A 57,357-nucleotide genomic window follows, 5' to 3' on the forward strand; every position below is an offset into this window, starting at 1 on the left:
TCTGGCCGGATTTGCCACGGCGTTTCACCATCTGGCCCTTCCGGCCCTGGCACTGGCCCTCGGGCCACTGGGGTATCTGGTGCGGCTGTTGCGGGCCAATCTGCTCGATGTCGTCAGCGAACCATTCGTCACCGTCTTGCACGCCAAAGGCGTGGCGCCCATCTCAACCCATTTCCGACACATCCTGCCCAATGCCTTCTTGCCCACGCTGACGGCGGGCGGGCTTATCCTTGCCCAGCTCTTGGGGGGCAGTGTGCTTGTCGAGCGCATTTTCGTCTGGCCGGGTATCGGCACTCTGGTGATCGATGGAATCCTGCGCCAGGACTATGCGGTAGTGCAGGCATTTATCATGCTCAGCGCCATAATCTATATCGGCGTCAATCTACTGGTCGACATTCTCTATGGCTATGTCGATCCGCGCGTGCGCAGGAGTTGAGGCCATGACCAATCCCGCTGCAATTCCGCTGCTCGAAGTGACAGGTCTCAAGACCTCGTTTTCCACCCCAAGGGGGGTCGTGCGCAGTGTCGACGATGTATCGTTTTCCATCCCCGCCGGCAAGACTCTGGGTGTCGTCGGCGAGTCCGGTTCTGGCAAATCGGTGACCTCGCTTTCGATAATGCGCCTCGTCGGGCGTGGCGGTGGCAGCATCGATGAAGGGTCCATCCGGTTCAACAAGCCTGGCAAGCCGGGCATCGATATACGAGCGCTCAATGAAGCGGAAATGCGCGCCGTCCGCGGAAACGACATAGCGATGATCTTTCAAGAGCCTATGACCAGTCTCGACCCCGTCTGGTCGATCGGGGCGCAGATCATCGAAGCCATCCGGCTTCACCAGAAAGTATCGAAAAAGGAGGCGCGCGAAAAGGCCATCGAAATGCTCCGGCTGGTGGGGATTCCCGCGCCGGAAAACCGGGTTGACGATTTCCCCCATCAGCTCTCGGGAGGCATGCGTCAAAGAGTGATGATCGCCATTGCGCTGTCGTGCCGGCCTTCCCTGTTGATCGCCGACGAGCCGACAACCGCGCTCGATGTGACCATTCAGGCCCAGATTCTCGATCTCATCCGCCGCCTCCAGAAAGAGATCGGCATGTCGGTGCTGTTCATCACCCACAATCTCGGAGTCGTTGCGGAAATCGCCGATCGTGTGGCAGTGATGTATGCGGGCCAGGTGGTCGAGGAAGGGCCGGTTCGGGCGATCTTTTCCGCCCCCCGCCACCCCTATACCGTGGGTCTGCTCAAATCCATTCCCAACCCGGCCGTCAGGTCCGCGTCAAGCAAGCTCGAAACCATTGGCGGCACGCCTCCCAACCCTCTGGACCTGCCGAACGGCTGCCGCTTCGCGCCACGCTGCCCGCTGGCCATCGACGCCTGCCGCAAGGCGCCGCCACCCTTGTTTGATGTAGATGCCGATCATGGCGCACGCTGCATCCGTTGGCAGGAGGTGAGTCAATGAGTGCGTCAAAACCCCTTTTGTCCGTCAACCGACTGTCAAAGCGTTTCCCGATCAAGGGCCAGCCCTTTTCGGGCGAAAAGCGCCAGGTGCACGCGGTCGACGATGTGAGTTTTGACATCGCCCGCGGCGAAGTCGTCGGTCTCGTTGGGGAGTCGGGCTCGGGCAAGACCACGATCGGGCGCACCATAATGCGGTTGACCGACCCAACCGAAGGCGAAATCGTCTATGAAGGCACTGACATAGCCAGCTTGCCTGAACGCGAAATGATGGCCTTTCGACGCAAGATTCAGATGGTGTTTCAGGACCCTTTTGCGAGCCTTAATCCCCGCCGGAAGGTAGGCGAACTGATTGCCGAAGGCATGGAAATCCACGGCATTGGTACGCGCAATGAGCGTCAGGCCGAAGTTGTGCGACTTCTCGATCTTGTCGGTCTTCCCGCCGATGCCGCCCAAAGGTTTCCGCATGAATTTTCAGGTGGCCAGCGCCAGCGCATTGGCATTGCGCGCGCACTTGCAGTTTCCCCGGGGTTCATTGTCGCCGACGAGCCGGTTTCTGCGCTCGACGTGTCCGTTCAGGCCCAGGTTCTCAACCTCTTGCAGGATCTCAAGGATCAGCTCGGGCTGACGATCTTGTTCATCGCTCACGATCTTGCGGTGGTTGAACATTTTTGCGATCGGGTGATCGTCATGTATCTGGGGCGTGTTATGGAGATCGCGCCGCGCGACCGGCTCTACGCTTCTCCCAAGCACCCTTATACTGAAGCGCTGCTGTCGGCGGCGCCTGCTCCCGATCCGGACAGACAAGGCCACCGTATCGTTCTCGAGGGGGACATCCCCAGCCCCATCGATCCGCCGTCGGGGTGCGTGTTGAGAACGCGGTGTCGCTACGCTCTTCCCGAATGCGCTCAAATTCGCCCAGAACTGCGTGAGGTCGCGCCCGGCCACCTCAAGGCCTGTATCCGCGACGATATTCTCTGAAGGTTCACCCATGCCGATTATTAATTCCATCAACGAAAAGCTCGATGAGATCGTCGCCTGGCGGCGCGATTTTCATGCCCACCCCGAATTGCTCTACGACGTGGATCGAACGGCGGCAAAGATCGCTGCGCTGCTTGAAAGCTTTGGCGTAGACGAGGTCGTGACCGGTATCGGCAGGACCGGAGTTGTCGGGGTTATTCGTGGTCGGGCCGGGGGCAGGTCTATTGGGCTCAGAGCCGATATGGACGCGCTGCCGATCAATGAGGCGACAGGCCTACCCCATGCCAGTACAACACCGGGGCTTATGCACGCGTGCGGACATGACGGGCACAGTGCCATGCTGTTGGGTGCCGCCAGGCACCTTGCGCAGACCCGAAACTTCGATGGCACGATCATGGTGATCTTTCAGCCCGCCGAAGAGGGCGGGGCGGGTGGATTGGCCATGGCCGATGATGGACTGTTCGAGCGGTTCGGCATCGAAGCGGTTTATGGCATGCACAATCTGCCCGGCTTGCCGGAAGGCAGTTTTGCAACCTGCACGGGCGCGATCATGGCCTCTGCCGATGAGTTCGATATAGAAATTACCGCCAAGGGCGGGCATGCCGCCTGGCCGCATGAGGCCATCGATCCTGTGCTCGTGGCCGGCCACCTGATCACGGCCCTTCAATCGATTGTCGCGCGCAATGTCGATCCGCTCGCTTCGGCGGTCATTTCGACAACCCGCATGGAATCGGGAAGTGCCTACAACGTCATCCCCAGTTCGGCGCGGCTGTCGGGAACGGTTCGCACGCTTGCCCCCGAGACGCGTGACACGGTCGAGGCCCGAATGAATGCCGTGGTTACACACATCGCCAGCGCCTTTGGCGCTTCGGCAAAGCTCGATTTTCGCCGCGGCTATCCGGTGACCGTCAACGACCCCGAGCATACGCGGTTTGCCTGCAAGATCGCCCAGGACATTGTCGGTCCCGACAAGGTCAATCCCGATCTTGTGCCGATGATGGGTGGCGAAGACTTTGCTTTCATGCTCGAACGGCGGCCAGGAGCTTACATTTTCATTGGCAACGGCCAGACCAGCGGGCTTCACACCGATACCTATGATTTCAACGATGACATCATCCCGATGGGCGTCAGCTATCTGGTTCGGCTGGGGGAGGCTGCCGCATCCGGTCGAACCTAAAGCTGAGCGGCGACCGCTCCAAAGGAACACTATGTTCGGACCCCAGCCTCTTACTGCCCACGCGTCCTCCCGCGAAGCGGGTCGTCTAATCGGCCGACCGTCAAGACGGTATGTGCAAGGCAGTCTTCCTTTCGTCGCCGATGGTCGTTGTTTCGTGTGCCGGGTACAAGGCCGTCCACGCGGTCGATGCAGATGATGCCGCAGGAGAGTTTCGTAGGCGAGATATTCCTGCGTTCGTGACGCAATCTGCTAACCGGCGCAGCTGCTTCCCGCTGCGCGAAATGATCTCAGCAACGTCCCGGCAGGGATGGTCTATTGATCGCTCATATCTAGCGCGGTCCATAATGACCAAGCCGTCACCGATCCGACCGCCGCCAGTTTGCATAAATGACATCGCGCACGCTGGCTCTTTTGAATAGCCCCTAGATTTCTGGACGCCTTCTTCCCTAAATTTGAGGCAAGGAGGCCATGATGCGGTCTGGCAATTTCAGTGATGAGTTCAAGCGTGATGCGGTCGCGCAGATTACCGAGCGGGGATACCCCGTTGCGGAGGTTTCGAAGCGTCTCGGCGTGAGCCCGCATTCGCTCTATGCTTGGAAAAAGAAGTTCTCTAAGCCCTCGGGATCGGACGATGTGGATCAAACAGCAGAGATCCGGCGACTGAAGAAGGAACTGGCGCGCGTCACCGAGGAGCGCGACATCTTAAAAAAAGCCACCGCGTATTTCGCCAAGGATGCAAAGTGAGATACGCGTTCATTGCCGAGCATCGCCAGCAGTTCACGGTTCGGGCAATGTGCCGTTGCCTGCGCATCCGACCCAGCGGTTTCTACGCGTGGCTGAAGAATCCGCTGAGCAAGCGGGCGTTGGAAGATGCACGTCAGACGGAGCTCATCAGCAATGCCTGGAAGGAAAGCGGCAGGGTCTATGGCTACCGCAAGCTCCATGACGACCTTCTCGATCAGGGAGAGACCAGTTGTGCCAACCGCATTGCTCGTCTTGCGAGGCTTGCCGGGATCAAGGCGCAGATCGGCTACAAGCGACGGCCCGGCTCCTATGGCGGCAGGCCCTCGATCGTGGTCGACAATACCTTGGCCCGCCAGTTCGATGTGGAGGCTCCAGACAGGGCGTGGGTGACCGACATCACCTACATCAGAACCCAGGAAGGCTTTGCCTATCTGGCCGTTGTCATCGACCTGTTCTCACGTCGTGTCATCGGCTGGTCAATGCACAGCCGCCAGACAACCGACGTCGTGTTGCAGGCTTTGCTCATGGCAGTGTGGCGTCGAAAGCCCAAGAACAAGGTCCTGATTCATTCCGACCAGGGTTCCCAGTTCACCAGCATGGACTGGGCAGCATTTCTCAAGCATCACAATCTTGAGCATTCAATGAGCCGACGGGGGAATTGCCACGACAACGCTGTGGCAGAAAGCTTCTTCAATCTGCTCAAGCGTGAGCGGATACGGCGCAGAACCTATCGAACACGCCAAGAGGCAAGGCAGGACGTGTTCGACTACATCGAAATGTTCTACAACCCAAAACGAAAGCACGTCCGGAACGGGATGCTGTCACCCGTCGAGTTCGAACGACAGCAGGAAAACTAACCCGAGGGTGTCCACGAAACTCGGGGCTATTCACTTTGAGCAGGCGATTGAGATCGCAATGCGGGTTCATGTCCCCGCCCTGCACGAAACGGGCTGTCGATGTCACGCTTTCGATAGTCACTGGCACCATGGAACAAACATCGGTGTCAGATGGCGAGTGACTGCCAGCGCCTCATTGCGTTATCGCACATCCACCCTGTTTCCGGGGCTCTCAAGGGCGCAAATCCGACACGGGAAGGGCTCTCAATTGGCCCGCCGCGTGACCGGGCGGCATTTTTCTAGCGCTCAAGATTTCTTTTCGTTCGCGCTGGAAAATGCAAAGAAACATTGCCTGCCGGGACAACCAGCAGCCTGAGTGATTGTCTACCCGGGCTTGGCTGATGTGTTCTCCGGCCCAGTCTATGCGCGATGGCAGCTTTGCGCCCCAATTGCGGACATTCAGGCAACCGAAGCGACTGCCCGAAAGCTGCCGCGCGGGGGGGGGGGCCAGGTTTTCAGACGCCGAAGAGATCATCACGAACGCATTAGTTTTGTGAGTCGGCCGACCCACGCAGGCTTTCGATAATCGCTCTCGGGGCTGGCTGGTGCCAAATCACTTGATAAGCCTCGACGACATCGAACGCAGTTACCTCCCGTCCCCCGAGCGCCACCCATGGCGGCACGGCGAGCCCCAACAGGGCGGCGAGTGTCACCCGGGCGGCTGCGCTGCCTTGGTCGTAGGGCATCTGGGCGCCGACGCCCTTGATCATCCCGCGCCGGGCCATATCGAGGGCAACCTCGTTGCCTAGGTCAACCGTGGTGACAGGAATGTCGAATCCCTTCTGAGCGAGTGCCCGGACCGCCTTCATCGCAGGCACGTCCCAAACCGCAAAAATCCCAGACAGCTGAGGTGTTTTCTTCAACATCTGCAAGGACGCAGCCCCGGCACCGTCCAATTCGGAAAAGCGCTCCCGCACAAGCGTGACGTCCGGGCGATGGATCCCCATCCATTTGCGAAAGGCGATCTCACGCTCGTGGGTCGCAAAGAAGTCGATGCCATAGCCGAGGATGCCAGCGACGCCGTCAGGGGGAATGTGGCGCGAAAGCATTGCGGCACAGCTCTGCCCGAGGCCAAAATTGTCGGTTGAGACAACGCTAGCATAGTCGGTGCCCGGCAGCATGCCGGTGGGGGCATTGTCGAGCAGAACCAGCTTCTTCTCGCTCTGGGTCAAGGCGCGATGGGCCGCTGCGACGCGCGCATTGCCGATCGGAATCGAAATCACCGCATCCACCGGCTCGCCCGCCAGTCGTGTCAGCGCCGCGATCTGCTGGTCTACGTCGAAATTGCAGTCGACCACTTCGACAAGGGCGGCGGAATGCAGGCCCAGTGTAGCTGCGATGCCGGCCAATTCCTGTTTGGACCAGTCGCTGGTGGTGGTGTGCAGGACCACAGCCACCGAAAAGCGTCGGGCCTTGGCTTCTGTGGCATCGGCCGCGGTCAACTGGATCTGGTCGGCAGGAACCGCCCGCTCTCCATGAGGTCCGAGGCCTGCAATCGACATAGTATCCTCTGGCGTTCTGGCTGGTGTCCTGCTTGTCATGGTGCGATGCCTGACTGCGGGGCAGCCTTGGCTGCCAGCGTTTCGGTCAGACGCTCCAAGGTCTTCTGGAAATCGGGATGGCGCAGCGGCGATCCGTGCCCGATCCAGCCCTGCAGCACGGCTGGCGCGAACAGCTCCTCCACCACGACCTGGGCGGCACCGACCAGACCCGATGATGCGCCCATTTGCGAGCGCATGATTTGCAGGTCGCGCGACACCATAGGGTGCGACTGTCGATAGACCGCCTCGCGAATGCCAGCGAGCAGACTGTCGCCGCCCGACTCCGCAACAACGCCACCGATAACGATCAGGGCGGGGTTGACCAGATTGGTCAGCGGCGCGAGCGCCTCGCCCACAAGGCGTCCGCATCTGCCCAGCAGGTCCACACAGAACAGATCGCCCAGTTGGGCCGCGTGTCCGATATCGACCACGGACAGTTCGCCCTGCCGCGCCAGCGTCTGTGCCAGATAGGGGCTGCGACCGTCCTCGGCGGCAGCCATGCCTTCACGGGCAATGGCGTCTGCGCCTGCCACTGCCTCGAGCAAATCGTCGCCGACGCGGCTGTGCCCGATCATGCCAGCAGCGCCTTGGGCGCCGCGGTGAAGCTGGCCCTCGGAAATCAGCCCCGCGCTGATCGAGCGGCCGAGCTTGACAAAAATGATGTCGTTCAAGCCGCGACCGCCTCCTGCCTTGGCTTCGCCCATGGTCATCGTCTGCACGCCGCTGCGCGCGAAGATCGGCACCCCGAACCGCATCGACAGCCGCTCGAGGAACGGAAATCCTTGCCAGGACTGCACGCTCTGCAGCACGGGGACGGCTTCGAACTCGGCCGGAGATTTTTCGATCGGACCGGGCAGGGCCAGGCCAATCCCCCAGGGAACGGGCTTTTCGGTTTCTTTTAACAGCCAGTCAAAGATCGTGGCGAGCCGGTCGAGAATGAAATCGGGCCCTGCGTCCAGTTGCGCGGCTTCGTGATGCTCCACAAGCAATTGGCCGTTGAGGTCGGCAATGCCGAGCGCAATGGACGTCTGGTCGATCGCCGATACCAGCAGCGAGCCGGCATCCTGGCGAAACCGCATCTGGCGTGGCGCGCGACCGCCGGTGGCCTGGCCCAACTCGCCTTCCCTGATCAGGCCGAGTTCGATCATCGTCGCCAATCGGTCGGCGACGACAGCTCGGCCCAACTCCGAACTGCGCTCTAGCTCCTGGCGCGTCGTGGCGGTTTCCGTCCGCACCAGATTGAGCAGCAGCGCCAGGCTCGCCTGGGCAGCGTCGACACTGCGGGGACGGCCAACCGACCGAAGCGCTGCTTTCTCCTCCGCCACGACTCAACCTCTTGTCCGAATGGATTTTGAATCCTAACGCACGGCGTTTTTCCTATCAAGTGCACACTTTTGCTTATTTTCAAGCAAAAGATAGATATCTTATGCAGATTTAATATTGACTTCTCTTTTTCAAGCTGCGTAACCTCGCGCCAATAACGGGGATGGCACAGCGCCAGCTCCGGCATGGCAACGCCGCGGAGGAGGATCAAATTGGCTGTAAAACTGGCCTATCACGCCAATTGCTGGGGGCCGCTTGGCGGCAATGCGGTCGGGGTGACGTCGATCACCCAGCTGACCTATCGCACCTTCGCGGACATGGACCGCGCCTTTGCCGATATTGCCAAGGCGGGATATGAGGGCGTGGAGATCTTCGATGGCAACCTGCTCGACGAGACCGCGGCGGAGCTGCGCCGCAAGCTCGCCAATGCAGGCCTTGAACTTGTCTCGACCTATTCAGGCGGCAATTTCATCTTCCCGGAGGTCTTACCCGAGGAACTGGCGCGCATCGAACGCGTCGCGGCAGCGGCGGCCGAAGCAGGCGCGGCTCACTACGTCATCGGCGGTGGCGCCAAACGCAGCGGCGGAATTCTGCCAGACGATTACCAACAGCTGGGTGAAGCGCTCGACCGGGTAGGTGAAATTGCTAGCCGCGTTGGACTGCGGGCCCACTATCATCCACATCTATCCACCATTGTGGAAGGCCCTGCTGAGGTCACCAAAATTTTTGGCCTCACGGGCCTCGATTTCTGCCCCGATACCGCACACCTGGCGGCAGCCGGAGGCGATCCGGCGGCGCAGGTTCGCGAGTTCGCCGGGCGGATCGGGCTGGTGCACCTCAAGGGGCTGCGGCGTGAGCCGTTCGGTTTCACCCCGCTCGATGCCGGCGATCTCGATAACGCGTCCGTGATCGAAGCGCTCAAGGACACAAAGTACTCAGGCTGGGTCATGGCCGAGCTCGACAGCTGGCCCGACCCCTTCGAAGGGGCCGCCCGCAGCCACGAATTCCTGAAACGGCACTTCGCCTGATCAGGCAGCACCAAAGTCACCAAAGGGAGGAAACCATGGGACATTTGAAGACAACGGCCCTGCTGACGGCAGCATTGCTTGCCGGCACGGTTGCGGGAGCAGCTTTCGCTCAGACACCCGACGAAGCGCTGGCCGCTCTCGCCGAACAGACGCTCAGCACCGGCCCGGGCGGTGAAAGTCCGGTCTCAGCGTCGGAGATCAGCCTGACCGATGACGAACTGGCACAGATCGAGGCCATGGGCGCCACGGCTGCCATCGTCATGCACTATGGTGGCGACGACTGGAGCCAGGCTCAGATCAACGGGCTCGAGACCCAGTTCGAGGTCATGGGTATCGAGGTGATTGCCACCACCGACGCCGGCTTCAGTTCGGCCAAGCAGGTGTCCGACATCGAAACCATAATGGCTCAGAGCCCCGACATCATCGTTTCGATCCCCACCGACCCGGTCGCCACGGCGAGCGCCTATCGGCAGGCCGCCGAGGCGGGCGTGGAGTTGGTCTTTATGGACAATGTTCCGGCTGGCTTTGAGGCTGGCACCGACTACGTCAGCGTCGTGTCCGCCGACAATTATGGAAATGGCGTCGCGTCGGCCCATTTGATGGCCAAAGCCCTCAATGAAGAGGGCCAGATCGGCATCGTCTATCACGCCGCCGACTTCTTCGTGACCCGCCAGCGCTACGATGCATTCAAGGCCACCATCGAAGAAAACTATCCCGGCATCGAGATCGTCGCCGAACAGGGGATCGGAGGACCGGACTTTACCGGCGACGCGGATCGTGCCGCTTCGGCCATGATGGTGGGCAATGCCAACCTTGATGGGATCTGGGCAGTCTGGGACGTGCCGGCTGAAGGTGTGATCGCCGCCGCGCGCGCTAACGGCCGCGACGACCTCGTCATCACCACCATCGATCTTGGTGAAAATGTCGCCATCGATATGGCACGGGGCGGGTTCGTCAAGGGCTTGGGCGCGCAGCGGCCATTCGACCAGGGTGTGACCGAGGCGATGCTGGCCGGATACGGCCTTTTGGACAAGGAAGCCCCTGCCTATGTCGCCCTTCCAGCTCTCCCAGTGGAAAAAGCAAACCTGCTCGACGCATGGCAGGAGGTGTACTCCTCCGAAGCGCCGGCCTCGGTTCGCGACTCCATGAACTAGGCACGATTTTTCCTGTGCCTTGCGGAGGCGGTACTCCCTGACCGTCTCCGCAGATCCTTTTCAAAAAGCGAGACAGCAAATGCAGAAGCTCAATGTCGCCATGATCGGCGGCGGTTTCATGGGCAAGGCCCACGCCATGGCCTACGCCGCAATGCCAATGTTCTTCTGGCCGGCGCCGGCTATTCCGGTGCGCAAGGTGGTGGTAGACGTCAATCAGGACATGGCCGAGACGGCGCGTGACCGCTTCGGTTTCGAGGACGCCTCTGCGGACTGGCGCGCGGTGATTGCGCGCCCCGACATCGACATCATCGACATCTGCACACCAAACGACTCTCACGCAGAGATTGCCATCGCGGCCGCCAAGGCAGGCAAGCACATCATCTGTGAAAAGCCGCTGGCGCGGACTGGTGCGGAATCCAAGAGCATGCTCGATGCGGTCCAGGCCTCGGATTCCATCCATATGGTGGCGTTCAATTACCGTCGCACCCCGGCTGTGGCGCTCGCCAAAAAGCTAATTGAAGACGGCCGCATCGGCGACATCCTCAATTTTCGCGGCACCTATTTGCAGGATTGGTCGGCCGACCCCGACAGCCCGCTCTCATGGCGGTTCCAGAAGTCGGTCGCGGGCTCCGGCACTGTTGGAGATATCGGCACTCACGTCATCGATTTTGCCCGCTACCTGGTCGGTGAAATCGCCTCGGTTAATGCACTCGTCAAAACCCACATCGAGACACGGCCGAAGCAATCGGGTGGTGTCGATAAATTGGGAGTAGGCGGCGGTGACCGCAACGCCGAACGCGGCCCCGTCGACGTTGATGACGAGATGCTGACGATGCTCAAGTTCGCCAATGGCGCCATCGGCTCTATCGAGGCGACCCGCAATGCCTACGGCCGCAATAACTTCCTCACCTTTGAGATCCACGGCACAAAGGGTTCGCTGGCCTTCAACTATGAACGACGCGACGAGTTGCAGGTCATGTTCGCCGATGACGTTGGTGATGCGCGCGGCTTCCGCACGGTCTATACTGGACCGGCCCATCCTTACGGATCAGGGCTTTGGCCCATCCCCGCGCTCGGTATCGGCTATGGCGAGACCAAGATCGTCGAGTGTTTCGATCTGTGCACTGCCATCGTGACCGGCAAACAGCCATCGCCCAATTTCGAGGACGGTCACCGCATCGCCCTGATCGCTGACGCCATCCTGACGTCGGGTGAGAGCAGCCAGTGGGTGGATATTCCGTGACGGAAAAGGCGTTAAAGCCGATCGCCGTAGAGATGGACGCCATTTCCAAGCGCTTTGGCGGCGTCCATGCTCTGCGTGAGGTGAGTCTGAGTGTGCGGTATGGAGAAATCCATGCGCTACTCGGCGAAAACGGCGCCGGAAAATCCACAATTCTCAAGATTTTGCGGGGTGTCCAAGCGCCGGATAGCGGCAATATCGTTATCAAGGGGGAAACATTCGAGCGCCTTTCCCCTCAAGTGGCCCGGCAAAAGGGCATCGGCATGATCTTTCAGGAAATGAGCCTGGTGCCGACATTGAACGTGGCTCAGAACGTGTTTCTGGCGAGTGAACCGCTGACGCCTGCGGGGCTGATCGATGATCGGGCAATGGAGCGGAGCAGCGCTCAAATCTTTGACTCGATGGGAGTGAGCGTCGATCCGGCGGCTATTGTTGCCGATCTCTCTACCGGCCAGCAACAACTGACCGAAATTGCCAAGGCCCTGTCACAGAACGCTGACGTGCTCGTGCTCGATGAGCCGACATCGGCCCTGACGGCGGGCGAGGTGGACATCCTGTTCGATTTGCTGCGACGGCTCAAAGCCGAAGGCAAGGCGATCATCTACGTCAGCCATCGCATGGATGAAATCTTCCGCATTGCCGACCACGCGACGGTGCTGCGCGACGGAAGGTTGATTGATAGCCGCCCAATCGCCGATTACACATTGGCTTCGTTGATCGCGGACATCATGGGCAAGGAGACCCGCGATCTCTCCGAATTTGCAACAAACTCCACTGCGCAGGATGAAGTCATCCTCAAGGTCGAAAATCTGTCAAGCAAGTTGCGGCGTGGCGGCGATGTCAGCTTTTCGCTCCGGCGCGGCGAAGTGCTGGGCATTGCCGGCCTGCTCGGTGCGGGGCGGAGCCGGTTGGCCCGCATGCTCTTCGGGCTCGAGCCGATCGCCAGCGGCACAATAACGCTGCGCGGCCAGACCGTCGCGATCGGTTCAGCCAGGCACGCGACGGAGCTGGGCCTTGCCTTGGTCCCTGAAGACCGGCGCAGGCAGGGATTGGTGCTTACCCATTCCATTCAGGACAATATCGAACTGCCAATCCTCAAGCGCCTTGGCTCCACACCCTTCGTTGATCGACTCAAATCCCGCAACACGACCGACGATTTGATCAAGCGCCTTGCCATAAAGACGTCATCGCGCGAGGCGGCGGCCAATTCGCTGTCCGGCGGAAACCAGCAAAAGATCGTCATCGGCAAGTGGCTGGCGACAGATCCTGATATTCTCATTATGGATGAACCGACAGCCGGTATCGACATCGGCTCAAAAGGCGAAGTTCTGCGCCTAGTGCGCGCGCTGGCCGCCGAGGGCAAATCCATCATCTTCATCTCGTCCGAACTTGCCGAGCTTGCGGCCGTCAGTGACCGCATCGCCGTGATGTCGGATGGACGTCTGGTCGAAACGATCGACAAGACGGAGCTGTTAACCGGCGACGCATCCCAATTGCGCGCCGAGCAAAGGCTGCAACTGATCGTGCAGCGGGGAGGAACCAATGATTGATACGATGGCCGTGGCCAGAAGCGAAACGCTGCTGGGGTATTTCAAGCGCACCTGGCGCCAGAACATCATCTATATCGGCTTTATCGTCGTCTTCTTGTTCTTTGCCGTGACGCTGCACGACAAGGGATTTCTCACGCCCAACAACATTCTCAACATCGCCCGCCAGACGGCCATGATCGCGGTGATGGCCGTCGCGATGACGCTAGTGCTCTCATCGGGTGAAATCGACTTGTCGGTTGGCGCCGTTGCGGGCCTGGCTTCGGTCACAACGGCAATGGCGGTCGCCTGGGGCGGCGTACCTGCGGGTATAGCTGCAGGCGTCATGACCGGTGTGGCGGTGGGTCTGATCAACGGCTTTTTATCGACGCGGCTGATGATCCCGACATTCCTTACGACGCTAGCGATGATGGGGATCGCCAAGGGCACCGCCATGTGGATATCGGACACCGCCGCCATTCCCGTGCTCGACCCAACATATCCGGCCATTTTCGGCGGCGGCAATATCGGGCCGATCCCGACCTTGCTGGTGTGGATGCTGGTCGTGGGTGTCATCGGACACATCGTGCTGCGGCGCACCAAGTTCGGCCGGCAAATCCTGGCTGTCGGGGGCAACGTGGTCGCTGCGCGCTATAGCGGCATCAATACCGGTCGGATCAAGCTCTGGGTGATCGTCATTTCTGCTGTGACGGCATCGCTCGCCGGGATGCTATATGCGGGCCGGCTTCAGACCGGGCGCTTCCAGCTTGGCGAAGGCGACGAGTTATCAGTGATTGCCGCCGTAGTGCTCGGTGGCACCAGCCTCTTCGGTGGCAAGGGCACGGTTGTGGGCTCGATCATCGGCGCTCTGATGATCGGCGTCATCAACAACGGCCTCATTTTGATGGGCCTCGAATATTCCCAGCAACTCATCGCTCGCGGCGGGATCATCATCCTGGCCGTTGCCCTGAGCCAGGCCGGTACGCGGACTGCGTGAGGGAGCCGAGGGGGATTCAAGGTGTGGACGAAATGCTCTTCATCGACTGGTTTGCCATCCAGAAGGAATCTGAACGCTCGCCTTTCGCCAACTCGATCGGAATTATTTGGCTTTGACGATGTTGTGGCACTATGCGACCGTTGCCGGTATGGACAGGCGGCAGCGCGCCACCTCGCAAAGAGAGCAAAGTCTGTCGGACGATGAAAAGAGATCTCCATGCGGATCGTCATCTTTGTGCCATCGGACGTTCATTCGCTTGAACTTGCCGGTCTCACGGACGTATTCGCCGAAGCAAACGCTCGAGCCGCCAGCAACTTCTACGAGGTTGCGATCGTGGCGGAAGACGACAGCGTTGTCCCCTGCGCGTCCGGGCTCAGGGTGCTGCCCGATATCGCTTTCGATGCGTACGAGGGTAGCCCGACACGTTTCTCGTGGCGGGAAGCGTCGGAGTTCCAATGCCGCCGGGCAAGCGGGTCACCGACTGGTTGATCGCCATGGCTCCCCGGACACGGCGCTATGGGTCGGTCTGTACCGGCGCATTCGTGCTCGGGAAGGCGGGGCTCCTCAAAGACCGCCGCGTCACCACGCACTGGCAGTTTGCCTCTTTGCTCGCCGAGCGCTTCCCGGAGGCTCATGTCGAAGGCGACCGCATGTTCGTCCGCGACGGTGCGATGATCACGTCGGCTGGGTCGAGCGCTGCGATCGATCTCGGCCTTTCGCTGGTGGAGGAAGACCTAGGCCGCGAAGTCGCGCTCTACGTCGCTCGCAGGTTGGTCGTGTTCCTGAAGCGTCCGGGGATCAGTCACAGTTCAGCGTACATCTGGCAGCACAGGCCATTGATCGCAGTCGGCTTTACAACGTCCAGCAATACATCCTGAACCACCCAACAGCCGAGCTGTCGGTTACGGCTCTGGCCAAGATCGCTGCTATGAGCCCGCGCAACTTCACGCGCGTCTTTTCCCAAGAGGTCGGAATATCGCCATCTGACTATGTTGGCCTGACTCGCATCGACGTCGCACGCTTCCTCTTGGAGGGGAGTCGGCTGTCGATCGCATCGATCGCCGCGCGCAGTGGTTTCAGGTCGGGGCGCGCCATGCGCCGAGCATTTCTGTCGCATGTCGGGGTCGCGCCGTCCGACTATCGGCAGCGGTTTCGAACGTCCTGCGATGGCGCAAAGCACAGTTTGTCCGATAGCGGCTCTCTGTTGTCCTGAAAGCGCGCAGGTGTGGGATTGCCCCGCCCGGTGGCACGGTCCATGGCTGTTGTCATGGATGATATCGAGAGCACGACACCATCAAACAGCAAAGCGACCCCGCCGTCCGAGACCGACGATGGCCTCCTCAGCTCCGACGCGGTCCGGTCAATTCTTCCCACCCTGGTCGAGGAGTTGAACGATGGGATCGCGATCGCCCAGCGTACCATGGCAAATACACCTCTGCTTTACGTGAACAAATCCTTCGAACGTCTGACCGGCTATACGCGTCATGAGGTCATTGGCAAGGACTGCCGTTATCTACAGGGCAGCGAACGTGACCAACCAGAGATCGCCCGCATTCGCGCCGCGATCGAGGCGGGTGAGGCCATGGACGCAACGCTGCGAAACTATCGCAAGGACGGGTCAGCGTTCTGGAACAGTCTCAGCGTCAGACCTGCCCGCGTCGGCGACAAACTGCTCTATGTCGGCATATTGCGCGATGTCTCGGAAATCCGGCAGGCGCATGTCGCCCTGGATCGCGCTGCCACCCTGGACGAGACTACGGGCTGCCTGAACCGACAGTCTTTCATCCTTGCTGCTGAAACGCGCCTTGCCAAACACGCCGCGGCGGTTCTGGTCTTGAAGCTGGATGCGATCGGCTTTCACGATCTCAACACCGGGCACGGATTCGAAGTCGGAGATGCGCTGCTTGCCGAAACGGGGCGACGACTAAGAGATGTAGGGGCCGCACTGGTGGCTCGGATGGGCGGGAATGAGTTTGCGCTGGCATTCGAACTCCTCGATGAAGCAAGTGCCGCCGCGATCGTGACTCTCGTTTCGGCTACCCTTGCTGCGGATTTCGTGGTGGCAGGTGCCAATGTCTCCCTGCGCTTCGCCATCGGCTATGCAATCGGCCAGCCCACGACAAGCACAATTTCTATTATTCGCAATGCCGGGACCGCCCTGTGGGCGGCAAAGTCCGACCCTCTGGCCGGTCCGCGCAGATTTCGCGACGCGGACTACGAGGAGGCCCGCCGACGTGTGCGCATGACGCGAGAGTTGAAGGTAGCAGTGCCAACGACGAATTCGTGTATCATTTCCAGCCTCAGGTCGACCTGCAGACCTGTGACTGGATCGGTGCCGAAGCGCTGATCCGCTGGAACCACCCGTTATTCGGCAGCCAACTCCCCGGCAGCTTCATCGAGACTGCCGAGCGATCAGGTTTGCTTCTCGATCTGACCGAAAAAAGCCTTGTCACCGTCGCGACCTTCGCACGGCGCATCAATGCCAATCGCGACAAGTCCATGCGCTTTTCAGTGAATGTGTCTGCGGGGGAGTTCCTGCAGCACGACATGGCCGAAATACCGACCGGATTCTGCTCTCGACCGGCGCCGAACCGGCCTGGCTGACACTGGAAATTACCGAAAGCATGTTTCTCAGCGACACACCCGGTGTCAGGGATGCCTTCGAACGGCTGCGCCGGATCGGTGTCGGACTTTCGGTCGACGACTTCGGCACGGGCTATTCGAACCTGCGCTCGCTCGAAACCTTTCCGGTTACCGAGATTAAGGTGGACCGCTCCTTTGTCGGGGAACTGACGACAAATCCATCAAAAAGGGTGGTCGTGCGCGCCATCATCGAGCTGGGACGGGCCCTTGGCGTGACCATTGTTGCAGAGGGCATCGCCGCAAGCCTTGCGCGGTCCGGCAAATCGGACGACGGCGGCTTCGGATGCATTCGGTCCATAAGCGCAAAACGGCCCCGATTGCGCCAGTCGGCAAAGCGCCCTCACTTCCAACATTTGGGCCGCCAAGACCCTTGCTGAAGGCTGCCGGTTCGCTTCGACCACGGTAGCGAAATGGCGGCGAGCTCCGCGCATCCATACCATCTGCCTGGTCCGCCATCGTGCACATAGGTGATGTTTCGATGACTTTGGAGCTATATTGCCGTCGCGGTCCCGCCCCCAACAAGGATGCAGACCGCAAGGGGCAATAACGACAGTTGATCCCTTGGGCGATTCACAAAATTTGTCGCGTAGCGACCAGCCGCACCCCGGCTCGCATCGAACCTTCATTCACCTTTGCAGGTCGCTCTGTAACGCTATGCTACATGGCTTCCACAGTTCCGCCTGATACCATGCCCCGCTCGATGGTAAGAGTTTCATCGGCGACTGATGACAACAGATCGGGACTGGATTCGGTGATCATATAGGCAATGTCGCGTTTTTCTGCCTTGAGCCGCTTGAGCGCCCTTGCATAGTCAAGCGCCAGCGCTGGAGCGAGTCCCTGAAACGGCTCGTCGAGCAACAGCACGCGATCAGCGACCATGAGGGCCCGTCCAAGAGCGACCATCTTGCCCTGACCTCCAGAGACGCTGCCCCCCGGCCGAGCGTCGAGCGTTTCAAGCTGAGGTATGAGCGCGTAGGTCTCGTCGAGACGACGTTTGCGTTCTGTGGGTGCCATACTGAGCGCCAGTGCAGGAAGGAGAATGTTTTCGCGCACGGAAAACTCTGCGATCAAGCGCCGATCTTCGGGAGCATAGCCAATTCCCAGAGGAGCTCTAGCGAAAGCCGGTTTGTCCAGCAGAGCATCGCCCGCCAGCGACACAGTACCCGAGACGACAGGTAGAAGACCCATAATGGCGCGAAGGGTGGTTGTTTTGCCAGCTCCGTTCCTGCCGATCAGGACGGTTGTCTTGCCAGATTCGAGGGTGAAGCTGATGCCTCGCAGGACCTGCACGCCTTCGATTTCGACTTTGAGATTATCAACCTTGAGCATCATGCAACCCCCACAACAGTTTCCACGACGCGGGGGTCCTGAAGAACCTCCGCCGGCTTGCCTTGCGCAAGAATGGACCCGCTGTTCCACACCAACACTCGGTCGGCGTAGCGCTCCACGATTTCCATGTCGTGTTCGACAAAGAGCGCGGTCAAACCCTTGGTGCGCATAGCGTTCATGAGCGTTTCCATGATGGAGAACCGCTCCAACGCGCTCACACCGCTTGTTGGCTCGTCGAGAAGCAACAGGCGTGGTTTGAGTGCGAGCGCCAAAGTGATGTCGGCTAGCTTTCTCAGCCCCTCAGGCAGGGTGCCGGCGATCGCATCGGCATGAGCCGATAGTCCCAGCAGTTCGAGCAGCTCATCGGCCTCTTCTTGATATCTGCGACGTGCCAATGGCTTTAGGCCATCCCAAACACCTTGGCGAGAGGCGATGGCCAGCAGCAGGTTGCTCCGTACTGTCTGGTCTGTGAAAAGCTGGGGAATTTGAAACGCGCGTGCAATTCCCTGCCGCGCGATCCTGCGGGGCGCCCAGCCGGTGATCGGCTCACCTTCCAGGTACACCTCGCCCGAGACGGGGCGAATGTAGCCGGTGCACAGATTGAGGAACGTTGTTTTCCCCGAACCATTGGGTCCGATGATGGCAAGAAACTCGCCTTTTTCGATTTCCAGGCTGACATTGTCCGCCGCTTTGATGCCAGCGAATGCAATGGTCAAGCTTTCTGCCTTCAGCAGGGGCTGGCTCATGACTTGTTCTCCCCGAGCTTGGCGCTAGACGTTTTATCCGCTGACTTGGTGACCAGGCCGTATAGGCCCTGTGGCAGGAAGAAAATGACCAGCAGCAGCGTTGCGCCCATGATTAGGTTCCAGGCGTTATGGGCAACGCCAACTGCGACGGTGTGGACGATCTCGAGAAAGATCGACCCGATGAACGGTCCAGCAACGCCGCCGATCCCGCCCAGAACAGCGGTCAAGACCAAGTGGCCAGATTCGGTCCAATAGGCGTATTCAGGTAGGACATGGCCGATCGAGACGGCGGCAATGGCGCCTCCAAGGCCGGCCAGCGCTGCTGAAATCGTGTAGGCGATCAAGAGCACAGTCCAGGCCGACACACCCAGATATTCGAGACGCACTTCGTTGGTATGAATAGCGCCGACTGCGTGTCCGAGAGGGCTTTTCAGGAACTGAACGCCTAGGCCAGCGATGATGGCCATGAGCGCCAGCGCGACGTAGAACAAAACGATATCGAAACCGGCCTTGGTAAGGGTCATGCCCAACACCGTTGGGACGGGCACGCGCAAGCCATCGGTGCCGCCCGTTATGCCATAGAGTTTGGAGAGCAGGGCGAAGAACACCATCGAGACAGCGAGATTGAGCATCGCGAAAAAGATCGCGCGATAGCGAACCAAATAGGCCCCGACAAGGGCGCCAATAACGGCCGTGACCAAGGTGGATGCGATAAGGAGCACGAACAGGTCCGATATTCCCGACCGCAGGACGATAAAGGCTGCGGTGTACGCACCGGCCGCATAAAACATGGCGTGTCCAATCGAGATCAGACCAGCACGCAGAAGCAGGGCCACGCCGACTGCCGCAAATCCCTTTGCAATGGCGATGGTGAGCACGAATTGAAGCCAGGGGGCCGCGAAGGGGACGATGGCCAGGGCGGCAAAAGCCGCGACGAAAAGTGCATAGAGGATTTTCATCAGATCTTCCTCGTCGTGGCGGTGCCAAATAGCCCGTTAGGGCGAACCAGCAATACGGCGAGCATCACAAGGAACGGGGCAACGGTGTCGAATGCGGGGGCGTAATAGACCGCGAGGACTTTCGCGCCAGCGACAATGATCGACGCCACTGCAGCGCCTTCGATTTGTCCCAATCCGCCGATGGCGGCGACTGCAAATGCCAGCACCATGGTTTCGGCACCAAGGCCGGGGGCAACGCCAGTCGTTGGCGTGGCAAGGGCCCCACCCAGCGCTGCGAGAAACACCCCAAGCGTAAAGGCAATCACGAAGGCGCGGTCGGTGTTGATGCCCATAGCGAGGGAGACTTCACGGTCGGCGACAACGGCGACAAGCAAACGGCCCAGGCGGGTGTGCTTGATGAGAAACCGCATGCCGAACAGAACAGCCAGCGCGAGCACGATGAGGAGCAGCTGATAATTGAGATAGAAGATTCCGCCAATTTCAGTTACCCCGAGAAGCGCCATGGGAGTGTCCTGATAGATTGAGCGCACACCAAAAACGAGGCGCTGAAGGTCTTCCAGGATCAGGAATAGACCAAACGTCACCAGGATCTGGATCGCTTCATGCCTGCCATATGTCCAACGTATCAGCGTGCGTTCGACAAGCGGACCGAGGACCATGGCAACGAGCGCCGCGCTCAGCAGCAGCGCAGGGAAAGAAAGCCAAGGGTTTAGGCCTGCGCTGATGAGCCAAAGGCCCATGCTGGCGGCAATATAGGCTCCAATTGAGTAGAAGCTGCCATGGGCAACATTGAGGATGCGCTGAACGCTGAAGACCAGAGTCAGGCCGACGGCCACGAAAAATATAAGCGCGGCGTTGGCAAGTGCGTCCATGATCAGCGGCAAGGCCATATCAAGCATATCTTGTCCATCCGTGAGGTCTGCACCGCTTGGGTGCCGGTGGCGCGGAGCCGGTCCCCTCAAAAGGACAAGGCTCCGCGCGCACGCCGTTAGTTATAGGAGCCAGGCTCGGGAAGCGTCTCGAGGAACTCTGGTGTGAGGGTCTCGATCCACGCAATCGGATCTTCTCCCAAAGGTGCCATCAGGGCTTCGCCGTCGTACCGCACCATATTGGTGATGACTGAGAAGTCGTAGGTGTCCGAAGGTCCAGTGACGCCAATCACCTGATCAACGTATCCGTCGTTGTCCTCGCGCAGACGCGCAGTGCCTGTAAACGTCGCAGTTTCGATGCCCTCCAGCGCTGCGGCGATCTCATCGCGTGAAGGCCATTCGCCATTATTGGCCTCGATCGCGGCTTCATAGGCCGCTTTCATAACCATGAAGCTATTGGCCATTTTCATGGTGGGAAATACCGGATACTCGCCAAAGCGGGTCGCATATTCCTCAGCGAAGGCCACGGTATCCTCGTTGGCCTGGGCGTCGGGTGTGAGCCAATACCCGTCACCGAGCATGCCAACGATCACACCGTCTGGCAGATCTATACGCTGGAGGATGGTCTCGCCGAGCGCCAGGACAGTCTGGCTTTGCGTGAGGAGGCCGCGCGGCTGGGCCTGACGGACGAAGTTTTCGAGATCTGCACCCCAGAGGTTGGAAAAGATGGCGTCCGGGCGAGCGGCCGATAGGCGAGATACTTCGGTCTGGTAGCTCGAAGCGCCAAGGCTCGGGAAGAGCTCAGCGACAATTTCGACATCGGGCTTAAAGGCGCGGAAGGCCGCCTTAACGATCTCGGCGGCGTCATGACCAAAAGCATAGTCAGGATTAATGATTGCGACTCGTTCGATGTCGGGATTGACCTGAAGCAGGTAAGCGACATAGGCCACAAATTCGGGAATGGTGTTCCCATTGGGCCGGAACGTGTAGTCGAGCTGTTGGTCCAAAAAGAGCTGGTGGGTATCGCAGTTCCAGCTGATCGTTGGCATTTGCATTTGCTCGGCAACGGGCGCCAATGCAAGACAGTTGCTCGAAGAAAGCGCTGCGATCATCACCTGATAACTGGTTTCACCAGCAAGACGGCGATATTCGGCAATGACCCCTTCGGCCCCTTGGGCTTCGTCAACGATCGTCGCTCTGAGAGGCACCCCATCAATGCCGCCGGCGGCGTTGATCAGGTCGACCATCAGCTCGGCTCCTTGGGCGCCGGGCTGGCCATAGGCTGCTGGAGCACCAGAAGTGAACGTAAAGACCCCCACGTCGATCTGCTCGGGTTTGTCCTGAGCCATGGCCTGGGTTGCGAGGACGAGAGACGCCATCAGCGTCCCAGCAGTGCGTACGATATGTTTCATTCCCTGTCCTTCCTTTGCAAGCGGTCGACCTTTCCCTACGGTCAAATAAAACGCTTGTGAAATATCACAAGATCATTACCATGGATTGCTGTCAAGCATCTTTGGTGATGCAGACCATTCGCTACAACCAAAGGAGGAGCCGAAATGGTGGCACTCAATATGACTGTGGACAGCCAAACGGGCGAGCGCGCAGTACGGTTTGATATCGACGCTCTTGTCATAGCTGGCTGGGCCGGTCGCAATCGCGAGGCAATGGAACATCATATTGCCGAGCTGGAGACGCTCGGCATCGCGCGGCCCAAAGCAACACCAACGTTCTACAGGGTTTCGCCGTCCCGCTTGAACAGTGATCCTGTCGTCCAGGCGACCGGTGAGAATTCGAGCGGCGAAGCCGAGCTGGTCTTGATTGCTGCTGATGGAGACCTCTTCGTCGGTCTTGGTTCCGATCATACCGATCGCAAAGTCGAAGCCTATGGAGTGACGGTCTCGAAACAGATGTGCGACAAGCCAGTGGCGGACCGTGTATGGCCGTTTAGCGAAGTCGCTGACCACTGGGACTCACTGATATTGCGCAGCTATGTGATTGAGGATGGCGAACGCGTGCTCTATCAGGAGGGGCGTGTGGACGGGCTTCTTGATCCGCGCGATCTGATCAAACGATATACAGGCACCGACACGCTCGCTGATGGCACAGCAATGTTTTGCGGCACGCTGCCGGCAATTGGAGGCGTAAGGAGCTTTACAAGCTTTGAGGCTGAGGTCGAGGATCCGAAACTGAGCCGGACGATCTCGTTCCGCTACGATACCGCGATCCTCGAAGATGTAGGGTAGGCCGTATAGATGGGCGCGGAGGACATTTGATGAAAACTGTTGGCAAAAGGGTTTCGCTCCGCGACACCGCTTACGATGAGATACGCAAGCTCATAGTGACGTGTGAACTCCGCCCCGGGCAGCCTTTGACGGTCACGGACCTGGCTGAGGCTCTCAACATAGGAAGAACGCCGGTGATTCAGGCGATCGACCGGTTGGCGGTCGATGGACTCGTCGACGTCATGCCCCGCAAGGGGATCGTGGTCAGTCCCGTCAGTCTCGATGATTTCATGGAGGTTATCGAGATGCGTATGGTCAATGAGACGGCCGCCGTCCGTTGGGCGGCCGAAAGGGCAAGTCGCGCCGAGATTGACATGATGGAGGCCAATCTTGCAGCCATCTGGCAGGCGGCCAAGGACCGCAATATCGAAGAGTTCATTTCGCTCGACCGCGATTTCCATCGCTTGATCACGCAATCGGCCAGCAACCGTATCCTAGGAGATGTGCTCTCCAGTCTCCATGACAAGGCGTTGCGGTTCTGGTTCATCTCGCTCAAGGCACCCGATCACAATATTCGGGTTTGCGAGCAACATGCGGCAGTCATTGAAGGCATAAAGTCGGGCAATCTCGACGTTGCGGAAAAAGCGATGCGCGAACACATCGCTTCTTTCCAGATGAACGCAACGAGCCAGATCATGCGCGCCTGATCGAGCTTAACCCCTCAATATCGCTTCGGCAGAGTGCGCGACACCCAGCAAGGATCTGTCGCCACCGTGGGACCCCATTAAATTCATGCCAACCGGCATGCCGCCACCGACCGGAATCGGGATCGAGACAGCGCAGCGATCGAGAAAATTGGCCACTGTCGGATTGCGAAGAGCCAAGAGGTTCGCGCGTCCATAGGCTTGTTCATCCTCCAGTTCTGCAAGCGTCGGAGCGACGAAAGGCGTCGTGGGGAATATTACGGCGTCATAGGACGCGGTCGCACTGTTTGCCGCTTTGATCATCTCTTGGCGGATGTCCAAAAGGCGCTCATATTCGCCCGGTTCCTGTTGCAAGGCTTTCTCGATACGCACGCTGACCCGCGGGTCGTATAGCTCGGCCGACGAGGCGAGCAGCTCCTGGTGGACCATCAGAGCCTCGTGAGCAACGATACCGCCGCGCGCGTTGAGTTCGGGCAGTCGGTCAAGGTCCTCGAGCCTGATTTCTTCAATCGTCACCCCGGCGTCTGCCAAGCGGTCTATTGCAACCGAGAATGCGTGCGACACTGCCGCTTCAACGTCATCGGTTACGTAATTGACCAGAACTGCCAATTTCAGCTTTGACGGCTTGACCTGATCGGGCGCTGCTGGCTGATCGCCGGCCATGATCGCGTCAAGCAGCGCGCAGCATTCCACGCTGGCACCAATCGGGCCAATGCTGTCGAGGGATTTCGAGAGGGGATAGGCCCCATCCAGGGGGACGCGCGACGCCGTCGGTTTAAAACCAGTTAGGCCACACAAGGCGGCGGGTATGCGGCAAGAACCGCCCGTGTCGGTGCCGATGGCGGCGGCAGCCATGTTTCGGGCGACCGAGACGGCTGCGCCCGATGACGAGCCGCCGGGGATGCGTGGTGTCGTGGGATCGGCGGGGTTGGCGGGCGTTCCATAATGGGGATTGATGCCAAGACCGGAATAGGCGAACTCGGTCATGTTGGTGTGCCCGAGGATGATCAGCCCGGCCGCCCGCAGCCGCTTGACGATTTCTGCGTCTTGTCGGGCCGGTGCGGCACTTTTTAGAACGGTCGAACCGGCCGTCGTCACCAATCCTTCGACGTCAAACAATGCCTTTATTGAGATTGGGATGCCGGCGAGAGGTGAAGGGGACTTCCCTTCGGCGCGAAGATCATCGACGCGCTGGGCATCGGCCAGTGCGCGGTCTCGGTCGAGAGCGAGAAATACCGGCGAATTAGGGTCGTCGGACTTCTCGATGGTTTCCAGATACTGCGTGACCAGGGAGAGGCTCGTTGCCTCTCCCTTTTCGAGTTTGCGTGCGAGTTCCGAGAGCGTCACCATTTTGGTTAGTCTTCGTCGTAGTAATGGATTTCGAGCAGGACACACCCTTGCTCCGACTTGAAGGGGCCGTGATAGGCTCCAGGGGGGCGACACGCATAGGTGTTGGGTGAGAAGCTCTCACCACCTTTCCCGTTCTCGTCGTTCCCCACCGTGAGATCACCTGAAACCAAATAGACTTCCTCCCAGTAGTCGTGGACGAATGGTTTGGTGGTGAACACACCGGGTGCAAACCGCAAGAGGCGCGTGCGGTTGCCAGACTTTGCGTCTTCATCGAGAGCGCCTGCGAGAATTTTCTGTTCGATTCCCTCAGGATAGCCGGCTGGGACGTGCCAACCTTCTGTGCCCATGTCGACGGGGAAAAATTCAAGATGCTGCTTGTTGATAGCCATTTTGGTTCCTTACGCCGCTGATGATTTGGTTGTCTTGAGCTCGTCCTCGAGCGAATAGCTGTCGAGCATGCGATCGACCAACTGGGTGCAGCTGTCCCAGTCAAACGAGCGGAAGCTGTGCCCCTTGGTGACAAAATTGGCGCCCGCATAAAACATTTCGTACTGGCTATGACGGGAAGCAAACTCCGAGCCCACGGCGTCCCATGCAAGCTTGAAGAATTTCACGCGGCCTTCGGACGATGACGTCGGCGATTGCTGGGTTTTGCCAATGAGCTCGCGCAATTCTGGATTGGCAAAATCCTCGACGGATGAGGGCAACATGATCAGACCGCCACCCGCCAGTTCGCGCAGAGTCGTGATGACCTGCCCATAGAGCTCTTGGGTGAGAACCTGAGCTGAGTAGAGCGTGTGCGTGTCGGGGATGAAATAACCGTTCCGAGATTGTCCCTTGATCTCCATTGCATGAACGAGAGAATCCACGAGATTGTTCTGGGCGGCCAGCTTTCCCAGCGTCTCCTTGACTGGAGGAAAATTGATGATGCCGTTGGTATCGGCGATCTTGCGGGCGATACCGACCAAGAACCGCATTTTGACCATGAGGCGGATCTGGGCCTGGTAGTTTTGGTAGACGTGAGCCGGGGTGGCCATGAATTGTTTCATGCACATCGCCGTGTCCTGGTTTACAAAAACCCGGTCCCAGGGAACCTTGACGTCATCAAAATATAGGACAGCGTCATTCTCGTCGAACCGGCTGGCGAGCGGGTAGTCATAGACGCTGGTTGCAGCTTGTTCGTACGAGCGGCGCGAAAGGATCTTTAGACCCTTTGCATTCATGGGAATAGCAAAGGAAACGGCGTATGGCTCTTCGCCCTCACGCAAGGGCTGGATGCAGGTCACAAAGACCTCATTGGCCATGATTCCGCCCGTCGCGAGCATCTTTGCCCCACGAATGGTCAAACCTTCGGCATCCTGATCAACCACACCGGCAGTAAGGAACGGATCCTGCTGCTCATTGGCGGCCTTGGAACGATCAGCCTGGGGATTGATGATCACGTAGGTGAGGTAGAGCTCATTGTCCCGCGCGTAGCGATAATATTCGGCCAGAGCCTTGGCGCGGTTGCTGTCGTAGGACTCGAAGACGTCGATTCCCATATACATGCCCGAAATACACGATGCGACGTGGTCCGGGGCTCGCCCCAGAAAGCCACCATGGATTTCGGTCCATGCAACCAGCGCTTTTCGGCGCTCGACCAGCTCCCCGTATGACCTGGGCAGCTGCCAAATCCGATTGGCTCTCAAGTCACTGTTTTCACCGACCTGATAGGTCATCAGGTCCAAATTTTCAGGACGCGACTGGAAATCATATAGCTTGCCCGTCGACTGGACGGTTCTGCGAAAGGCGGGATGGACGCTAACGTCGCCCGCATGTTCGCCGTTGATATAGACGGAACGACCGTCATTAAGTGATGCAATGTGTTGAGCGCCGGTCTTAACCATGGCGACGTCCTCCTTTGGGGGGTCAGTAGTGAATTGCGAGCGGCCAAGGGGCCACGTCTTGGGTTTGTTCAAGCTTTGCGTAGCGTCCCTTGGAGAAAACCAGGGGGCGTCGGTCGGGGGTTGAGCGCATCTCGATCACTTCCACGATGAAGAGGATGTGATCTCCGCCATCATGGGTTGCCCACGGACGACACTCAAAGACGGCGGCGACGCCGGCCAGAACGGGGGCCTCGGCAAACCCTCTGTGAAAATGGGTGCCCTCCCATTTGTTGGAGCCGGCACGGGCAAATCGGTTGGAAATTGCCTGTTGGTTGTCGGAAAGGATGTTGATCGCAAATCCCTCGGCCTGCTCCCAATGGGGGAGGCTTAAGGCGCGTTTATCCACGCTGAACAAGACGAGCGGGGGGTCGAGCGAGAGGGAATTGAACGAACTCATCGTCATCCCGCAATCTTCGCCGTCACCGCGGCAAGTTACGATACAGACGCCCGTTGGGAATTGGCCCAGCGCCTGACGCATTTCGCGGGGATCAATGCTTGTGGATGCCGAAGCACTCATTGATCGCTCCTTTCCGTGCCCACAAGGTAGTCCGAGAGCAGGACTGCCTTTTCCGCGCTCGCCCGCAGAGAGGCCGCCAGTTGCCGCACGAGGGCGTAGTTGGCGGCATTCACCGGTTCAAACAGCAGATCATTGACTTCCTGCTGTACGGGCGCCAGCTGAGACAGAAGAGCAGTGCCTTTGTCCGAGACACGCATATGAACACGGCGCTGGTCGTCGGGATTGGGAGTCTTGGTCACAAGTCCCAATTTTACGAGCTTGGTCGTTTCACTGGTTACGAATGGCGGGGAAAACGCGAGGTGATCGGCGAGAGCTCGCACGCCAACCCCGCGTTCCGACTGTAGCTGCCTGATGCTGATGAGCAGAGTGTACTGGACCCCCGAAAGGCCGACAAACGCTCCAAATCGGGAGCGGATTTGCTCGAGCCGGGCCGAAAAGGCCAGCAGGTTGTGCACCATCTCGCGGAACGCATCATCCTTGCCAGCAATCAAAAGGTCCTCCCGTCCCACCGTGGGTTCGAATTGAATGTCCTGTTCCATCTTCGCCTCCCATGGATAGTGTGGGAACATAATTAAGTTAGTTAAGTATCTTGTCAAGAATGCGTGTGAAATTTCACGCAAAAAGACGAAATGGGCGGCTCAATGGCCGCCCCAAACATGTTCGGGCATGTCGCCTATTCCGTACCGAAGGCTTGGCACTAGGCTTGCTCGATGCAGTCATGCACTGATCTTATATCCGGATGCGCCGAGCACTATCCCACTGCCCTGCACATTGTACAGATTGCCTAGGGTCGAGACTCGTTCATAGCCAGTATGCGACTGCCGCTGCGAGCATGACGGCAGATAGATAGTTTCGGGCAAGCTTGTCGTATCGGGTGGCAACGCGGCGGAAATCCTTGAGCCGGCAGAACATGGCCTCGACACGCCAGCGGTCTTTGTAGCGTTTCTCGTCGTATTTGATTTTGCGCTTCCGGTTCTTGCGGCCAGGGATGACCGGGATTGTCTTCTGGTTGCGCAGAGTGGAACGAAGGCGGTTGGCATCATAGCCGCGGTCAGCAATAACTCTCTTCATGCCCATCGTGTGGGCGATGAGCAGATCGGCCCCCTTCATGTCCGAGGCATTGCCGGGCGTCAGGATGAGGCGGATCGGTCTGCCGATAACGTCGACGAGCGCATGGATCTTGGTGGTCCGGCCACCACGCGAGATGCCAATGGCATTGGTTCGCGCCCCCCTTTTCCCCCGCCTGCACAGCGATGGGCTTTGATATAGCTGCTGTCGATCTGGGCGGTTTCCGCAATCCAGCCTTGTTCGGTCAGAGCCGCGAGAATGCGTGCCCATACGCCGCGGCGACTCCAGCGGTTCCAGCGATTGTAGACTGTTGTCGAGGGGCCATACTCGGCAGGGCAATCAGCCCAGCGTCCGCCGCACTTGAGCATATGAACGATCCCCGAAATTACCCGCCGGTCATCCACTCGACGTGCTCCAGGCTGGTTCTTGGGGAGATGTGGCTCAATGGCCGCCCAAGCTGCATCACTCAACCAAAATAGTCTGCTCATCGATACCTCCGAACTCATCTAAAGCCAGAGAATCTGATTTGCAGCGTCTATTCAACAAACTGATTGGGTATGGACCCTAGTCTGACGGCATTGCGGAATTTCTGGCCGCGCACTCGGCGTGTGCGAGGCCGTCGTTGGCGGCTATGGCGAGGGCCCCTAGGTGTTCCCCAAGCCGTGACGACTCCCGTCCAATCATTATTTCAGGTTTGGGGCACCGGATACCATCAAAGACGACTCGCGCGGGGTCGGATCCTGAATGGCCGCTTGTCCAGCATTCTCGCTAGCACCGGACTGTCAGCATTGGGCCCCGATTGCGCCAGTCGGCAAAGCGCCCCCATTTCGGTCGTTCAAGTTGTCTTTGCGCTTTCCCAAAAGCTGCCGCTCAACGCAGGGTCCGAACGTCGACCGCTAGCGAATACGACCGAAAATATCTCTCAATGCATCGGCGTTATCGCCCGTCCCAATCTTCCAATGTCCAGGCTGCCTGCCATTTTCGACTAAGTGTTGGGCGACATGGTCCTTACCGTTTAGCCTCACCGAACACGTTTTCCTGTTGTGGTCCTGCCGAAAGATCTGTCGAGTGCGGTGACCGCAGGTTATCGATGATCTGTAGGGTGGGGCGACTGACGTAACGATGAGCCTTGCTGAGCGGTCTGGTTTGGTCTCAGGTGGTATTGAACGATTAGAACATCGCCTTGAACGGCGATGAAGCGCGGAGTCGGCCCGCTCCCGCCGTATTATTTGGAACCCAACGGTCAGCTGGGAACGGGCCGCTGGAAATGCTGGCCAATAGGAAGAAGGCCCCCTATGACGCGCCCAGAGCGAGTCTTCCCCATTGGCGCTTCAGCCTCACGGCCAGGCCGCAAAAGAGGACGCGACGTCCAGGTGTTTGCGCGCCATTTCCTGTCGGTACTGCTGAGGGCCCTTTCCGTTAAGACGTTTGAAAAAGCGAGAAAAATAGGCCGGATCTTCAAAGCCGAGCGACAGGGCGATCTCGGCGACCTGCATGCCGGAATTCTCAAGCATCTGGCGGGCCTCGGCGATCAGGCGCGAATGGATCAGGCCGAGCGGGGTTTGGCCTGTGGCGCGCTGGACGGCACTGTTGAGTCTGTCGGTGCTCACCCCAAGATAACGCGCATAATCGCCGACCGTCCAATGCCCGCGCATCTGGTGATCCACCAGATGCAAAAAACCGCTCACAATGGCTCGCGGCGCTGGGCGGGGCACCGTTGTGCTCAGATCTGATGTGCGCCAGACCATAATCAAAACGATCGCCAGCTGATGGTGTATCATCTCATGAGCGCCAGCCCGGTTTTCGCGCAGCTCAGCCTCCATATTCGATATCAACGTAGCCAATCGGCTTGAGACGTCACGTTCGATACGGGTTCCCAGCTGTGGGCGCTGGGAAAGGCGGCGAATGTCTTCCGCGATATTGCCGGGTAGGGTCATCTGACCCAGCACGGCATCTGAAATGGCGAGCCACGCGCCGCGCGATCCTGCGTAAAGCGTCAGTTGAGCCGGCTTCCCCGTAGGCACCCAGACTAGGGTTGGCGCCTGAAGAGCCGCCGTCTCACCTTGATAGCTGATCTCGCCGGTGCCCGACACGAGGACGAAAATGCGGTGGCGCCGCCCCCTCAGGCTCCACTGAGTCGTATCCAGTGTCGATGCGATCGACTGGCTCTCGACTTCCTGGGCAAGATCGAGACGCTGGCGCGTCGCTTCCATTTGAACTGATCGCATCGCGCCTCTCCTAGTTCCCAGAAAAGTACAAGTTTCTCCCGAAAAAGTCTATTCTTGTTCCCTGGAGGTTTGAGATAGCGTCATGTCAGGCGCTCGAAGGGACGAAAAGTCTTACGAGTGCCCCGACGCCCGATTGGGGGCATGAGGAGGATTTCCATGACATTGTTTACCCGCAGGGGCGCCCTGCGTACCCTTGGTGCTGCCGTAACGCTGATGGCCGGCGTTAGCGCCTTTGCCGTTTCCGCGCAGGAAGAGCGCACATCGGTTAAGATCGGCTATGCTGTCTCCATCACCGGTGCCAATGCAGGCGGCGCCGGTATCACCACCATTCCGAACTATCGCCTCTGGGTTCATGAAGTGAACGAAGCAGGCGGTCTCGAACTTCCGGACGGTTCGCGCCTACCCATCGAAGTCGTCGAATACGACGATCGCTCCTCGGCTGAAGAAGTCGTGCGCGCCGTCGAGCGGCTGGTTACGCAGGACGAAGTCGACTTCGTGCTCTCTCCATGGGGCACGGGCTTCAACCTCGCCGTCGCACCGCTGCTCGATCGGTTTGGCTATCCGCTGATTGCCTCGGCCGCCGTCACCGATCGCGCACCCGAGTTTGCCGAACGCTGGCCGGGCAGCTTCTGGCTTCTGGGCGGGGGCGCCGATTACGCAGGCGCCTTGGCCGATGTTCTTGCAGCCGCGCAAGAAGCCGGCGAAATCAATGGCGATGTGGCAGTGATTTCGGTGGCCGACGGGTTTGGTATCGATCTCATCAATGCCGCCCGCGAAACTTTTGCCGAAGCCGGGCTCAACATCGTCATGGACCGGACATACCCGCCGGGCACCACCGATTTCTCGCCAATGATCAACGAGGCGCAATCTTCGGGTGCCGACAGTTTCGTCGCGTTCTCTTATCCCCCTGACACATTTGCCCTGACGCAACAGGCCCAGGTCGCGTCCTTTAATCCCAACGTCTTCTACCTCGGCGTCGGCACCCCGTTCCCGACCTACCTCGCCGCTAATGGCGACAATACCGAGGGCGTATTGAGCCTTGGTGGTATCGACACCTCGAACGAAGCGCTTATGGATTATCGTCAGCGCCACGAAGACTTCATCGGCCAGGCTCCCGATTTCTGGGCTTCGCAGATGACCTATGCTGGTCTTGAAATGCTTGAGGAAGCCATCAGCCGCGTCGGGCTCGATCGCGACGCAGTGGCAGAGGAGCTCGCCACGGGCACCTTCACCACAATCCTTGGCGAGACGGCGCTGGAAGATAACCAGCTTCGCGACCTCTGGTGGACAGGTCAGTGGCAGGATGGCGTGTTTGTTGCCATCGAGCCGTCCGATCTTGACGGCGCCAGCGACATCCAACTGCCCAAGCAGCCCTGGTCGGGCCAGTAAGAAACACGGCCCTACCCAAACGCATTAGGGCAGGGCCGTCCCCAAAATCGGATATCAGTTTGACCACATCGTCCCTCAGGCGGCGGAAGGGTTTGACATGCTGACGACTGCGCTCATTTCAGGACTGGTGCTTGGCGGCACCTATGCGCTCGTTGCCATGGGCCTCACGCTGCAATACGGCATCTCGCGGATCATGAACCTCGCCTATGGCGAGGTCACAATCTTCGCTGCGTTCTCGGCTTTCCTGTTGTTTTCCACCTTCGGCATCAACCCGTTGATGGGCATGCTTGTCGTGCTCCCCGGCGCCTTTGCCTTCGGCTATCTGATCTATGGCGTTATGATGCAGCCGCTGGTCAAGCGATCGTCCAAGACCGGCACGTTGGAAGTAGATTCGATCCTGGCGACCTTTGGCCTGCTGTTCGTTATCCAGGGCGTGATGCTGGTGACCTTCGGCTCGAACTACACGAGCTACAACTACCTTAACTTCGGCATTGACATTCTTGGCGCCAACATCGCCGCAAACCGGCTGCTCGCTTTCGTCTTGGCGATCGTCATCGGCGGAGCGCTGTTTTTCGTGCTCACCTGCACCCGCTGGGGTACGACCATCCGCGCCATCGCCGTCGCGCCGAAATCCGCTCCCTTGGTCGGCATCAACGTCAACCGCACGGCCCGCTTCGCATTTGCGCTCGGCACCATGCTGGCCGCCTCGGGTGGCGTGATGATTTCGATGTACCAGACCTTTAACGCCTCGATGGGCGTGGTCTTCACCATGAAAGCGCTGGTAATCGTCATCATGGGCGGCCTAGGCAATCTCATGGGCGCATTGGTCGCCGGCCTCCTGCTCGGGCTCGTCGAGACCTTCGTCGCCACCTATGTCGACCCCGGACTGACGCTGGCCTCGACCTATCTCATCTTCCTCGTCGTGCTCCTCTGGAAGCCTTCAGGTCTGTTCGGAAAGGCGACCGGACGATGAATCGCACTATCATCGGCTTTATCCTTATCAGCCTGGCGCTCACTGCCCTGGCCTTCATTCCCACACAGATTGGCGCCTATGGCGTCGGACTTCTGCTCGGTATGACGGGGTATGTGGTTCTTGCCAGCGCATGGGCGCTGTTTTCCGGTCCCACACGCTACATTTCGCTGGCCACCGTCGCATTCTTCGGCATCGGCGCATACACCGTCGCAGTACTCAGCGAAACGCTGCCCTATCCCCTGGTCCTCGCCGTCGCCGGCCTCATAGGCCTGGCTGTGGCGCTCGTCGTCGGGCTCGCAACGCTGCGACTGGCCGGCATCTATTTCGTGATCTTCAGCTTCGGGCTGGCCGAATTGGTCCGTCAGCTCGTCACCTGGTATGAAGTCAACGTCACCGGCACGCTGGGCCGCTACATCTTCCTGCCCATTACAGCCGAACACATCTACTGGCAGCTTCTCGGCCTTGCCGCCATAACGCTGTTGATCGGCTGGTTGATATCGCGCTCGCGGATCGGTCTGGCGCTCAAGGTCATTGGCGACGATGAGACTGTTGCTGCCCATACGGGCATCGACATCTCCCGCCTCAAGCTGGTCCTTTTTGCCATCAGCGCGACCATCATCACACTGGCCGGCGCCATCCAGGCACCGCGCTGGACCTATATCGAGCCGGCCATCGTCTTTAATCCGACGATCTCGTTCCTCACGGTCATCATGGCCTTGCTGGGTGGAGCCAACCGGCTCTGGGGTCCGATGCTGGGTGCGATCCCGCTGTTCCTGCTATTCGAATGGCTCAGCGCCAATTTCCCGAACCATTATTCGATCATTCTGGGCCTGATGTTTATCGCCATCGTCTTCATCGTCCCCCGCGGCATACTCGCGCTCGCCGAAGATCTTCTGAAGCGCACACGGCGCAAGGAAGTGGCTCAATGAACAAGCTTTTGGAAATCATCGATCTCAAGAAACAGTTCGGCGGCCTGACCGCGGTCAACGATGTCAGCTTTTCTGTCGCCGAGGGTGAGATCGTCGCGCTACTCGGCCCCAATGGGTCCGGCAAGACTACAGTGCTCAACATGATCTCGGGGGCCTTAACGCCAACGGCGGGAACAATCGCTTTGGCCGGGGAAACGATCTCGAACCTGCCGCCCCACAAAATAGCGCATAAAGGCGTGTCGCGCACGTTCCAGCTCGTCAAGATTTTGCCATCGCTGACCGTTGCCGAAAACGTCATCGCCGCTTTGGCCTTTCGGCCCAACCCGCTCTGGGGCAGCGCAGCACAGGACCGTGCCGATATGCTCCTGGCCGATGTCGGGCTTTCGGGGCGTGGCCATGAGCATGCCGATGATCTGACCTATATCGACCAGAAGCGCATGGAACTCGCCCGCGCGCTGGCCGCCGAACCGCGGCTTCTCCTCCTCGACGAATGGCTCTCGGGGCTCAATCCGACCGAGTTGCGCGTCGGCATCGACCTCATCGTGTCGTTGCGCGCGCGTGGCATGACGATCGTGCTGGTCGAACACATCATGGAGGCCGTTCGCGCCCTTTGTACGCGAGCCGTCGTCATGAACATCGGTTCGAAAATCGCCGAGGGACCAACGGACGATGTTCTTGCCGACCCGGCGGTGATCGCCGCCTATCTGGGAGACGGCCATGCTTGAGATCGAAACCCTCTCGCTGCGCTACGGTCGCCATCTTGCATTGGAAAATGTGTCCGTCAAAATCGCCGAGGGCGAGACGGTTGTGATCCTTGGGGCGAATGGCGCCGGCAAATCCTCGCTCCTGAAAGCCATCGGCGGGCTGGCCCGTCCCGTAGCCGGATCGAAAATATCGCTCGACGGCCAATCGCTGCTCGGCACGCCGTCGCACAAGATCCCCGAGACCGGTATCGCGCTGGTTCCAGAGGGCAGGGGCGTATTCGGTGACCTGACCGTTGAGGAAAACCTTCTTTTGGGCGCCAATCCCAAACGCGCCCGCGCGACCGAAGCTGAACGCAACGCGCTCATCTTCGATCTTTTCCCCCGCCTTGCAGAGCGCAAGCGCCAGATGGTGCGCACCATGTCGGGTGGCGAGCAGCAAATGGTCGCCATCGGGCGCGCGCTGATGAGCAACCCCAAATACCTCATGCTCGACGAGCCAAGCCTCGGGCTGGCGCCAATCGTCGTCACCGAACTGTTCGCCGCGCTCAAGCGTGTGCAAAAGACAGGTGTGGCGCTACTTTTGGTCGAACAGAACGTATCGATTTCACTTTCGATCGCCGATCGCGGCTACCTCCTGGAGGCTGGTCACATCGTGGGATCGGACACCGCCGAAGCGCTCAAGACCGACGCTGCGGTGCAACAGGCATTCCTTGGCGGCACCGCCGCCTGATGTCAAACAAGGAGACTAGCGATGGACCAGCTCGGCCTGCTCATTGCCAATGAAGATCAAGACGCCACCGGCGGTGCCGTCTTCGAACGGCTCAACCCCATCTCGGGCGAGGTTGCGACCTGTGCCGCCGCCGCTACCGTAGAGGATGCCCAGCGTGCCGCAGATGCTGCTGCTGCCGCATTCCCCGAATGGTCGAAAACCGTTCCGAAAGAGCGGCGCAAGATTTTGCTCAAGGCGGCGGACGTGCTCGAATCGCGCGGTCCGCAATTTGTCGAGGCTATGGGCGCCGAGATCGGCGCTACGGCCGGTTGGGCGATGTTCAACGTCATGCTCGCCGCCGACATGCTGCGCGAAGCGGCCAGCCTCGTTACCCAGATCAAGGGCGAGATCATCCCGTCCAATCGTCCGGGCAGCCTCGCCATGGCTGTACGCCAGCCGGCAGGCGTCGTCCTCGCCATGGCGCCGTGGAACGCCCCGGTCATCCTCGGCGTCCGCTCGCTGGCCACGCCGCTTGCCTGCGGCAATACTGTGGTCATGAAGACCTCGGAGCTCTGCCCGCGCACGCATCGCCTGATCGTCGAATGCCTGCTGGAAGCCGGCTTGCCCAAGGGCGCGCTGAATGCGGTCTCCAATGCCCCCGAAGACGCCGGCGAGATCGTCGAGGCTCTCATTGCCCATCCGGCCGTGCGCCGTGTGAACTTCACTGGCTCCACACGCGTGGGTCGCATTATTGCAGAGAAAGCTGGACGGCATTTGAAGCCCGCGCTTCTCGAGCTTGGCGGCAAGGCGCCATTTGTCGTCCTTGACGATGCCGATCTCGAAGAAGCCGTCGCAGCTGCGGCCTTTGGCGCTTACATGAACCAGGGTCAGATCTGCATGTCCACCGAACGCATCGTCGTTCAGGACTCGATTGCCGACGCTTTCGTTGAAAAGCTTGCAGCCAAGGCGAAAACCCTCGTCGCCGGCGATCCGACCAAAGGCGATACACCGCTCGGTTCGGTGGTCGATGGTTCTGCCGCCCAGCGTCTCGATCAGTTGATCAAGGACGCCACCAGCAAGGGCGCCACGCTCGCTGCAGGTGGACGCATCGACGGCACCATCATGGATGCGACCCTGCTCGACAAGGTCACGCCCTCGATGCGCATCTATGGTGAAGAATCGTTTGGTCCCGTCGTTACGGTCGTCCGCGTGGGCTCGGTCGATGAAGCCGTGCGTGTCGCCAATGACACCGAATATGGCCTGTCGTCAGCAGTCTTCGGTCGGGACGTTAACCGTGCTTTGTCGGTCGCCCGACGCATCGAAAGCGGCATCTGCCACGTCAACGGCCCCACCGTCCACGACGAGGCGCAAATGCCGTTCGGCGGCGTCAAAGCGTCCGGCTATGGCCGGTTTGGCGGCAATTGGGGCATCGCCGAGTTTACGGAATTACGCTGGGTCACCGTCCAAGACGGCCACATCCACTACCCGATCTGATTTCTGCGGCCTTTGCCCTAGTGTAAAGGCCCAGTATCTTCAAAAGGCAGTTTGAACTGCACGACATGAGCACGGTGAAGCAGTATTGGGAAAAGTTCATCTAGCGGGCCAATTAGGACCTGGGGGGCCATGAAGTTGGCAATATTTGCAATTTAATGGCAGCTTTTTCCGTTTTTTTGATAGAACCGGTCAGTCCGGTTCCGGCCCCGCAGCTGCCGGTCTCAGCGTTTCACTTTTGGCCAATCACGGCCAAAGGAGAACTCCGATGGTATACTCACGATATGATGCTGCAGCCCGAGGACGGGCTGCATGGAATGCAGGCAAGACTGTGGGGACCAAGCGTCCCCTGACTCAGAAGCAGATCTGGGCGATCCGTTTCTTCCTGGATCGGGAAGGACGAGTTCGAGACCGTGCGCTGTTCGATCTCGCCATCGACAGCAAGCTCCGGGGATGCGATCTGGTCAAGATCAAGACAGGTGACTTGGTCGCAGGGCCGGAAATTCGAACGCGGGCAATGGTGGTTCAGCAGAAGACCGGACGTCCGGTCCAATTCGAACTGACCAGCGATGTGCGTGCCAGCCTACTCTTATGGCTCGAGAGACGAGGGGGCACTGTCGGTGATTACGCTTTTCCAAGCCGCGTCGACCATGCAAATCACATGAGCACGCGGCAGTATGCCCGTTTGGTAGACGAGTGGGTCACAGCCATTGGCCTTCGTTCATCGGACTATGGCACCCATTCCCTTCGAAGAACGAAAGCGGCGATGATCTACAAGGCAACTGGCAATTTACGAGCCATACAGATCCTGCTCGGACACACTAAGATCGAGAACACTGTTCGGTATCTCGGCGTAGACATCGAGGATGCTCTGCTTCTGGCTGAACGGACCGAAATCTGAACATGGAGCGGTCATTCTCACTATGGATGACCGCTTCGTGCAGCTTACTCTTTCCCCCAAACATTTGTGCTTGTGAGACTTTCCCTTCGCAGGAGGCAGCTTGATTTCAGGGCATCCGGTCAGGGCGAGGTGACCAACTCGAACCAGGCATCGAGAAAATTGCTGCGTTTGATGGAATCCAGATAGACCAACAGTTCTGGCCCCATGGCAATACGTTGATAATCGGCGTCTAGGGCCGGGGCGCGTTGCGTGCCCCATAGAAGGCGGGATACCAACGACAAGCCTCTTTCGGAGAGTAGGAAATTTGCAATCTGTTCTGCATGGACGGACCACGCGTGCTCCGGAGCAAACAGGGTCCAAGGCAGCGCCAGCACATAATCTTGCGGCATGACGATCTCATAAAAGTCAGATGCACCGGTGGCGACCACTTCCGAGAGCGGAACGTTATAGGCCAGATCGATCTCGCCCCGTCGCAAAGCTGCTACGAGTTCGGTACCCGTATCGTAAATCCGCGCTTGGGCCGAACCGAACGCTGCGGCCAGACGCCAGTAGAGCGGGGAGCGCAGGCTATCCTGGGTAGCCAATGTGTAGGACACGGCATCGATCCCAACGTTGACGATACCGATGCGTCTGAGCAGGTCTTCACGGGTTTCAAGCGCCTGGGCCAGATCGAGGCGCGAGGTGGGAAGAGCGTTGGTCTGCGCCCATTGACTTGAAACCAGAATAACAGCCGGATCGAAGGCGAGCGCGAACAATTCGCTGCGCCAAGAGCTTTGCCCGCCCGATGGCATGCCAGCCGGCTCGATCCGCATCGGGGCAACGTGACCCTGATTGGTGATGGCAACGGCGATATCAGGCGCGGGCATAATCACGAGATTGGGGGGGAACGGGGCACCGGCGGACAATCGAGCGACCACCTGCGCGCTGCGCGCTTGTTGGTAGGTGAGATTGATACCGCCAAACTGTGACTGAACCGCATCCAATAAGGGCTGGACACGCTGATCGGTCAAAGGCGCTGTCAGGGTTAAATCAGCCTGGGCCCGCACGGGCTCGCTTGTCCAGGGTGAGGCTGTAAGCACGACCGTTGCGACCAGAAGGGCAAGGCAATAATGCTGGCGGGTTTCAAGAGACGATCGGTTGGGGCGTGACGCGCCAGGGATCGAGATGACCACGCAAAGCCCTCCTGTGGCTGGGCTCATCAACGCCACGGTGCCGCCTAGCGCCGAGATCACGTCTCGCGTGATTGCCAGGCCCAGGCCCGTGCCGCCAGGATGGTCGGTGTCGCGTTCGAAACGCTCAAACACCCGCTCGCGTCGGTCAGCCGGGATACCCGGCCCCCGGTCGCAAATTTCAAGCACGACGGTGTTGGCTGATGCCTTGAGCGTGACACTGGTCGGCCCTCCGGCATAGAGAAACGCGTTGTCGATGACATTGCGGATGGCTTCAGCCAGACTGGCGGGATCAGCATTGATCCAAAGCGCGGTCTGGGGAGCGTGGAAGACCGGGCCTTGATCCCGATCTGCTCCGCTATCGATGACGGCCTGGTTCACCACAGTTTTCGTCAACGCCACCAGATCTACCGGCTCGGTCTCGCCCGCCGTTATGGAATGAAGCAATGTGGCATCGGCGAGCAGACGGGTGGCCAGGGTGCTGGTGGTGACTGCGTTGGCGTGAATGCGCTCTAGGCGCCTGCGGATCAGCGCCGGGTCGTTCTCCTCAAGAGCGAGTTCGGCCTGTAGCCGCATGGCCGCAAGCGGGGTGCGGAACTGGTGTGCCGCATCGGCCGTCACCCGCCTTAACCCCTCCAGCGCGGCAAAGAGCCGGCCCATAAACCCATTCAAGGCGCGCGCCAGCGTGGCGATTTCACGCGGCAGATGCTCATTGATGGGATCAAGGTTCGAGGGAGTTCGGCGGGTGAGCTGGTGTTCGATGGATCTCAGGGGCGCAAAGGCCAGCCTGATCCCCACCCAAATAATCCCGAACGCGCAGAGCGCGATGGCGACGGCCGGCAGGAGGGCGTCGGCGGTCAATTGGGCGGTCAACTGGTCGCGCGCCTCTCGCGTTTCGCCAACGAAAACATCGATCCAACCCGCCTCACCGGTTGTGGCATCCGATCGGTATCGGCTCACGGCGGCCAGCCGGATCGGCTCATTCTGCATGACGCTATCCTGAAATCGGATGTCCGGACCGCGAGCAGAAGTCATCTCCAGCCCCAGAACGGGGTCGCCCGTAACGATGCCACCATCGGGCGCGGCCACCCGGTAAAAGATACGGTTCAGTCTGGACGTGCCGAGAATGGCGAAAGCGGAATAGGGAATGTCTACCGTCACCTCACCATCCACATAACCGACCGTATCGGCGATCGAGAGCGCGGCGGCTTCGAGCACCCTGTCGAAGGCTTCATCGGCCGCTATCGTCGCATTGCTTCGGATGGTCAAAATCAGCAGTGAGCCCACGACGATAAAGACGAGCGCGGCGCTCAAAACGATCAGGCTTTCGAGCGAATATGGGCGCCTGATCCTCACAGCGGTTTTTCCCGCAAAAGATACCCGACGCCGCGCTGGGTAACGATTTCGACGTTCGAGCCGTCAAGCTTGCGCCGAAGACGGGAAACCAGGAGCTCGATGGCGTTCAGCGAACCGACATCGTCATAGCCAAAGAGCGCAGTCGTCATGTGTTCCTTGTTGATCGGTTTGCCCTTGCTGGCCGAAAGTGCTTGGAGAAGCTCGAACTCGCGGCGGCCCAGCTCTAGTGGTACCCCGTTCACCGTCGCCGCCCGGCGAGAGAGGTCGATTACCAAGTCTCCAACGCTGACAATGGATGCAGAAGCGCCCAGATGTCTGCGCATCAGCGCCCGGACCCGGGCCGCAAGTTCGTCTAGATCGAACGGTTTGACGATGTGATCGTCCGCGCCCAGATCGAGAATGCTGACCTTATCGTCGATCTGGCTACGTGCCGTCATGACGAGCACCGGTGTGCCCGATCCACTGGCGCGCAGCGCTTTGAGAATCTGGAAGCCGTCCCGTCCGGGCAGGTTTATGTCCAGAACAATCAGGTCATGCCCCCCTGCGATTACCAGGTCCTCTCCTTCGTAGCCATCGGCCACATGGTGGACGGCGTGACCGTCCCGGCCCAGCTTGGTGGCTACGGCTTCGGCGATATCGATGGTATCTTCTAGGAGCAAAATGCGCATGGCGCCGCACGACAGGACTCTGACAGGAAAAACTGGCTACACAGATAGCCAATATCAGTGGCCGCACCAAATCGTAAAGATGGGTGGCCAGTGTTGTGGAGGAGACAGATTTGAACGCGCGCCTCGCTTTCGTGGCGTTGGTTCTGGCGGTGCCGGGCCACGCCCACGCTGCAGACTCCGGTGCATCATGCGACCCTATGGGCGCGGGGCAGCTGCCCTATTGCGACCGAGATGGTGACCTTCTTGCTGACCGTCCCAACGATGAGAGCCTTTGGCGCAACCCGCCCACCCTTGTCTGGGCCTATGCGCCCATCGAAGACCCGGCGGTCTACGCTGAATTGTTCAAGCCCTTCACCGAGCATCTTGCCACATGTCTTAATCGGCAGATCGTCTATTACCCCGTCGAGTCCAGTTCTGCAGAGATTAGCGCAATGCGCTCGGGTCGCCTGCATTTTGCCGGCTTTTCGACCGGCTCGACGGTGGTTGCCGTCAATCAGGCGGGCGCCATCCCGTTTGCGGCCAAGGCCATCGGTGATCAAATGCGCAGCTATAGCCTGGTCGCGGTGGTCAAAGCCGATTCCGGGTTCGAAACCCTTGCTGATCTCGCAGGGCGTCGGGTGGCGCATGCGACGCCGACGTCGAACTCGGGCAATCTGGCCCCCAGGGCGCTTTTTCCCGAGCAGGGGCTGGTCCCGGACCTCGATTACGATCCGATCATGTCCGGTGGACATGATCGCTCCATTCTTGGCCTTCTCAGCGGCGATTACGATATGGCGGCTGTGGCGTCCGACGTGCTCGAGCGCATGCAGGAGCGGGGGCTGGTGGCGCCGGACGATGTGCGCATCCTTTACGAAAGCGCGCCGTTCCCGACCTCGTCCTTTGCCTATGCCCATGATCTCGATCCGCACTTGGCGCGCGACCTGCAAAGTTGCTTTTTCAATTTCACCTTTCCCTCCCAATTGCGCGCCGAATTCAACGGGGACACAAATTTCGTGCCCATCGATTACCAAACCGACTGGGCTGTGGTCCGCGCCGTCACTGAACGTGTGGGCGTCATGATCGAATAAAACCTTGAGCTGACGGCTCAGTCGAGGCGTCGAAAACCAAACGAATGCGAGTGAACACATGGGATCCACCAGTGGATCGCCATCGGGGACGGCTGTGTCTTCGGATGGTGGAAAACGTCAATGCCCGTCATGGCGCTATTGGCTCAAGATCAAGGCGGCAGACCCCTCTGCCCTGCTGGCGGTCGCACTTCTGGTTGTCTTTGGTTACCTCATCGCCGGTCCGGTGGTGTTGCTGCTGGGCGATGCGATTCAGGTCCAGTTCGCCGAACAGATGCGGACCGGACTGCCCCAGGGCGCGTTCACGACCTATTATTTCGAGCGAGCCCTATTCTCGCCGGTGGCGCGGGACATTTTCTGGGTTCCCCTGTTCAATACGCTCTCGGTAGCGGCCGGCGCCATCGTGATTGCCCTTTTGGTCGGGGCACCGCTTGGCTGGCTGTTGTCGCGCACCGATCTGCCGGGCAAACGCTGGTTTTCCACGGCGCTGATCGTGCCTTACATGCTGCCCTCCTGGACCTTTGCATTGGCCTGGAACACGCTGTTCAAGAACCGCACGACGGGCGGGTCGCCAAGTTGGATGGAATCGCTGGGCTTTGCGCCGCCCGATTGGCTCGCTTACGGGCAACTGCCCATCACGCTGATCCTGGCGCTCCACTATGCGCCCTTCGTCATTCTGCTCTTCGGCAACGCATTGCGCCAGTTCGACGTCCAGCTCGAAGACGCCGCGCGAATCCAGGGCGCCGGCCGTTTTCATGTGGCGCGCCGTATCGTTTTGCCGCTCATGCTGCCCTCGCTGGTTTCGGCCTGCACTCTGATCTTTGCCAAATGTTTGGGAGATTTCGGGGTCGCCTATATTCTGGGCGTGCCCGTGCGCTATGACGTTTTGGCGACCTCGCTGTTTCGGGCGATCTCATCGAGCCAGGCCGGTATGAGCGCCGTGCTGGCGGGAACGATCGTGCTCTTGGGCGCCATCTCGATTTTGATCGACATGCGGCTTTTGCGCGAAGCGTCCCGGTTTCAGACCATTGGTGGCAAAGGCGCCATGGCCCGTCCGACGCGGCTGGGCCGGTTCGCTCCGCTGGCGACATCATGGGCGCTGCTGGTTTTCCTGATCAGCGCGGCCATCCCGCTCACGGCCCTGGCGTTGACCACGGTCATGCGGATGCCGGGCGTTTTCACGCTGGACAATTTCACCCTCGATTTCTGGATCGGTCATAACCTTAACACCACGGCGCTGCGGCAAGGCATATTGCTGACGCCTGACTTCTGGTGGGCCACTTTCAACACGATCTGGATTGTGGGCACCGCGGCGCTGGGCGCAGGATTTCTTGGCCTTCTGGTCGGGATCGCGGTGGCGCGGTCTCCGCTCAAGATTGCCGGAACGCTGCTGCGCTATCTTACCTTTCTGCCCTATCTCGTACCCGGCATTGCCTTTGCGGCGGCCTATCTGTCCATGTTCGCGGTCCCGCGCGGCCCGGTGCCAGCTCTTTACGGTACCTCGCTCATCTTGGTGCTCGCCATTTTGGCCGACCAAATGCCATTCGCCTCGCGGGCGGGTATTTCGGCGATGATGCAATTGGGCAAGGATCCCGAGGAGTCCGCCCGGATCGTTGGTGCCGGCTGGTGGCGGCGACTGGTCTCGATCGTCGTGCCCATTCAGAAGGGCGCGCTGGTGTCGGGCGTCCTGCTCCCCTTTATCTCCGGCATCAAGGGGCTCAGCCTTGTGGTTGTGCTCGCGGTGCCAGGAACGGACCTGCTGACCACATACGCCATCCGGCTCGTGGATTACGGCTACACCCAGGCGTCCAATGCCGTGGTGCTGATGATCTGCGTCATAGCCTTCTTCGGCACTGTCGGCGTGCAGCGTCTCACAAAAAGTTCTCTCTCGGACGGGCTGGGTAACAAATAATGACTTCGATTACGCTTTCACACATTTCCAAATCCTATGGATCAGGCGGGCCCAAGGCTGTCGACGATCTCTCTCTCGATATCGCACGCGGGGAGTTCCTGTGCCTTTTGGGACCTTCGGGCTGCGGCAAGACGACGACCTTGCGCATGCTTGCCGGGCTGGAGCACCCGTCCGAGGGCTCCATCGCCATGGGAGAAAAAACCATCGTCTCGGTTTCGTCGGGCATCTTCGTGCCACCGGAAAAGCGAGAACTGGGGCTGGTGTTTCAGAGTTACGCGTTGTGGCCGCATCTGAGCGTTGAGGAAAACATTGCCTTTGGCCTCAAGCTCAAGAAGGTTGGCAAGGCCGAGCGCGATGCGCGGATCACCGAGGTTACCGAAAAGCTCGGCATTGCTCAGTATCGCAGCCGCTATCCCAACCAATTGTCCGGCGGCCAGCAGCAGCGCGTCGCCCTGGCCCGAATGCTGGCGCTCAACCCTTCCGTGATTTTGCTCGATGAGCCCCTCTCCAATCTCGACGCCAAATTGAGGTTGGAAATGCGCGCGGAGCTGCGGCGCATCCATAAAGAGCTTGGCGCCACCATCGTTTTCGTCACGCACGACCAGTGGGAAGCCATGACGCTCGCCACCAAAATCGCGGTGATGAGCGAGGGGCGTCTGCAGCAGTTGGGCACCCCTGACGATATTTACGAGCGTCCCGCGAACCGTTTCGTGGCCGAGTTCGTCGGCAGTCTGCCGATTAACATCATCGGTATCTCGGACGCAGACCAATCGGCGGTCTCGCACTGGATCAAGGGCCTTGTGGGTGAAAGCCCAGTCTATCCCGTCTCGGTTGGTTTGAGACCGGAAGCAATTGAAATCGATCCGAATACTCTGGCCGCTGCGAACCTGCGTACTGCGGTCGTCAAGGACATTCTGCCCACCGGCGGAAGTTGGATCGTCGAACTCTCGGTGGAGGGCGAAAAGATTTTCGCCATCGCCGGCAGCGCGCCGCGCTTTGACATCGAACACACTGTTGGACTTTCGGTCGATCCGGCCGAGCTTCATCTGTTCGACGCCAGGGGCGAGCGCATCCCATTGTCTCACACCCCGTGAGACGCCTTTATCTCAAGGAGGAATTCGTTATGCCGAAACAGGCCCATTTCATGTCAGGGATCAGCCTTGCCGCCATGGTCGCGATCGCGTCCGTCAGCGCCGCACCGGCTCAGGAGTCTCTGGGTCTTTCCAACGAGGACTATTCGCTCGAGGCTCTGATCGAAGCTGCTCAGCAGGAGGGCCCAATCACCGTCATAGATGCGACCGGTAAGATCGTGACCATGGCCGAAAACTTTTCGGAAAAATACGGGATCGAAGCGACCGGCGTTAAAATGTCCGCCCAAGAGCAAGAGCAGGTGCTTTTGCGTGAAGCGGCGGCCGGAAACGTGCAGACCGATGTCTTCAACATGAGCAATCTGCCCTCGGTCACCTCCCAGATCCTGCCGCAAAATATCGGCGTGAGCTGGTTCCCGCCCGATCTTGCCGAGGCGATTCCGGAAAACTATCAGAACCCTGCGATCACCAGCCTCAATCCTTGGGTCTGGTCCTACAATACCGACGTACACACCGATGGGTGCCCCGTCGATAATATGTGGGCGCTGACCGAGCCGGAGTGGGAAGGCCGGGTCGCCATTCCCGATCCGTTGCTGCGCAACGAAACGATGTTCTGGTTCAACCAGCTTGAAACCAATTCGGACGATCAGATGGCTCAGGCCTATGAGGATTATTTTGGTGAGCCTCTTGAGACTGACGAAGCCAGCGCGACCGCCGAATGGGTGAAGCGCTTCGCTGCCAATCATCCCACCGTCACGCGGTCGGATTCCGATGTGGGACCGATCGTTGGCGCGCCGGGCCAGGCCGAACCCTTTATGGGCTTTGTGAGTGCCGCGATTTTCGGTGATGCCGTTGAAGATGGATATGGGATGGGCATTTGCGAAGGGATGGAGCCATTCGTCGGCCAGCTCACACCGCGCGTTGCAGTGATCGCTGCGGGCACCGAGCATCCCAATGCCGCCAAGCTCTTCGTCCATTACATCATGACCGAAGAAGGCATGGCACCCCAGCTTGCGGACGGAAAGCTCTCAACCAACACCGAGGCCCGCATGCCGGAAGGTGAACCCTCAGGCGTGTTCGATATCGTGGACCAGCTTCACGTGACCGACTCCACGACCACCGAAAGCGATTTTGCGCGCCTGCAGGATTGGCAGGATTTCTGGATCGTCAATTCCCGCTAGCGGAATAAGTGGGGCCGGCCAAGTCGGCCCCATATCTCAACAGCCTCGCCCGAATTATGTACATCAACTTTGACCTCCTCGTGCCTTGGGGCGCAGAACAGAGGCAGTCCTAAGGCTACGGGTCGAGCGTGCGGAAACCCGCAGCAGGGTTGGCCGTGTCATCGAGCGTCTCAAGGCTGGCGAGGACGGCTAGCTTAACCCCGCTCGGCACGATAAACGCGCAACGTCTACTTCGGAGGAAATGCTAAATCGCATTCAACGCCCAAAGACGGCGATAAAACCCGAATGTCGGCTTTCCACACTTCCTTGCCAAAAACAGTCGGTCCGCAACCGGCCCCGATTTCGCCAGACTGCAATGCGCCGCTGCTTCGGCCGTTTAGTCCATCTTGCGCGCAAACCAAAACCTGCCACTCTCGCCGTGAAGTCCGAGGGGAAGAACAACCTTACATTGCCACCGAGCCACAGGAGCAGAACACCCCCTTGGTGCGGCATGAAGGGTAGTGGGTGGGTCCTGCGACAGCATGGAAGTCACTCAGACTCCAACGCGGAGGCAGAGTGTCATGCTGAGTTCAACGATTATCTGTCGAGTGTCATCGACAACAATGCTGCAGGATTGACATTTCACGACGGCTACCAGAAGCGCTCTGTGTAGCACCGCCCCCTGAGGAGTGCCCGACCGACTGCAAGCTGCGCGCATGCCCTGAGCAGCTATCGTTCACCGCCGTCAGCTGCCTCGACCACTCGATTCGGAAGGCTTTGGCCCAGGATTCGCTGCTGAACTGAAACGATATCAGATCAGAGTTGGAGAAGCTGGGCCCTGAGCTGGCAGCAAGGCAGTCGAGGCGAACGCCAGCTGTGCTGCGACGGTGAGACGATGCGCGCACCCAAGGTTCAACGCGATCAAGGATGCACCCAACAAGCGCTTGGAGCTCTTCAGATGCGCGCTCTGAAATCGAAGGGGCGTGCGCCGCCGCTGAATCGCTAAAATGCGATCAAACGTTTACCCTGTCGGTTAACCCTAAGCGATCAAAGAGCAATTGGGCTCTTGCTATCTCAAACAGCCCGCTTATTTTGGCTTGGTTGCAGTCATCCCGACCGCGATGCGGCGCCCAGAATTCTGGGCGGTCCCCGCCGGTGTTACGAGCACTGACGAGGACCTGACCGGTAACCTTCTGTGCAAAGGCCAACGGCTATGACACTCTATATATGCCCCCAAGGATGGGGGGAATCCCTTCGCAAAAGTTTTGCCCATCTCGTGCTCGCTTCGCCCGAAGCGTTGTGCAGCACCTTGTCCTGTTCCGGCTCCGGCCAGGCCTAGCAAAACCTTTTCCCGACATGCTCCGACCCATCGCCCCGCTGCCCCGGCAGTGAAGGTGAGCGCGGCTGGCCAATGGTTTTGCACCAGGTCAAAAGCGAGACGCTCGCGAGCATGTCCCTTTATCCTTCGAAGGGATTTTCAAATGCCCCATTTTATCTTTCCCGACCTCCCCTCAGACTTTGCCGATCTTGCTCCCGAATTCGAACGCATCGCCTCCAACGTCGCTGAGCGTTTCGTTTTCGAGACCTCGCGCGATGATCCCACTTTCGGTCCGTATGGCGAATTGGCGGCGCTGTTTCGCTCGTCCACCGCGTCCGAGGGTCGTCTGTTTGAAGAGGGCATGCGCTTGCTGCTCGGCACGCGGGAGCGTTTCATTCTGATCGAAGCGGGGCTCAAACTCCCGCTCATCCCGGCCGCGATCAATGCCGTTGCCTCAAACGATGCCGCCGCCATCGCCAGCCTGCGCATCGATCCCGACACCTATACCCGGCGCCACTATACCCCCGACGTCATTGTCGTCGAGCGTGAGACGGGCAAGGCGTTCATTCTCGAGCTCAAACGCACGAGCAAAAGCTTTGGCCGCGGGCAGATCGATGCACTGGTCGACAAGATGCGCGCGGCCGGGCTTGTGCTCTCGCACACCTTGTTTCATCGCGGCTTTGGCTTCCCGATCCGTTCGGTCTCGACCTTGCTGGTCGATTGCGACAATTCGGACACCTACAAACGCGTCACCGGAACACATGAGCTCGATGTGACGCTCGCGGTGCCGGGTCTGGGCACGGCCCTCGATTATCTTCGCGGGCTGTTTGCGGCCAAAGTGCAGACCCAGATCGCCCAGTGCCTGGCGCGCATCGATGGCGCCACGCCCGGGCCGATCGCAGCCGAGGTGGTTGTTTCCGAAACGCTTGCTCCCGAACACCCCAATGACCAGCCCGACATCGGGCCAGGTGAGGCAGAGCTGTGCGTTGTCGAACACCTCGACAAGCCGCGCATGGCCAAACCGCCCCTGCGTGCAGCCAAGGAGGGCAAGAACCTTGGCGAGCCCGATCCTGGGGCGATTGCGGCCGCCATCCGGCACGGGGTGATGGGGGAAGTCGACAGGACCGGCGTGCCCGCAGCCCTGCGCGAAGCCTTGCGCCGGCAGGCGGCAGAGGGGGAACCGGCAGCCCAGCTGGTGCTGGACTGGCTCGATCGCTTGCTGCTCGCAAAACTCGATACAGCGCCCATGCGCGTGCGGGTCTAGCGGCCCGAAATCCGCACGGGCCTACCGGCCCGACCACTTTGTTTCAAGTCCGAATCAATCCGACGACGCGTCCTTTTTTGGGGCGTGATGGAGACCCCATGCCTTTCAAGTCCATATCCAAGTCCAAGCCCGACCCGATTCAGCGCTCGGCGATTGATGTCTTTCCCAAATTTGTTGCGCAGGCGCTGCTGGGCAAGCCGTTTCTGGCCGAAATCGCCGCCAAATCCGAGACCGCCTTTGCGCTGATTATTCACGTGCCCAATGAGAACTGGATGGGCTTTCTCGCCGACGGTCTGCTTTCGATCTTGCCCGGGACGATCATCGAACAGATCCGGCCCGGCCGGCGTCGCTCGATCGATGCCTCCAACAATCAATGTCTCGACTATTTGGCCGACGGCCGTTCGGTGGTCGCCATAACATACGATCCGAGTGTGATTTCAAAAGACCTGCAGGCAACGGCCGATCGGATCGTCGAAGTTGAGGGCATCGATGTTCGCGTCGTGCGCCGCGCCATTAATGCAGTTGCGGGCGAGCGCGCCAAGGGTTTGACCCGGACAGATATCGCAACGCTCTCTCCCATTGCGGTGATGGCGGCCATTCGCAACGCCAAGTCGGCAGTGGAGGCCGTAGCGCGTTTGCGCCGCGCCGCATCGGGCCCCACCGCGCGCACCGCCAATTCCGACCTGCCCAAGCTTGCCGCGTTGCCGCTGGTTGCTGAGGTGCGTGAGTGGGCCGATACCTTACGCGATGATCTGGCAGCGCTGCGGCGCGGGCAGATCAAAGCCGACGACATCCGCTACGGCGTGCTCGAAGGCCCGCCGGGCACCGGCAAGTCCTTGCTCGGCGAGGTGCTTGCCCAAAGTGCCGGCTGGCGGTTTGTCGGCACGAGCGTGCCCACATGGTTTTCATCGACCGATGGCCATCTGGGCGGTGTGACCCGTGCCGCAACCGAATTCTTCATCGATCTCCTGACCCACGATTTCAGCATTGGGTTTCTCGATGAATTGCAGTCGATCCCCGACCGCTCGGCAATGGACGCCAGCCACCGTGAATGGTGGACAACGCTGGTGGATCTTGTGCTGTTGCAGATCGATCGCGTGCGCAAGTCCGGGCGCCCGATCCTGCTGCTGGGGGCGTGTAATCACTACAACCATCTCGATACCGCCCTGATCCGCGGCGGCCGGCTCGAGCAGAAGATCACGGTCCGTCCGCCCGCGAGCGTTCATGAAGTCCACAACGTTTTGCGGTTTTATTGCGGTACGGCAATCGATGACGGCGAGCTTGAAGCAATCGCCCGCCTGGCGCTTGGCCGCGCCCCGGCCGATCTGGCCGCGGGCGTAAAACAGGCCCGCGCCCTTGCGCGGCGGGCGGGCAGGGCGCTGGTGCCCGCCGATCTGCACGCCGGCATGGACCTGTCGCCGGAGCGCCATGGCCCATCTCTGGAGATCGTTGCGCGCCATGAAGCGGCACACGCGCTGATCGCTCACCGGCTTGGCGCACATGTGAACTCGGTCACAATAGTGTCAGCCGGCATGAGTGCGGGCGCAACCGAATCTGACTGGGGCGATGCGCCGATGACCCGGCACATGCTCGAAGATCGGGTGAAGGTTGCTTTGGCCGGGCGGGTTGCCGATGAAATCTTTAACGGTGGTGCATCCTCGGGCGCGGTGGGTGATCTCGCATTTGCGAGCAACCTGTTGCGCCGGGGACGGCTCGAACTCGGTCTTTATGACCGGCTTGGCACGATTGACAGTAATGGCGTGATGGCGCGGTTCGATGGTGAATGGCTCGAGGCGAGGCTGAGATGGCTGATGGCGGAAACCCGCGCCCTGGTTTATGCCGAACGGGCAAAGATCCTCGAGCTTTCGGACATCTTGCTCGAGAAAAAAGTGCTCGACGCCGACGAGATTGTTGCCGCTCTGGGGGTGGGCAAATGAACTGGCGTCACCATTTCGATCGGCTGGAGGGCGCTTATGCGTCTTCAACGATCAAGTCTTACATCAGGGATTTCGAAGCGTTCGCCGGTTGGTGTCGCCGCAAGCGGCTCCGCGCTTTGCCGGCCAGTGCACAAACGGTGGCCCGCTTTATAGATGCGCAAAGCCAGGAGCTGAAAATCAGTTCAATCAAGCGCAAGATGTGCGCAATCCGCAAAGTCCATCGCCTTGCGGGGTTCAACGACATCGATGAGCATGAAACGATCGCGCTGGCGCTGCGTCGTGCAAAACGCGCCAGGCCGGGCCGCCCGCGCCAAGCCTTGGGCGTCACATTCGAGCGGCGTAATGCGCTGATGGGCAAGTGTTCCGACGACCTTGTCGGTCTTCGTGACAAGGTTATGGTGGCGGTTGGGTTCGACACGCTGTGCCGGCGGGCCGAACTCGTTGGTCTGCGCGTTGAAGATTTTCAGATGAGCGATGCTGGCACCCTCACCGTGCTGGTCAGACGCGCCAAAAACGACCAAGACGGGCTGGGGCGCATTGCACATTTGTCGGCTGAGACGACCCGCCTCGTCCAGCACTGGCTGGAGATGACCGGTCTCGAGCGCGGCCCATTGCTGCGGCCAATCTACAAAGGCAAGATCGGCGCGCGCTATTTGCATCCCGCCGCCGTGGGGCGGGTTCTCAAGCGCTTGTCCAGCATGGCCTACGACCCTGAAATTGCAAAAAAAGTAAGCGGACATTCGCTGCGCGTGGGTTCCGCACAGACGCTGGCAAAGCGCGGGGTCGGCTTGCTCGCAATCATGTCGGTGGGCGGCTGGCGGTCGTCCAATACTGTCGCGCGCTATGTCGAAAACGTCGAGGTCAATCCGTGGCAGTGAAAGGGCGGTGAGGTGATGCCGAAGAGACTCTTCGCGTCAACTCGCAAAATTTTTGGCGGGACATGGGGATTTCCTGGCCAAAATCGCCAGCAGTCTTGCGATCAACTTGACTTGGCCGGCAAAAAGGCAATGACATTACCAGCATTGCCAAAGGGGTTATCACAACATGCAAGACGACGAAATAAGCCTGCTCGATCTGGGCGTAACGATCGCCGAGAACTGGCTGTTGCTTGTATTGGTGCCGCTTGCGCTGGGTGTTGCAGCCTTCACTTTTCTCTCTCTTGGTGGCCATCACTACCGCGCCAGCATCACCGTGCCGTTTGCTGCCGACGAGATTGCAGCCCTTTGGGAGGGAAGCGAAGACAACCAACTGGCGGTCCCGAACGTCGGACTGGCAGATGGTGTCTCAGACGGCGTCGTTATTGTAGCGAGGGGAGATGGTCAGGCGAGCACCCTTTCGCTGGTTGGAGATGCACCTGAAGAGTTGCGGACCGCGCTCGATGAGATTGGCGATATCATCACCGAGGCAGCCAATGCCGGCGTGATCGCGCCGTCTCAAGCCCGTACCGCAGAGCGGATTGACGAGGTAAGAGCGTCCATTGCGCTCCGCTCGCAGGTCATCGCGGATCTTGAGGCCGATCTTGGGGGTAATGATGAGGTCGAGGGATCGGACTATGCGCTGGGCGCACTCGCACTTGCCCAAATGCTCGAAGGGCGCGCTGCCGACCGCGCACGACTCCAGGCCCTCAATGACGAAATGGCGGCAACCGAAATGCCGATCGATGGTGCCGAGGTTTCGGTTGAAAGCCTGGGACGGTCGCCCCTTTTGATGGCAATTCTCGTCGTGCTTGGCAGCGGCTTTTTTCTCCTGATCCTGGTCTTTGTGCGCCAGGGTCTAAAGGGCGCTTCCCAGGACCCCGCGGCCCGGGAGAAAATCGAACGCATCCGCAACAGCCTCTTGCTGCGCCGAAACAGTTAGGATGGCCAGCGTATTGGAGGATGGATGGTGGTTCCATCCCCAGGAGCCATGTCGCACGATGTCGGCTTTGGCGCTTATAGATAAGGTTTCTTCCGCGTTCGTGAGCGCAGGCACACCTGTGCTTGGGCATGCCGCATCATTGGTTGGCGGGCACGCGGCCATCGAACATCCAACGCGTTATCGCACATCCGCCCGAAAACCAGGTCTTTCCAGACGCCAAAAATGACACCGGAAGTCCCGTCAGATTCCAATAAGTCACCGGGCAGGGGGCTCTTAACGGCTGTCGGGATCGTCTTTCCCGCTCCGAACCAGTGCCGGGTTTTCGGTTGCCCGCAACCCTGCCTCTCGTGCCGCATCCTTGTCGGCGCGCCGGCGCTGGGCCCGCGCCAGACTGGCGGCCACCTCATTGGGATCGCGCGGATCGGCGACGCTTTGATAATAGGCGCGAACCTCCTCGGCCGTGAGCCCGCGTGGCGAAGTGTCGGGTTTATAGATTGGGGTCGGCATGTCCTCTTCGACAAAGAGGGAAGCCTGGTCGGTAACAGGTGTCTGCGGCGCATCAGGCTGTTGATCGGGCCAAATGGCATCGGCATCGCGGGGGGCGGCCACGCGCTCAAATATCTGCTCATCATCGCCTGGGTTTGCGGGCGCCTCGGCAATTGGCGCAAGAGCTGGGTTGAACTCATCCACCGCCCGCGCCACCGCATCCCGGTCATGGCCGACCGCGCCGCGGGCATAATGGGCATGGGCGGTGCGGATCGAAAGATGTCCGCAAAGCTTTGCGATTTCGAGAGCTGACAGCCCGGCCCGCGTCCAGGTGGCGATCGCGACATGCCGAAAACTGTAAAGCGAGAGGTTACGGATTTTGACCCTTTCGCAGGCGCGGGTGATCTGCCCGGCGAGACATTTTTGCCATTTAGCGAATTCACGCTTGCTCAGATCATGGTCGATCAGCTTGAGCAACAGATTTAGCCCCATCAGCACGTCTTTATGCAGTTCGGAGAGATCGAGCACGCGCGTGGTGTCCTGGCCCGGGCGTTTTTTTGCGTTAAGAAGGATAAGCTTTTCGCCCTCGAGGACGGCGCCGCGCATTTCGATGGGTCGAAACCCGCAATGACCGGCGACCAGAACAAAAAGCCCAGCCAATATCGAATTGGGATTTTTGTATTTCAGCCCGTGACGCTTGAGCTCGTAAAAGAGTTTTTCGGCTTCCGCCTCGGTGGCATCAACATGTTTCTTGGCCGAGGTTCGCCGATCCTCCTCGGGAATTTTGGCCTTTCGCGCCTTCAGAGCGTCGTCCACGCGTTCAAAGGCGGCTTCGAATTCGGCCATGCGCCCCGTGGCCTCAAAATTCTCGCGCAAGCCATGTCTGAGATAGGCGCGATACCGGGTGATCGATCCTTTTTCTAGGGGACCGGCTACGGACTGCTGCGCGATCAGCGCGTCTTCGGGGAGGAAATCGGGCCAGCTCTTCATTGCCTCGGCCAGCCGACGTCGCCCGATAATGAGGTAGCCCTCGGTCGTCTCGGTTGACGCTGGGCCAGATGAGGGGGGGCAAATGACGGGGCATGGAAACTTCACTTTGTTGCATGACTCCACGGAATTATAGCCAAGTTCCTGCATGACTCCACGGATTTTTTGGAGTGATTTTCTGCCGCGCGGGCAGGGTGATCAACAGATAATCATCAACCTCCCAACACATGATCGACACCCTGCCAACATTCCCGCGCTGGCAATTGGGCGTTTGCGCGCTTTGATCAACAGGTGATCAACAGATCATCGACAGGTCACCAACAGGCGATCAACAGTTTGATGCCTAGCGGCTCCATCTTCGTGATCAGGACGATTTGAACGCGGGACCGACACCGAACAAGATGATGGCGTCCTTATCGAGCGGGAGGCTCATCGGCATGCCATTGGGACTAGGGCTTCTGCAATCTCAGCCTTGCCTGACGTGCGGCGCGAGGATCGTCTTTGACAAGATCGGCAAGAAGCGATCGACGAGTGGCGACCATTATCGCAGCACCGGGATCGGGGAGACGGGCAATCACCGGTCGGCTGGCACAGGACGGGGCTCCGGCTCGGCGCGGCCGCGAGGCGTCAGGTCGATGGCTCCATTCGGCGCCAGTTGTTGGGATCGACGAGAGTAAGTGTCGCCGGGCAGCAGAGCTGGGCAAGACCAGCACGACAAGATCGAGATACAGGCCAGCTGCGATGGCTCGCGTCCAGATTTGTCGCGATTCGAGGCGATAGCGTTCGAACGTCACGCGTTCTGGGATCTCAATAAAGCCGAGGGCAATTTCCGGACCCGTTGGCCGGGGCAGTGCGAAACTGCTCTCATCGATCACGTGGCCCGGATGGGTTTCAATCAGGATTTGGCTGACCCCGAGGAAATCGGACAACGGGTCGCGAGGCACGAACAACAGTAGCTGGCGCTCGGCCGGCAATCTGCCCTGACGCGAAAGGTGAGTGACAATCTCTGGGCGCCAGTAATGGGTGTCGCCCGATGAGAGTATTTTTGCCAGCTGTGTGCCCAAATCGGCCGGCATATGGGATATGCGGCTCGTGGCCGATCTTGGCGACGCTTGCCGGGCGTTGCGTTCCGCCCTGAGTAGCGCGCGATCGTCGGTGATCCGCGGCGGGGTCCCGGCAAGCGCCGTCTCGAGATAACGATAAACAGCGTCCGGGTCGCGCCGGAACCAGCGCCCCACAATACTGGCTGCAACGGCACTGGAGCGAAAAAGGACGGCGCGAAGCGCGGGGTCGGGGACGTCTCTTACCAGTCGAGACGCGTCGGAATAATTGCGCAAAGCACCGCGGGACAGTCCCAGCCGTCCGGCCAGATCGGTCTCGAAGGCCAGCCTGGGCTGGCCAGACTGCCGTTTCTGCACGATCGCGGCCAAACGGCCAATCAACGCCCATTTTCGCACCTTTTCCATTCCCGATAGCTGCCCCAAGCCGGGCCTGTTGACAAGCCATCATTATTCGGATAGTTATGCTAATGAAAGTTCACTAGCATATGATTTCATGACCGATCCTGACCATCATCACGTATTTATTGAGGCCCTTAAGACCTCCTGGCGGGCCGCAGGCGGCCCGCTCTCACTTACCGGCTTTTTGCGCGAGTGCCGGCCGGTGATTGCGCCGCTGTTAGCGCGGGGCGTCAGCTGGTCCTGGATCGGGGCGCGGGTGCTGGCGGTTTATATCGACCCCAGGGCAGACGTTCCGGTCGACATCGAAGGTTTAAAGGCGCGCAAGAAAACGCTGATCCAGCTGTATTCGCGCACGACGCTGCGCGCCAAAGCCTCTGAGGTTGTCGGTCGCGTCCGCGAGCCAGACGCCCAAAACGTCCAAGTGGGATCGGCCCTGGAGGACGGGACCGCAACGAACCAGGGTGGCGCTGTGCCTCCAGGGACCACCGACCCGCCTCGAGACAGCCAGGACCGGGCCGCCCGCCGCGCCCGCATCCGCCACGGCGCGGACCTTCGAAGCACGCTTGGACAAATAGAGTCAGCATGATGAGCACTGAGTTTCTGCCATCCGCGATCCGCATCAGAAGTTTCCGTCCCGCCAAGACGCGGGGCAAGTCCACCGCGATGGCGATTGCAGTCGACAAGATCGCGGATACCGCGGTCGAATTGGTCTCGTCTGCGCCCGACATTCAGCGTCTGCCAAAGGCAAGCGTCGTTTTCCGAGACCCGACCACTGCAATTGCGTGCCGCCCACACCCGCCTTCAAAGAAACAATGAGTTTTGTTATGAGTTTTAAGTTTCCGCCCCTCTCGATTCCCTCGCACACGCGCATCGGCGTGTTCTGCACAGCGAGCCCGAAAAAATCGGGCAAGTCGACCGTCCTGCGTATCGCGGCCAACGAATTTTCCGATGCGGGCTATGAGCTCGTGCTGCTGCGGCACGACATTCACAATTTGCTGGAAGCTTTTGCGCCCACGGTCCGCATTGAGCTTGCAAAATCGGCTGATATCATGCGCGGCAAGACGACGATGGACCTCAAACATCATGCGCCCCTGACCGATGCGATGCTCTCGCTGCCCGAGCACCCGCGTCGTATTGTAATGCTGGACGCGTCGGCCCCCGGTTCGGGCAGAATTGGCTCCATCCTTCAGGCCGGGCGCTTCAACAAATGGCTCGCCGACCGTGAAATTTTCGCCATGTTCTGTGTTCCGCTTCGTCCGATTGAGGATTCAGCGCAGGGGGCGCTTGAGATGATGGAAGAACTTCACGCTGTGATGCCCGATCATTTCGTCGTGCCGGTGCCGATCTGCGATTCCAATGATCTCGATATTCTGCCCGACGACCATCTGTTTTTCGAGGTGATCAAAATGGCCCGCCACGGGGTCATCCATCTTCCCGCGCTTGGCGAGGAGATTGCATCGGGACTCGAACGTCTCGACCGCCCGTTGTCCGAGATCGCCGATCCCGATAGCGAAGAGGCTCTTGCTTACATCGCGAAGACATCGGGCCACAACCGCCTCATGTCGGGCCTCATTTCCGAGGGAGCGCAGGATCTGGTGCTCGCGTTCGAAGAGGCTATGCGCCCTTTGGCATTGACGCCGGGCGGTCGCGACCCGGCATAGTCGGACCGTCCATTGCCCGCCGTTGGGTGGACGGCGCCACCGCACGCATGGACGAGGGACGGTTTGGCTGGATGGATCAGCTTCAAACCGCAGCCCGCCACCTGCCCGAAGACGAACTCGCCGATCTCGTGCATGCGATCCGGATCAAGCTAGAAGCCGGTCAGGATGTCGCGCTTGCCCGGACCATTGAACGGCGCGGCGTCAAGCGATTTGCGGAAGGCTATCCGAAATTGGTGTCAGTGCTTGAAAAACGCTTT

The 57,357-nt window shown here is 59.7% G+C and carries 53 protein-coding genes and 1 pseudogene (2 of these 54 running past the window's edge); 36 read left to right on the forward strand and 18 right to left on the reverse strand.

Annotation, left to right across the window (positions count from 1 at the left end):
* The 5 genes from OF122_RS01710 to OF122_RS01730 all read left to right on the forward strand — a co-directional run.
* Positions 1 to 436: the 3' portion of an ABC transporter permease gene (locus tag OF122_RS01710; protein ID WP_264226161.1), read on the forward strand. The gene continues 566 nt to the left of window position 1, outside the view; the window shows 436 of its 1,002 coding nt (coding positions 567–1,002); the start codon falls outside the window, past its left edge; the stop codon is at positions 434 to 436.
* 4 nt (positions 437 to 440) lie between these two features.
* Entirely contained in the window at positions 441 to 1,454 is a 1,014-nt protein-coding gene (locus OF122_RS01715) for an ABC transporter ATP-binding protein (RefSeq protein WP_264226162.1), read from the forward strand.
* On the forward strand, positions 1,451 to 2,431 hold the full coding sequence (locus tag OF122_RS01720; protein ID WP_264226163.1) for an ABC transporter ATP-binding protein: 981 nt from the start codon (positions 1,451 to 1,453) through the stop codon (positions 2,429 to 2,431). Before OF122_RS01715 ends, OF122_RS01720 begins: the two co-directional genes overlap by 4 nt.
* A 10-nt stretch (positions 2,432 to 2,441) precedes the next feature.
* Entirely contained in the window at positions 2,442 to 3,608 is a 1,167-nt protein-coding gene (locus OF122_RS01725) for a M20 aminoacylase family protein (RefSeq protein WP_264226164.1), read from the forward strand.
* 471 nt (positions 3,609 to 4,079) lie between these two features.
* Positions 4,080 to 5,209 (forward strand): IS3 family transposase gene (locus OF122_RS01730; RefSeq protein ID WP_264224916.1). Its coding sequence is split into 2 segments (ribosomal slippage): positions 4,080 to 4,323 and positions 4,323 to 5,209, totalling 1,131 coding nucleotides; the frame shifts between segments, so codons are not numbered across the junction.
* A 524-nt stretch (positions 5,210 to 5,733) separates the two neighbouring features.
* On the opposite strand, the gene OF122_RS01735 is transcribed toward OF122_RS01730, so the two are convergent.
* Positions 5,734 to 6,750: a substrate-binding domain-containing protein gene (locus tag OF122_RS01735; RefSeq protein WP_264226165.1), complete on the reverse strand. Its 1,017-nt coding sequence runs from the start codon at positions 6,748 to 6,750 to the stop codon at positions 5,734 to 5,736.
* A 35-nt stretch (positions 6,751 to 6,785) separates the two neighbouring features.
* Complete coding sequence (locus tag OF122_RS01740) at positions 6,786 to 8,114, reverse strand: ROK family protein (RefSeq protein WP_264226166.1); 1,329 nt, start codon at positions 8,112 to 8,114, stop codon at positions 6,786 to 6,788.
* Positions 8,115 to 8,324: 210 nt separating this feature from the next.
* Between OF122_RS01740 and OF122_RS01745 the strand changes: the two genes are divergently transcribed.
* The 11 genes from OF122_RS01745 (at position 8,325) to OF122_RS01795 (ending at position 17,077) form a co-directional block, all read left to right on the forward strand.
* Positions 8,325 to 9,140: a sugar phosphate isomerase/epimerase family protein gene (locus OF122_RS01745; protein WP_264226167.1), complete on the forward strand. Its 816-nt coding sequence runs from the start codon at positions 8,325 to 8,327 to the stop codon at positions 9,138 to 9,140.
* Between the two features lie 35 nt (positions 9,141 to 9,175).
* Positions 9,176 to 10,294 carry a substrate-binding domain-containing protein gene (locus OF122_RS01750; RefSeq protein WP_264226168.1) on the forward strand — a complete coding sequence of 373 codons (1,119 nt, stop codon included), beginning with the start codon at positions 9,176 to 9,178 and terminating at the stop codon, positions 10,292 to 10,294.
* Between the two features lie 79 nt (positions 10,295 to 10,373).
* Positions 10,374 to 11,537: a levoglucosan dehydrogenase gene (locus tag OF122_RS01755; RefSeq protein WP_264226169.1), complete on the forward strand. Its 1,164-nt coding sequence runs from the start codon at positions 10,374 to 10,376 to the stop codon at positions 11,535 to 11,537.
* Complete coding sequence (locus OF122_RS01760; protein WP_319019383.1) at positions 11,519 to 13,084, forward strand: sugar ABC transporter ATP-binding protein; 1,566 nt, start codon at positions 11,519 to 11,521, stop codon at positions 13,082 to 13,084. The genes OF122_RS01755 and OF122_RS01760 overlap by 19 nt, the downstream gene beginning before the upstream one ends.
* On the forward strand, positions 13,077 to 14,057 hold the full coding sequence (locus OF122_RS01765) for an ABC transporter permease (RefSeq protein ID WP_264226170.1): 981 nt from the start codon (positions 13,077 to 13,079) through the stop codon (positions 14,055 to 14,057). Before OF122_RS01760 ends, OF122_RS01765 begins: the two co-directional genes overlap by 8 nt.
* 216 nt (positions 14,058 to 14,273) lie before the next feature.
* Positions 14,274 to 14,546 (forward strand): hypothetical protein, encoded by a 273-nt coding sequence (locus tag OF122_RS01770; protein WP_264226171.1) that lies wholly within the window; start codon positions 14,274 to 14,276, stop codon positions 14,544 to 14,546.
* Complete coding sequence (locus OF122_RS01775) at positions 14,513 to 14,935, forward strand: AraC family transcriptional regulator (protein ID WP_264226172.1); 423 nt, start codon at positions 14,513 to 14,515, stop codon at positions 14,933 to 14,935. Before OF122_RS01770 ends, OF122_RS01775 begins: the two co-directional genes overlap by 34 nt.
* Before the next feature lie 50 nt (positions 14,936 to 14,985).
* Positions 14,986 to 15,270, forward strand: a complete 285-nt coding sequence (locus OF122_RS01780; RefSeq protein ID WP_264226173.1) for a helix-turn-helix domain-containing protein — start codon at positions 14,986 to 14,988, stop codon at positions 15,268 to 15,270.
* 42 nt (positions 15,271 to 15,312) lie between these two features.
* Entirely contained in the window at positions 15,313 to 16,404 is a 1,092-nt protein-coding gene (locus OF122_RS01785) for a PAS domain S-box protein (protein WP_264226174.1), read from the forward strand.
* Entirely contained in the window at positions 16,341 to 16,661 is a 321-nt protein-coding gene (locus OF122_RS01790) for an EAL domain-containing protein (RefSeq protein WP_264226175.1), read from the forward strand. Before OF122_RS01785 ends, OF122_RS01790 begins: the two co-directional genes overlap by 64 nt.
* A 20-nt stretch (positions 16,662 to 16,681) precedes the next feature.
* Positions 16,682 to 17,077 (forward strand): EAL domain-containing protein, encoded by a 396-nt coding sequence (locus tag OF122_RS01795; protein WP_264226176.1) that lies wholly within the window; start codon positions 16,682 to 16,684, stop codon positions 17,075 to 17,077.
* Positions 17,078 to 17,357: 280 nt separating this feature from the next.
* On the opposite strand, the gene OF122_RS01800 is transcribed toward OF122_RS01795, so the two are convergent.
* The 5 genes from OF122_RS01800 to OF122_RS01820 all read right to left on the reverse strand — a co-directional run bounded on the left by OF122_RS01800 (position 17,358) and on the right by OF122_RS01820 (position 22,015).
* A complete protein-coding gene (locus OF122_RS01800; protein ID WP_264227733.1) occupies positions 17,358 to 18,029 on the reverse strand; it encodes an ABC transporter ATP-binding protein in 672 nt (223 codons plus the stop codon).
* Positions 18,029 to 18,775: an ABC transporter ATP-binding protein gene (locus OF122_RS01805; protein ID WP_157289375.1), complete on the reverse strand. Its 747-nt coding sequence runs from the start codon at positions 18,773 to 18,775 to the stop codon at positions 18,029 to 18,031. The genes OF122_RS01800 and OF122_RS01805 overlap by 1 nt, the downstream gene beginning before the upstream one ends.
* A complete protein-coding gene (locus tag OF122_RS01810) occupies positions 18,772 to 19,734 on the reverse strand; it encodes a branched-chain amino acid ABC transporter permease (protein WP_264226177.1) in 963 nt (320 codons plus the stop codon). Before OF122_RS01810 ends, OF122_RS01805 begins: the two co-directional genes overlap by 4 nt.
* Positions 19,734 to 20,633: a branched-chain amino acid ABC transporter permease gene (locus OF122_RS01815; protein ID WP_264226178.1), complete on the reverse strand. Its 900-nt coding sequence runs from the start codon at positions 20,631 to 20,633 to the stop codon at positions 19,734 to 19,736. The genes OF122_RS01810 and OF122_RS01815 overlap by 1 nt, the downstream gene beginning before the upstream one ends.
* Positions 20,634 to 20,722: 89 nt before the next feature.
* Positions 20,723 to 22,015, reverse strand: coding sequence for an ABC transporter substrate-binding protein (locus OF122_RS01820; protein WP_264226179.1), 1,293 nt, complete (start codon positions 22,013 to 22,015; stop codon positions 20,723 to 20,725).
* 144 nt (positions 22,016 to 22,159) lie between these two features.
* Here OF122_RS01820 and OF122_RS01825 point away from each other — a divergent pair, with 144 nt between their 5' ends.
* The gene (locus tag OF122_RS01825; RefSeq protein WP_264226180.1) at positions 22,160 to 22,846 is read left to right on the forward strand and encodes a DUF2848 domain-containing protein; all 687 of its coding nucleotides are present in this window, start codon (positions 22,160 to 22,162) and stop codon (positions 22,844 to 22,846) included.
* 29 nt (positions 22,847 to 22,875) lie between these two features.
* Positions 22,876 to 23,532, forward strand: coding sequence for a GntR family transcriptional regulator (locus OF122_RS01830; RefSeq protein ID WP_264226181.1), 657 nt, complete (start codon positions 22,876 to 22,878; stop codon positions 23,530 to 23,532).
* 6 nt (positions 23,533 to 23,538) lie between these two features.
* Here OF122_RS01830 and OF122_RS01835 read toward each other — a convergent pair whose 3' ends face one another.
* From OF122_RS01835 to OF122_RS01865, 7 genes and pseudogenes are all read right to left on the reverse strand, one after another.
* Positions 23,539 to 24,924 carry an amidase gene (locus tag OF122_RS01835; RefSeq protein ID WP_264226182.1) on the reverse strand — a complete coding sequence of 462 codons (1,386 nt, stop codon included), beginning with the start codon at positions 24,922 to 24,924 and terminating at the stop codon, positions 23,539 to 23,541.
* Positions 24,885 to 25,268 carry a cupin domain-containing protein gene (locus tag OF122_RS01840; RefSeq protein WP_264226183.1) on the reverse strand — a complete coding sequence of 128 codons (384 nt, stop codon included), beginning with the start codon at positions 25,266 to 25,268 and terminating at the stop codon, positions 24,885 to 24,887. The genes OF122_RS01835 and OF122_RS01840 overlap by 40 nt, the downstream gene beginning before the upstream one ends.
* 9 nt (positions 25,269 to 25,277) lie before the next feature.
* Positions 25,278 to 26,765, reverse strand: coding sequence for a 4-hydroxyphenylacetate 3-hydroxylase family protein (locus OF122_RS01845; protein WP_264226184.1), 1,488 nt, complete (start codon positions 26,763 to 26,765; stop codon positions 25,278 to 25,280).
* Positions 26,766 to 26,787: 22 nt separating this feature from the next.
* Positions 26,788 to 27,321: a flavin reductase family protein gene (locus tag OF122_RS01850; RefSeq protein ID WP_264226185.1), complete on the reverse strand. Its 534-nt coding sequence runs from the start codon at positions 27,319 to 27,321 to the stop codon at positions 26,788 to 26,790.
* Positions 27,318 to 27,860 (reverse strand): MarR family winged helix-turn-helix transcriptional regulator, encoded by a 543-nt coding sequence (locus OF122_RS01855; RefSeq protein ID WP_157289385.1) that lies wholly within the window; start codon positions 27,858 to 27,860, stop codon positions 27,318 to 27,320. The genes OF122_RS01850 and OF122_RS01855 overlap by 4 nt, the downstream gene beginning before the upstream one ends.
* 262 nt (positions 27,861 to 28,122) lie before the next feature.
* Positions 28,123 to 28,895, reverse strand: a pseudogene (locus OF122_RS01860) (IS5 family transposase).
* A gap of 831 nt (positions 28,896 to 29,726) precedes the next feature.
* Positions 29,727 to 30,602 carry a helix-turn-helix domain-containing protein gene (locus tag OF122_RS01865; protein ID WP_264226186.1) on the reverse strand — a complete coding sequence of 292 codons (876 nt, stop codon included), beginning with the start codon at positions 30,600 to 30,602 and terminating at the stop codon, positions 29,727 to 29,729.
* A gap of 171 nt (positions 30,603 to 30,773) precedes the next feature.
* Between OF122_RS01865 and OF122_RS01870 the strand changes: the two genes are divergently transcribed.
* From OF122_RS01870 to OF122_RS01900, 7 genes are all read left to right on the forward strand, one after another.
* Positions 30,774 to 32,006 (forward strand): amino acid ABC transporter substrate-binding protein, encoded by a 1,233-nt coding sequence (locus OF122_RS01870; protein ID WP_264226187.1) that lies wholly within the window; start codon positions 30,774 to 30,776, stop codon positions 32,004 to 32,006.
* Between the two features lie 97 nt (positions 32,007 to 32,103).
* Positions 32,104 to 32,979 (forward strand): branched-chain amino acid ABC transporter permease, encoded by an 876-nt coding sequence (locus OF122_RS01875; protein WP_264226188.1) that lies wholly within the window; start codon positions 32,104 to 32,106, stop codon positions 32,977 to 32,979.
* Positions 32,976 to 33,908 (forward strand): branched-chain amino acid ABC transporter permease, encoded by a 933-nt coding sequence (locus OF122_RS01880; RefSeq protein ID WP_264226189.1) that lies wholly within the window; start codon positions 32,976 to 32,978, stop codon positions 33,906 to 33,908. The genes OF122_RS01875 and OF122_RS01880 overlap by 4 nt, the downstream gene beginning before the upstream one ends.
* Complete coding sequence (locus tag OF122_RS01885; RefSeq protein ID WP_264226190.1) at positions 33,905 to 34,633, forward strand: ABC transporter ATP-binding protein; 729 nt, start codon at positions 33,905 to 33,907, stop codon at positions 34,631 to 34,633. Before OF122_RS01880 ends, OF122_RS01885 begins: the two co-directional genes overlap by 4 nt.
* A complete protein-coding gene (locus tag OF122_RS01890) occupies positions 34,626 to 35,342 on the forward strand; it encodes an ABC transporter ATP-binding protein (protein ID WP_264226191.1) in 717 nt (238 codons plus the stop codon). The genes OF122_RS01885 and OF122_RS01890 overlap by 8 nt, the downstream gene beginning before the upstream one ends.
* A gap of 21 nt (positions 35,343 to 35,363) precedes the next feature.
* The gene (locus OF122_RS01895; protein WP_264226192.1) at positions 35,364 to 36,815 is read left to right on the forward strand and encodes an aldehyde dehydrogenase; all 1,452 of its coding nucleotides are present in this window, start codon (positions 35,364 to 35,366) and stop codon (positions 36,813 to 36,815) included.
* A gap of 265 nt (positions 36,816 to 37,080) precedes the next feature.
* The gene (locus OF122_RS01900; protein ID WP_264227734.1) at positions 37,081 to 37,713 is read left to right on the forward strand and encodes a tyrosine-type recombinase/integrase; all 633 of its coding nucleotides are present in this window, start codon (positions 37,081 to 37,083) and stop codon (positions 37,711 to 37,713) included.
* 119 nt (positions 37,714 to 37,832) lie between these two features.
* Here OF122_RS01900 and OF122_RS01905 read toward each other — a convergent pair whose 3' ends face one another.
* Both OF122_RS01905 and OF122_RS01910 read right to left on the reverse strand, forming a co-directional pair.
* A complete protein-coding gene (locus OF122_RS01905) occupies positions 37,833 to 40,238 on the reverse strand; it encodes a sensor histidine kinase (protein ID WP_264226193.1) in 2,406 nt (801 codons plus the stop codon).
* The gene (locus OF122_RS01910; protein WP_264226194.1) at positions 40,235 to 40,906 is read right to left on the reverse strand and encodes a response regulator transcription factor; all 672 of its coding nucleotides are present in this window, start codon (positions 40,904 to 40,906) and stop codon (positions 40,235 to 40,237) included. The genes OF122_RS01905 and OF122_RS01910 overlap by 4 nt, the downstream gene beginning before the upstream one ends.
* A 110-nt stretch (positions 40,907 to 41,016) precedes the next feature.
* Between OF122_RS01910 and phnD the strand changes: the two genes are divergently transcribed.
* From phnD to OF122_RS01950, 8 genes are all read left to right on the forward strand, one after another.
* Positions 41,017 to 41,973, forward strand: a complete 957-nt coding sequence (gene phnD / locus OF122_RS01915) for a phosphate/phosphite/phosphonate ABC transporter substrate-binding protein (protein WP_264226195.1) — start codon at positions 41,017 to 41,019, stop codon at positions 41,971 to 41,973.
* 58 nt (positions 41,974 to 42,031) lie between these two features.
* Positions 42,032 to 43,882 (forward strand): ABC transporter permease, encoded by a 1,851-nt coding sequence (locus OF122_RS01920; RefSeq protein ID WP_264226196.1) that lies wholly within the window; start codon positions 42,032 to 42,034, stop codon positions 43,880 to 43,882.
* Positions 43,882 to 44,976 (forward strand): ABC transporter ATP-binding protein, encoded by a 1,095-nt coding sequence (locus OF122_RS01925; protein WP_264226197.1) that lies wholly within the window; start codon positions 43,882 to 43,884, stop codon positions 44,974 to 44,976. Before OF122_RS01920 ends, OF122_RS01925 begins: the two co-directional genes overlap by 1 nt.
* A gap of 29 nt (positions 44,977 to 45,005) precedes the next feature.
* Entirely contained in the window at positions 45,006 to 46,151 is a 1,146-nt protein-coding gene (locus OF122_RS01930) for an ABC transporter substrate-binding protein (RefSeq protein WP_264226198.1), read from the forward strand.
* 1,460 nt (positions 46,152 to 47,611) lie between these two features.
* Complete coding sequence (locus OF122_RS01935) at positions 47,612 to 48,712, forward strand: hypothetical protein (RefSeq protein WP_264226199.1); 1,101 nt, start codon at positions 47,612 to 47,614, stop codon at positions 48,710 to 48,712.
* Positions 48,713 to 48,810: 98 nt separating this feature from the next.
* Entirely contained in the window at positions 48,811 to 50,649 is a 1,839-nt protein-coding gene (locus OF122_RS01940; RefSeq protein WP_264226200.1) for an AAA family ATPase, read from the forward strand.
* Positions 50,646 to 51,527 (forward strand): site-specific integrase, encoded by an 882-nt coding sequence (locus OF122_RS01945; protein ID WP_264226201.1) that lies wholly within the window; start codon positions 50,646 to 50,648, stop codon positions 51,525 to 51,527. Before OF122_RS01940 ends, OF122_RS01945 begins: the two co-directional genes overlap by 4 nt.
* Before the next feature lie 166 nt (positions 51,528 to 51,693).
* On the forward strand, positions 51,694 to 52,506 hold the full coding sequence (locus tag OF122_RS01950) for a hypothetical protein (protein WP_264226202.1): 813 nt from the start codon (positions 51,694 to 51,696) through the stop codon (positions 52,504 to 52,506).
* Between the two features lie 273 nt (positions 52,507 to 52,779).
* On the opposite strand, the gene OF122_RS01955 is transcribed toward OF122_RS01950, so the two are convergent.
* Both OF122_RS01955 and OF122_RS01960 read right to left on the reverse strand, forming a co-directional pair.
* Positions 52,780 to 53,982, reverse strand: coding sequence for a site-specific integrase (locus OF122_RS01955; RefSeq protein ID WP_264226203.1), 1,203 nt, complete (start codon positions 53,980 to 53,982; stop codon positions 52,780 to 52,782).
* A gap of 446 nt (positions 53,983 to 54,428) precedes the next feature.
* Entirely contained in the window at positions 54,429 to 55,445 is a 1,017-nt protein-coding gene (locus OF122_RS01960; RefSeq protein ID WP_264226204.1) for a hypothetical protein, read from the reverse strand.
* Between the two features lie 88 nt (positions 55,446 to 55,533).
* Between OF122_RS01960 and OF122_RS01965 the strand changes: the two genes are divergently transcribed.
* The 3 genes from OF122_RS01965 to OF122_RS01975 all read left to right on the forward strand — a co-directional run.
* Entirely contained in the window at positions 55,534 to 56,025 is a 492-nt protein-coding gene (locus tag OF122_RS01965; RefSeq protein ID WP_264226205.1) for a hypothetical protein, read from the forward strand.
* 238 nt (positions 56,026 to 56,263) lie between these two features.
* Entirely contained in the window at positions 56,264 to 57,100 is an 837-nt protein-coding gene (locus OF122_RS01970) for a hypothetical protein (RefSeq protein WP_264226206.1), read from the forward strand.
* A gap of 71 nt (positions 57,101 to 57,171) precedes the next feature.
* A protein-coding gene (locus tag OF122_RS01975) for a hypothetical protein (RefSeq protein WP_264226207.1) crosses the window boundary here: on the forward strand, positions 57,172 to 57,357 show its start. Its footprint extends 273 nt past the window's final position; 186 of the gene's 459 nt are visible here — the first part of the coding sequence; the start codon lies at positions 57,172 to 57,174; its stop codon lies off the right edge, out of view.

It is taken from the genome of Pelagibacterium flavum (genome assembly GCF_025854335.1).
In the GTDB taxonomy this organism is placed as follows: domain Bacteria; phylum Pseudomonadota; class Alphaproteobacteria; order Rhizobiales; family Devosiaceae; genus Pelagibacterium; species Pelagibacterium flavum.

What these genes read in the sequence shown, in the direction of transcription:
- OF122_RS01800 (WP_264227733.1), bottom strand. Translation starts at nt 18,029, where the DNA reads ATGCTCAAGGTTGATAATCTCAAAGTCGAAATCGAAGGCGTGCAGGTC.
- OF122_RS01845 (WP_264226184.1), bottom strand. Translation starts at nt 26,765, where the DNA reads ATGGTTAAGACCGGCGCTCAACACATTGCATCACTTAATGACGGTCGT.
- OF122_RS01810 (WP_264226177.1), bottom strand. Translation starts at nt 19,734, where the DNA reads ATGAAAATCCTCTATGCACTTTTCGTCGCGGCTTTTGCCGCCCTGGCC.
- OF122_RS01825 (WP_264226180.1), top strand. Translation starts at nt 22,160, where the DNA reads ATGGTGGCACTCAATATGACTGTGGACAGCCAAACGGGCGAGCGCGCA.
- OF122_RS01935 (WP_264226199.1), top strand. Translation starts at nt 47,612, where the DNA reads ATGCCCCATTTTATCTTTCCCGACCTCCCCTCAGACTTTGCCGATCTT.
- OF122_RS01880 (WP_264226189.1), top strand. Translation starts at nt 32,976, where the DNA reads ATGAATCGCACTATCATCGGCTTTATCCTTATCAGCCTGGCGCTCACT.
- OF122_RS01780 (WP_264226173.1), top strand. Translation starts at nt 14,986, where the DNA reads ATGAGCCCGCGCAACTTCACGCGCGTCTTTTCCCAAGAGGTCGGAATA.
- OF122_RS01910 (WP_264226194.1), bottom strand. Translation starts at nt 40,906, where the DNA reads ATGCGCATTTTGCTCCTAGAAGATACCATCGATATCGCCGAAGCCGTA.
- OF122_RS01865 (WP_264226186.1), bottom strand. Translation starts at nt 30,602, where the DNA reads ATGGAAGCGACGCGCCAGCGTCTCGATCTTGCCCAGGAAGTCGAGAGC.
- OF122_RS01925 (WP_264226197.1), top strand. Translation starts at nt 43,882, where the DNA reads ATGACTTCGATTACGCTTTCACACATTTCCAAATCCTATGGATCAGGC.
- OF122_RS01715 (WP_264226162.1), top strand. Translation starts at nt 441, where the DNA reads ATGACCAATCCCGCTGCAATTCCGCTGCTCGAAGTGACAGGTCTCAAG.
- OF122_RS01885 (WP_264226190.1), top strand. Translation starts at nt 33,905, where the DNA reads ATGAACAAGCTTTTGGAAATCATCGATCTCAAGAAACAGTTCGGCGGC.
- OF122_RS01965 (WP_264226205.1), top strand. Translation starts at nt 55,534, where the DNA reads ATGACCGATCCTGACCATCATCACGTATTTATTGAGGCCCTTAAGACC.
- OF122_RS01820 (WP_264226179.1), bottom strand. Translation starts at nt 22,015, where the DNA reads ATGAAACATATCGTACGCACTGCTGGGACGCTGATGGCGTCTCTCGTC.
- OF122_RS01770 (WP_264226171.1), top strand. Translation starts at nt 14,274, where the DNA reads ATGCGGATCGTCATCTTTGTGCCATCGGACGTTCATTCGCTTGAACTT.
- OF122_RS01855 (WP_157289385.1), bottom strand. Translation starts at nt 27,860, where the DNA reads ATGGAACAGGACATTCAATTCGAACCCACGGTGGGACGGGAGGACCTT.
- OF122_RS01945 (WP_264226201.1), top strand. Translation starts at nt 50,646, where the DNA reads ATGAACTGGCGTCACCATTTCGATCGGCTGGAGGGCGCTTATGCGTCT.
- OF122_RS01765 (WP_264226170.1), top strand. Translation starts at nt 13,077, where the DNA reads ATGATTGATACGATGGCCGTGGCCAGAAGCGAAACGCTGCTGGGGTAT.
- OF122_RS01775 (WP_264226172.1), top strand. Translation starts at nt 14,513, where the DNA reads ATGCCGCCGGGCAAGCGGGTCACCGACTGGTTGATCGCCATGGCTCCC.
- OF122_RS01805 (WP_157289375.1), bottom strand. Translation starts at nt 18,775, where the DNA reads ATGAGCCAGCCCCTGCTGAAGGCAGAAAGCTTGACCATTGCATTCGCT.
- OF122_RS01875 (WP_264226188.1), top strand. Translation starts at nt 32,104, where the DNA reads ATGCTGACGACTGCGCTCATTTCAGGACTGGTGCTTGGCGGCACCTAT.
- OF122_RS01735 (WP_264226165.1), bottom strand. Translation starts at nt 6,750, where the DNA reads ATGTCGATTGCAGGCCTCGGACCTCATGGAGAGCGGGCGGTTCCTGCC.
- OF122_RS01895 (WP_264226192.1), top strand. Translation starts at nt 35,364, where the DNA reads ATGGACCAGCTCGGCCTGCTCATTGCCAATGAAGATCAAGACGCCACC.
- OF122_RS01840 (WP_264226183.1), bottom strand. Translation starts at nt 25,268, where the DNA reads ATGGCTATCAACAAGCAGCATCTTGAATTTTTCCCCGTCGACATGGGC.
- OF122_RS01940 (WP_264226200.1), top strand. Translation starts at nt 48,811, where the DNA reads ATGCCTTTCAAGTCCATATCCAAGTCCAAGCCCGACCCGATTCAGCGC.
- OF122_RS01955 (WP_264226203.1), bottom strand. Translation starts at nt 53,982, where the DNA reads ATGAAGAGCTGGCCCGATTTCCTCCCCGAAGACGCGCTGATCGCGCAG.
- OF122_RS01930 (WP_264226198.1), top strand. Translation starts at nt 45,006, where the DNA reads ATGCCGAAACAGGCCCATTTCATGTCAGGGATCAGCCTTGCCGCCATG.
- OF122_RS01870 (WP_264226187.1), top strand. Translation starts at nt 30,774, where the DNA reads ATGACATTGTTTACCCGCAGGGGCGCCCTGCGTACCCTTGGTGCTGCC.
- OF122_RS01920 (WP_264226196.1), top strand. Translation starts at nt 42,032, where the DNA reads ATGGGATCCACCAGTGGATCGCCATCGGGGACGGCTGTGTCTTCGGAT.
- OF122_RS01755 (WP_264226169.1), top strand. Translation starts at nt 10,374, where the DNA reads ATGCAGAAGCTCAATGTCGCCATGATCGGCGGCGGTTTCATGGGCAAG.
- OF122_RS01785 (WP_264226174.1), top strand. Translation starts at nt 15,313, where the DNA reads ATGGCTGTTGTCATGGATGATATCGAGAGCACGACACCATCAAACAGC.
- OF122_RS01815 (WP_264226178.1), bottom strand. Translation starts at nt 20,633, where the DNA reads ATGCTTGATATGGCCTTGCCGCTGATCATGGACGCACTTGCCAACGCC.
- OF122_RS01750 (WP_264226168.1), top strand. Translation starts at nt 9,176, where the DNA reads ATGGGACATTTGAAGACAACGGCCCTGCTGACGGCAGCATTGCTTGCC.
- OF122_RS01850 (WP_264226185.1), bottom strand. Translation starts at nt 27,321, where the DNA reads ATGAGTGCTTCGGCATCCACAAGCATTGATCCCCGCGAAATGCGTCAG.
- OF122_RS01830 (WP_264226181.1), top strand. Translation starts at nt 22,876, where the DNA reads ATGAAAACTGTTGGCAAAAGGGTTTCGCTCCGCGACACCGCTTACGAT.
- OF122_RS01890 (WP_264226191.1), top strand. Translation starts at nt 34,626, where the DNA reads ATGCTTGAGATCGAAACCCTCTCGCTGCGCTACGGTCGCCATCTTGCA.
- OF122_RS01725 (WP_264226164.1), top strand. Translation starts at nt 2,442, where the DNA reads ATGCCGATTATTAATTCCATCAACGAAAAGCTCGATGAGATCGTCGCC.
- OF122_RS01900 (WP_264227734.1), top strand. Translation starts at nt 37,081, where the DNA reads ATGGTATACTCACGATATGATGCTGCAGCCCGAGGACGGGCTGCATGG.
- OF122_RS01795 (WP_264226176.1), top strand. Translation starts at nt 16,682, where the DNA reads ATGTTTCTCAGCGACACACCCGGTGTCAGGGATGCCTTCGAACGGCTG.
- OF122_RS01970 (WP_264226206.1), top strand. Translation starts at nt 56,264, where the DNA reads ATGAGTTTTAAGTTTCCGCCCCTCTCGATTCCCTCGCACACGCGCATC.
- OF122_RS01950 (WP_264226202.1), top strand. Translation starts at nt 51,694, where the DNA reads ATGCAAGACGACGAAATAAGCCTGCTCGATCTGGGCGTAACGATCGCC.
- OF122_RS01960 (WP_264226204.1), bottom strand. Translation starts at nt 55,445, where the DNA reads ATGGAAAAGGTGCGAAAATGGGCGTTGATTGGCCGTTTGGCCGCGATC.
- OF122_RS01720 (WP_264226163.1), top strand. Translation starts at nt 1,451, where the DNA reads ATGAGTGCGTCAAAACCCCTTTTGTCCGTCAACCGACTGTCAAAGCGT.